General features: G+C 66.8%; 47 protein-coding genes, 1 tRNA gene, 2 pseudogenes and 1 riboswitch (2 of these 51 only partly in view). Of the genes and pseudogenes, 18 read left to right on the top strand and 32 right to left on the bottom strand.

The window, feature by feature from the left end; genetic code table 11:
- The 3 genes and pseudogenes from lon to ACK8CO_RS13135 form a co-directional block, all read left to right on the top strand.
- Positions 1-763, top strand: the 3' portion of a protein-coding gene (gene lon / locus ACK8CO_RS13125; RefSeq protein ID WP_414896901.1) for an endopeptidase La. Its footprint begins 1,649 nt before the window's first position; 763 of the gene's 2,412 nt are visible here — the last part of the coding sequence; its start codon lies beyond the left edge, outside the window; it ends in the stop codon at positions 761-763.
- A gap of 182 nt (positions 764-945) precedes the next feature.
- Positions 946-1,020: transfer RNA gene (locus ACK8CO_RS13130), tRNA-Val, on the top strand.
- A 346-nt stretch (positions 1,021-1,366) separates the two neighbouring features.
- A pseudogene (locus tag ACK8CO_RS13135) lies at positions 1,367-1,992 on the top strand (IS5 family transposase); the annotation flags it as partial.
- On the opposite strand, the pseudogene ACK8CO_RS13140 reads toward ACK8CO_RS13135, so the two are convergent.
- The 19 genes and pseudogenes from ACK8CO_RS13140 to ACK8CO_RS13230 form a co-directional block, all read right to left on the bottom strand.
- Positions 1,978-2,843 (bottom strand): annotated as a pseudogene (locus tag ACK8CO_RS13140) (transposase); the annotation flags it as partial. The pseudogenes ACK8CO_RS13135 and ACK8CO_RS13140 sit on opposite strands and share 15 nt — an antisense overlap.
- Positions 2,844-2,958: 115 nt before the next feature.
- The gene (locus tag ACK8CO_RS13145) at positions 2,959-3,561 is read right to left on the bottom strand and encodes a cysteine hydrolase family protein (RefSeq protein ID WP_414896902.1); all 603 of its coding nucleotides are present in this window, start codon (positions 3,559-3,561) and stop codon (positions 2,959-2,961) included.
- A gap of 75 nt (positions 3,562-3,636) precedes the next feature.
- Complete coding sequence (locus ACK8CO_RS13150) at positions 3,637-4,203, bottom strand: hypothetical protein (RefSeq protein ID WP_414896903.1); 567 nt, start codon at positions 4,201-4,203, stop codon at positions 3,637-3,639.
- Entirely contained in the window at positions 4,200-4,820 is a 621-nt protein-coding gene (locus ACK8CO_RS13155; RefSeq protein ID WP_414896904.1) for a hypothetical protein, read from the bottom strand. Before ACK8CO_RS13155 ends, ACK8CO_RS13150 begins: the two co-directional genes overlap by 4 nt.
- 24 nt (positions 4,821-4,844) lie before the next feature.
- The gene (locus tag ACK8CO_RS13160) at positions 4,845-5,651 is read right to left on the bottom strand and encodes a hypothetical protein (protein WP_414896905.1); all 807 of its coding nucleotides are present in this window, start codon (positions 5,649-5,651) and stop codon (positions 4,845-4,847) included.
- 13 nt (positions 5,652-5,664) lie between these two features.
- On the bottom strand, positions 5,665-6,105 hold the full coding sequence (locus ACK8CO_RS13165; RefSeq protein ID WP_080617435.1) for a hypothetical protein: 441 nt from the start codon (positions 6,103-6,105) through the stop codon (positions 5,665-5,667).
- Positions 6,106-6,115: 10 nt separating this feature from the next.
- Complete coding sequence (locus tag ACK8CO_RS13170; RefSeq protein ID WP_414896906.1) at positions 6,116-7,657, bottom strand: hypothetical protein; 1,542 nt, start codon at positions 7,655-7,657, stop codon at positions 6,116-6,118.
- On the bottom strand, positions 7,654-9,264 hold the full coding sequence (locus ACK8CO_RS13175; protein ID WP_414896907.1) for a pyridoxal phosphate-dependent decarboxylase family protein: 1,611 nt from the start codon (positions 9,262-9,264) through the stop codon (positions 7,654-7,656). Before ACK8CO_RS13175 ends, ACK8CO_RS13170 begins: the two co-directional genes overlap by 4 nt.
- 721 nt (positions 9,265-9,985) lie before the next feature.
- Positions 9,986-11,164 (bottom strand): class II aldolase/adducin family protein, encoded by a 1,179-nt coding sequence (locus ACK8CO_RS13180; RefSeq protein ID WP_414896908.1) that lies wholly within the window; start codon positions 11,162-11,164, stop codon positions 9,986-9,988.
- A complete protein-coding gene (gene lsrF / locus ACK8CO_RS13185; RefSeq protein ID WP_414896909.1) occupies positions 11,161-12,048 on the bottom strand; it encodes a 3-hydroxy-5-phosphonooxypentane-2,4-dione thiolase in 888 nt (295 codons plus the stop codon). The genes ACK8CO_RS13180 and lsrF overlap by 4 nt, the downstream gene beginning before the upstream one ends.
- Entirely contained in the window at positions 12,041-13,579 is a 1,539-nt protein-coding gene (locus ACK8CO_RS13190; RefSeq protein WP_414896910.1) for an FGGY-family carbohydrate kinase, read from the bottom strand. Before ACK8CO_RS13190 ends, lsrF begins: the two co-directional genes overlap by 8 nt.
- Positions 13,576-15,294 (bottom strand): glycerol-3-phosphate dehydrogenase/oxidase, encoded by a 1,719-nt coding sequence (locus ACK8CO_RS13195; protein WP_414896911.1) that lies wholly within the window; start codon positions 15,292-15,294, stop codon positions 13,576-13,578. Before ACK8CO_RS13195 ends, ACK8CO_RS13190 begins: the two co-directional genes overlap by 4 nt.
- A complete protein-coding gene (locus ACK8CO_RS13200) occupies positions 15,291-16,262 on the bottom strand; it encodes a sugar-binding transcriptional regulator (RefSeq protein WP_414896912.1) in 972 nt (323 codons plus the stop codon). The genes ACK8CO_RS13195 and ACK8CO_RS13200 overlap by 4 nt, the downstream gene beginning before the upstream one ends.
- Positions 16,263-16,264: 2 nt before the next feature.
- The gene (locus tag ACK8CO_RS13205; protein WP_080617428.1) at positions 16,265-17,269 is read right to left on the bottom strand and encodes an ABC transporter permease; all 1,005 of its coding nucleotides are present in this window, start codon (positions 17,267-17,269) and stop codon (positions 16,265-16,267) included.
- Entirely contained in the window at positions 17,266-18,762 is a 1,497-nt protein-coding gene (locus ACK8CO_RS13210) for a sugar ABC transporter ATP-binding protein (RefSeq protein WP_414896913.1), read from the bottom strand. The genes ACK8CO_RS13205 and ACK8CO_RS13210 overlap by 4 nt, the downstream gene beginning before the upstream one ends.
- A 124-nt stretch (positions 18,763-18,886) precedes the next feature.
- Positions 18,887-19,930 (bottom strand): substrate-binding domain-containing protein, encoded by a 1,044-nt coding sequence (locus ACK8CO_RS13215; protein ID WP_414896914.1) that lies wholly within the window; start codon positions 19,928-19,930, stop codon positions 18,887-18,889.
- A gap of 548 nt (positions 19,931-20,478) precedes the next feature.
- Positions 20,479-20,706 carry a DUF2268 domain-containing putative Zn-dependent protease gene (locus ACK8CO_RS13220; RefSeq protein ID WP_080617425.1) on the bottom strand — a complete coding sequence of 76 codons (228 nt, stop codon included), beginning with the start codon at positions 20,704-20,706 and terminating at the stop codon, positions 20,479-20,481.
- A gap of 372 nt (positions 20,707-21,078) precedes the next feature.
- Positions 21,079-22,446, bottom strand: coding sequence for an NCS1 family transporter (locus tag ACK8CO_RS13225; RefSeq protein WP_080617424.1), 1,368 nt, complete (start codon positions 22,444-22,446; stop codon positions 21,079-21,081).
- Between the two features lie 28 nt (positions 22,447-22,474).
- Positions 22,475-23,173, bottom strand: coding sequence for an aspartate/glutamate racemase family protein (locus ACK8CO_RS13230; protein WP_414896915.1), 699 nt, complete (start codon positions 23,171-23,173; stop codon positions 22,475-22,477).
- A gap of 132 nt (positions 23,174-23,305) precedes the next feature.
- Here ACK8CO_RS13230 and ACK8CO_RS13235 point away from each other — a divergent pair, with 132 nt between their 5' ends.
- Positions 23,306-23,992, top strand: coding sequence for a GntR family transcriptional regulator (locus ACK8CO_RS13235; RefSeq protein WP_414896916.1), 687 nt, complete (start codon positions 23,306-23,308; stop codon positions 23,990-23,992).
- Between the two features lie 53 nt (positions 23,993-24,045).
- A riboswitch (TPP riboswitch) is annotated at positions 24,046-24,166 on the top strand.
- Between the two features lie 118 nt (positions 24,167-24,284).
- Positions 24,285-26,039, top strand: coding sequence for a phosphomethylpyrimidine synthase ThiC (gene thiC / locus ACK8CO_RS13240; protein WP_414896917.1), 1,755 nt, complete (start codon positions 24,285-24,287; stop codon positions 26,037-26,039).
- A gap of 65 nt (positions 26,040-26,104) precedes the next feature.
- Here thiC and ACK8CO_RS13245 read toward each other — a convergent pair whose 3' ends face one another.
- Positions 26,105-27,127 (bottom strand): aldo/keto reductase, encoded by a 1,023-nt coding sequence (locus tag ACK8CO_RS13245; protein ID WP_414896918.1) that lies wholly within the window; start codon positions 27,125-27,127, stop codon positions 26,105-26,107.
- A 182-nt stretch (positions 27,128-27,309) separates the two neighbouring features.
- Between ACK8CO_RS13245 and ACK8CO_RS13250 the strand changes: the two genes are divergently transcribed.
- Positions 27,310-28,203 (top strand): AraC family transcriptional regulator N-terminal domain-containing protein, encoded by an 894-nt coding sequence (locus tag ACK8CO_RS13250; protein ID WP_414896919.1) that lies wholly within the window; start codon positions 27,310-27,312, stop codon positions 28,201-28,203.
- A 20-nt stretch (positions 28,204-28,223) separates the two neighbouring features.
- Here the strand turns inward: ACK8CO_RS13250 and ACK8CO_RS13255 are convergent, their stop codons facing one another.
- Positions 28,224-28,700, bottom strand: a complete 477-nt coding sequence (locus ACK8CO_RS13255; protein WP_080617418.1) for an Lrp/AsnC family transcriptional regulator — start codon at positions 28,698-28,700, stop codon at positions 28,224-28,226.
- 160 nt (positions 28,701-28,860) lie between these two features.
- On the opposite strand from ACK8CO_RS13255, the gene ACK8CO_RS13260 reads away from it, so the two are divergent.
- Positions 28,861-32,457 carry a hydantoinase B/oxoprolinase family protein gene (locus tag ACK8CO_RS13260; protein WP_414896920.1) on the top strand — a complete coding sequence of 1,199 codons (3,597 nt, stop codon included), beginning with the start codon at positions 28,861-28,863 and terminating at the stop codon, positions 32,455-32,457.
- 56 nt (positions 32,458-32,513) lie between these two features.
- Here the strand turns inward: ACK8CO_RS13260 and bhcR are convergent, their stop codons facing one another.
- Positions 32,514-33,341 (bottom strand): HTH-type transcriptional regulator BhcR, encoded by an 828-nt coding sequence (gene bhcR / locus ACK8CO_RS13265; RefSeq protein WP_414896921.1) that lies wholly within the window; start codon positions 33,339-33,341, stop codon positions 32,514-32,516.
- Between the two features lie 178 nt (positions 33,342-33,519).
- On the opposite strand from bhcR, the gene bhcA reads away from it, so the two are divergent.
- From bhcA to bhcD, 4 genes are all read left to right on the top strand, one after another.
- A complete protein-coding gene (bhcA, locus tag ACK8CO_RS13270; protein ID WP_414896922.1) occupies positions 33,520-34,698 on the top strand; it encodes an L-aspartate--glyoxylate aminotransferase BhcA in 1,179 nt (392 codons plus the stop codon).
- A gap of 7 nt (positions 34,699-34,705) precedes the next feature.
- Positions 34,706-35,674 carry a beta-hydroxyaspartate dehydratase BhcB gene (gene bhcB, locus ACK8CO_RS13275; protein ID WP_414896923.1) on the top strand — a complete coding sequence of 323 codons (969 nt, stop codon included), beginning with the start codon at positions 34,706-34,708 and terminating at the stop codon, positions 35,672-35,674.
- Positions 35,675-35,769: 95 nt separating this feature from the next.
- A complete protein-coding gene (gene bhcC / locus ACK8CO_RS13280) occupies positions 35,770-36,933 on the top strand; it encodes a 3-hydroxy-D-aspartate aldolase BhcC (protein WP_414896924.1) in 1,164 nt (387 codons plus the stop codon).
- Between the two features lie 59 nt (positions 36,934-36,992).
- A complete protein-coding gene (gene bhcD, locus ACK8CO_RS13285) occupies positions 36,993-37,958 on the top strand; it encodes an iminosuccinate reductase BhcD (protein WP_414896925.1) in 966 nt (321 codons plus the stop codon).
- Positions 37,959-37,982: 24 nt separating this feature from the next.
- On the opposite strand, the gene ACK8CO_RS13290 is transcribed toward bhcD, so the two are convergent.
- A complete protein-coding gene (locus ACK8CO_RS13290) occupies positions 37,983-38,966 on the bottom strand; it encodes a zinc ABC transporter substrate-binding protein (RefSeq protein ID WP_414896926.1) in 984 nt (327 codons plus the stop codon).
- An 81-nt stretch (positions 38,967-39,047) separates the two neighbouring features.
- Here ACK8CO_RS13290 and ACK8CO_RS13295 point away from each other — a divergent pair, with 81 nt between their 5' ends.
- From ACK8CO_RS13295 to ACK8CO_RS13305, 3 genes are read left to right on the top strand one after another with little or no spacing between them, the layout of a single operon-like run.
- Positions 39,048-39,536 carry a Fur family transcriptional regulator gene (locus tag ACK8CO_RS13295; protein WP_080617411.1) on the top strand — a complete coding sequence of 163 codons (489 nt, stop codon included), beginning with the start codon at positions 39,048-39,050 and terminating at the stop codon, positions 39,534-39,536.
- A complete protein-coding gene (locus ACK8CO_RS13300; RefSeq protein WP_080617410.1) occupies positions 39,533-40,324 on the top strand; it encodes a metal ABC transporter ATP-binding protein in 792 nt (263 codons plus the stop codon). The genes ACK8CO_RS13295 and ACK8CO_RS13300 overlap by 4 nt, the downstream gene beginning before the upstream one ends.
- Positions 40,317-41,102, top strand: a complete 786-nt coding sequence (locus tag ACK8CO_RS13305) for a metal ABC transporter permease (protein ID WP_414896927.1) — start codon at positions 40,317-40,319, stop codon at positions 41,100-41,102. Before ACK8CO_RS13300 ends, ACK8CO_RS13305 begins: the two co-directional genes overlap by 8 nt.
- A 28-nt stretch (positions 41,103-41,130) precedes the next feature.
- On the opposite strand, the gene ACK8CO_RS13310 is transcribed toward ACK8CO_RS13305, so the two are convergent.
- From ACK8CO_RS13310 to cydD, 6 genes are all read right to left on the bottom strand, one after another.
- Entirely contained in the window at positions 41,131-42,114 is a 984-nt protein-coding gene (locus ACK8CO_RS13310; protein WP_414896928.1) for an SLAC1 anion channel family protein, read from the bottom strand.
- A 220-nt stretch (positions 42,115-42,334) separates the two neighbouring features.
- Positions 42,335-42,460 (bottom strand): cytochrome bd-I oxidase subunit CydX, encoded by a 126-nt coding sequence (gene cydX / locus ACK8CO_RS13315; protein ID WP_080617407.1) that lies wholly within the window; start codon positions 42,458-42,460, stop codon positions 42,335-42,337.
- Between the two features lie 15 nt (positions 42,461-42,475).
- Positions 42,476-43,627, bottom strand: a complete 1,152-nt coding sequence (cydB, locus tag ACK8CO_RS13320) for a cytochrome d ubiquinol oxidase subunit II (protein WP_414896929.1) — start codon at positions 43,625-43,627, stop codon at positions 42,476-42,478.
- 6 nt (positions 43,628-43,633) lie between these two features.
- Positions 43,634-45,232, bottom strand: a complete 1,599-nt coding sequence (locus ACK8CO_RS13325) for a cytochrome ubiquinol oxidase subunit I (protein WP_080617405.1) — start codon at positions 45,230-45,232, stop codon at positions 43,634-43,636.
- A 294-nt stretch (positions 45,233-45,526) separates the two neighbouring features.
- Positions 45,527-47,194 (bottom strand): amino acid ABC transporter ATP-binding/permease protein, encoded by a 1,668-nt coding sequence (locus ACK8CO_RS13330; RefSeq protein ID WP_414896930.1) that lies wholly within the window; start codon positions 47,192-47,194, stop codon positions 45,527-45,529.
- A complete protein-coding gene (gene cydD, locus ACK8CO_RS13335; RefSeq protein WP_414896931.1) occupies positions 47,191-48,894 on the bottom strand; it encodes a thiol reductant ABC exporter subunit CydD in 1,704 nt (567 codons plus the stop codon). Before cydD ends, ACK8CO_RS13330 begins: the two co-directional genes overlap by 4 nt.
- Positions 48,895-49,037: 143 nt before the next feature.
- Between cydD and ACK8CO_RS13340 the strand changes: the two genes are divergently transcribed.
- The 3 genes from ACK8CO_RS13340 (at position 49,038) to ACK8CO_RS13350 (ending at position 52,752) form a co-directional block, all read left to right on the top strand.
- A complete protein-coding gene (locus ACK8CO_RS13340) occupies positions 49,038-49,475 on the top strand; it encodes an RrF2 family transcriptional regulator (RefSeq protein ID WP_080617402.1) in 438 nt (145 codons plus the stop codon).
- A gap of 76 nt (positions 49,476-49,551) precedes the next feature.
- On the top strand, positions 49,552-50,862 hold the full coding sequence (locus ACK8CO_RS13345) for a glycerate kinase type-2 family protein (RefSeq protein ID WP_414896932.1): 1,311 nt from the start codon (positions 49,552-49,554) through the stop codon (positions 50,860-50,862).
- A 123-nt stretch (positions 50,863-50,985) separates the two neighbouring features.
- Positions 50,986-52,752, top strand: coding sequence for a sugar phosphorylase (locus ACK8CO_RS13350; RefSeq protein ID WP_414896933.1), 1,767 nt, complete (start codon positions 50,986-50,988; stop codon positions 52,750-52,752).
- A gap of 76 nt (positions 52,753-52,828) precedes the next feature.
- On the opposite strand, the gene ACK8CO_RS13355 is transcribed toward ACK8CO_RS13350, so the two are convergent.
- Positions 52,829-54,061 carry a glycosyl transferase gene (locus tag ACK8CO_RS13355; protein WP_080617399.1) on the bottom strand — a complete coding sequence of 411 codons (1,233 nt, stop codon included), beginning with the start codon at positions 54,059-54,061 and terminating at the stop codon, positions 52,829-52,831.
- A gap of 86 nt (positions 54,062-54,147) precedes the next feature.
- Positions 54,148-54,927, bottom strand: a complete 780-nt coding sequence (locus ACK8CO_RS13360) for an HAD-IIB family hydrolase (RefSeq protein WP_414896934.1) — start codon at positions 54,925-54,927, stop codon at positions 54,148-54,150.
- 216 nt (positions 54,928-55,143) lie between these two features.
- On the opposite strand from ACK8CO_RS13360, the gene ACK8CO_RS13365 reads away from it, so the two are divergent.
- Entirely contained in the window at positions 55,144-55,917 is a 774-nt protein-coding gene (locus tag ACK8CO_RS13365) for a phosphoadenylyl-sulfate reductase (protein ID WP_414896935.1), read from the top strand.
- 1,262 nt (positions 55,918-57,179) lie between these two features.
- Here the strand turns inward: ACK8CO_RS13365 and ACK8CO_RS13370 are convergent.
- On the bottom strand, positions 57,180-57,185 hold the 3' portion of the coding sequence (locus ACK8CO_RS13370) for a transposase (protein WP_414899025.1). It continues 423 nt past the right edge of the window; the window shows 6 of its 429 coding nt (coding positions 424-429); its start codon lies off the right edge, out of view; it ends in the stop codon at positions 57,180-57,182.

Below are 57,185 nucleotides of genomic sequence, written 5' to 3' on the forward strand. Positions count from 1 at the left end.
CCGGAAGGCCGTGACCAAGCTGATCAAGAAGGAGACCGAGACGGTCACCATCACGCCGGACGTCCTCGAAGACTATCTGGGCGTCAAGAAGTTCCGCTACGGTCTGGCCGAGAAGGAAGACCAGATCGGCGTCGTGACCGGGCTGGCCTGGACCTCGGTCGGGGGCGATCTTCTGTCCATCGAGGCGCTCAAGCTGCCCGGCAAGGGCCGGATGAAGACCACCGGCAAGCTGGGCGACGTGATGAAGGAATCGATCGACGCCGCCTCGAGCTATGTCCGCTCTATCGCGCCCGAGATCGGCTTCAAGCCGCCGCGCTTCGACAAGATCGACATCCACGTCCACGTCCCCGAGGGCGCGACGCCCAAGGACGGTCCCTCGGCCGGGGTGGCGATGGTGACCTCCATCGTCTCGGTGCTGACCCAGATCCCGGTCCGCAAGGATATCGCGATGACCGGCGAGGTGACGCTGCGTGGCAATGTGCTGGCCATCGGCGGGCTCAAGGAGAAACTGCTGGCCGCACTCCGGGGCGGGATCAAGACGGTGCTCATTCCCGAAGAGAACGAGAAGGACCTGCGCGAGATCCCCGACAATGTGAAGGAGGGGCTGACGATCATCCCCGTCGCCCATGTCCGCGAAGTGCTGAAGCACGCTCTGGTGCGCGCGCCCGAGCCCATCGAATGGGACGAGGCCGCCGAGGAGGCTGCCGCTGCGGCGGCCGCCAAGGCTTCGGGGGGCGAAACCGCGGGGCAGGTCGCGCATTGACGCGGTCCCGCCCGGCATCGGCCATGTGACCCGGGACGCGCCCTTGCGGGCGCGTCTTTTTCGTTTCGGGCGGAGCGCCCGTCGATGGGAGGCAGCGCCCTGCAAGGCGCCCGGAAAAAGCTGCGGGCAATTCCCCCGACCCTCTTGCAAAGCCCGGCGTGTCCGGATAACAAGCGCGCCACGGGTGATTAGCTCAGTGGTAGAGCGCTTCGTTCACATCGAAGATGTCAGGAGTTCGAATCTCTTATCACCCACCATCTTTCCAGTGGTTTGCGTTGATTTTGCGAAGTGTGCCTAGGTTCCGTGAACCTTGCGGAGCTTCGTGAAGTCCAGAACATCGGCTGCGCGGCGCAGGTGGTTCGGCGAGTAGCGCGTGTAAACCATCGCTCCGCCAGCATGTCGGGGGGTGTAGGGGCGCTGTGGTTCAGCCATCGACCAAGCCCTCCCGCTTGACGGCAGCAACCAGCGTGCGGGCCTCGATGATCCAGTCCTCGGCCTCGCTCTCCCGCGCCTCCTGGAAATCGCGAGTGATGCCACCTCCCGGGTCCGCCCCGGCCGGGGTCCCCTCTTCGCACGGTTCGTTCCAGATAGGCGCCACCGCGATGGCAGGCCCGCAAGCATGGCGTTCAGGGCCGCCGCCAATGGCGCAAGGTGCATCTGGCCATGGATGCCGCCACGTCGGACATCCGCGCCGTCGAGGTCACACCCGGCCGGGAAGGCGACAGTCCCGTCCTGCCGGACTTGCCCGACCGGATCCCTCAGGACGAGGACATCGGCACCGTGACCGCGGACGGCTCGACGCTGTCACAGCGCCATTGTCGTGCGCGGCGCCACGGCGATCATCCCGGTCCGAAGAAACGGCCGGCCATGGAAAGAGGACTGCCCTGCCGCGCTCGCCTCTGCCTTCGGACCAATGGCGATCATCGGCTCGCCCCGCAACGAAACCCTGCGCGCCACGCGTCACTATGGCAGGGCGCTCTGGAAGCGGTGGACAGGATACCACGCTCGAAGTCGCGCCGAGGCAAAGATGCCCTCGCCGGTTCGCTCGAACCGGTGGCGCTGAACCGGCTCGGCCTCAAGTCCTTCGGAGAGCGCATCGCCGCGAGAGACCCAGACCGCCAAACCGCCGAAATCCACATCCGCGTCATTCGCCATTGTCGCTCGGACCAATGGCGCGACATGGCTCATTCATCAACCGCTTCAACGCTCTCGCCACCGCCGAGAGCGTCTGCGATCAGCCGTTCCGGTGCGATGTCGAAGGTATCGTTCACCCGGTCGATCATGGTCCGCACCGACCCAACCTCGGCCTGGCGGATCGACCGGGTGGCCTCCACATCGAGGATCACGCCGTTGTCGGTGTCGATCAGGTAGTTGGTGGAATAGGCAAAGTAGGCCGGACCTCCCCGAGCCCCGGTCCATTGCGAAGCCGGATCGGAATGCGAGGTGAACTTCGGCTCGACCGGGCTCGCTGCACCGAAGGCGGCGTCATCGAGCGTTTCCAGGTATTCCCTGACAGCCCGGGGCGCCTCTTCAGGGTCGATGCTGCCCGGCTGCCAGTCTGACTTCGGCGTCGAGTTCTGCCGGTTCGCGTCGGCCGCGATGATACTGGCATCCGCGGCGAGGCGCTGACCGCCGGCCAGGCCCTCCGCGACGCAACGGTACGCGCCACCACGGTCTCGCACAGATGGCGCAACAGGTCGCTGTCACGGAAGCGGCCATGACGGTCCTTGAAGAAGGTCGAGTGATCCGGCACCGGGACGGTCAGGTCGAGGCGACAGAACCAGCGGTAGGCGAGGTTGAGATGTACCTCCTCGCAGAGGCGGCGCTCGGACCGGAGGCCGTCCGGCATGGGCCTCGGACCGATGGCGGCACCATGCCGAACTGTAGCCGACCAGCAGCATACGGATCATCAGTTCCGGATCGACCGATGGCCGTCCGGTGGAACTGTAGAATGGCGCCAGGTGCGGGCCAGATCGACAAACTGGTCAACCGGTCGGAGCATGTGGTCGGGCGGAACGTGCGCTTCGATCGAGAACTCGTAGAACAGAGCGCCTTGCGCTTCCTGCCGGACCCCCATCATCGCCGCTCACCTCAAGCTGCCGCAACCAGATTGAATCAGCGGTCAGCCCTTCAGGCAAGGCGGGTTTTTCAACGGAATAGGCCCAGGTCTGGCCGAATGAGAACTGGGCGTCGGGTCAACCTCCCCATGGGACATGATCGGCGGCATATTGGCGCTCTTGCTCGATCTGCGCGATCACCTCTGTCGTCGGTCGCACATCTGAGACATTGCTCAGGGCTGCGAGGACGACATCATGTGCCGTCGCGGCCTCGATGATCTGCCCGTCCTTGAGGGTGACGGGCGCCGCAGCGCAGGCGTCACTGGCGACCGTGACCTTGAAGCCGAAGTCATCGGCGGCGCGTACCGTTGCGTCGATGCAGTTTTGCACCATCGCCCCGGCCACCACCACTTCGGTCACCCCGGAGCCCTGAAGCGCCGCGGCCAGCCAGGTCATGCGAAAGCCGTTGGTGTAATATTTCGGAATGATGATTTCTGGCGGCTGTATCCCCAGCCGGGGCTTCACCCGGTCATGCAGTTCGGCACCTGGCGAGCCGAGACTGAATGGCCCGCCTTCGGTTAACCCGAAATGCTGAATATGGAATATCGGCAGCCGGCTCGAACGGAAACACGTCAGGAGCGCCTCGATATGCGTCAGCGCTTCGTTCATGTCCGGAAGCGGTAATTTGCCATCGGCGAAGTATTCGTTCTGCACGTCGACCAGGATTAGTGCCTTGCTCATCATCATATCCCTCCATCTAGGTGCCTCCGGCCGAAGCGGGTGCCGGAGCGGCATCGGAAAACGAATAAGGATCGGCTAGCCCAGAATGTATTGCGCCTTTCCACGCTCACCCGACGCCTTCTCTGGTGCCGGAATGGTCGAAATTGTCACTGCGGGGGTCGAGATCCCCATGCGCTGAGCACCGATTTGAAACTCGATGCGATAGCCGTAGGTATTCGGCTCGACCTCGGGCCGGACCATGCCGGCCCAATAGTCATAGCTCGGGGTCACGCCCGGAATGACATCGGGAGAATGCGCCGTCACAATCGCCCCGTAGCTTTGCAGCTTGAGGCAGATCGGCTCATCGAAGGTGATATCGGCGATCGAAACTGGCGCCGGCACGCCATAGGGACCGACGGGATAGACGATCCAGTTGATCACTATCCCCTCAAGACATTGCGTCTTCAGGGCGGTGGTTCCGCGACCGGGGCTGGGTTTTCCTTCCGGGGTCACGCTGTTATCGACGAAGATCACGGCATCGTCGAGCGTCTCGCTGTAAATTGCGCGCGCCACATCAACGATGGCGATCACATTCACCTGGAGCGAGTTGCGTACGATTTGCCGCGGTCGCGAATTCGTTCTGAGCGAGTTGCCCCTGTTCATTTCCTGGCTCCTTTCGAGCTGTCGCCGTCGTCGGCCTCCGATGTCGCAGACGGTTTCTTCGGCGCGGAAGCTTTGGGAGCTGGCGCGGGCTTTGCGTCGGGGGCCGCGTCGGCGATTTCCGTCCCGGGCTCGGGCGCCAGCTCGGCCCGCTCGGCCGGCGGACTGACGAGGAAGGAGCTGGCTTCGGCGATCAGCGGCTCGGGGTGGCTTCCCACCCGGAATGCCAGCCGGTAGGGAACCCCCTCGGGGGGCAACGGCTTGAGGATGCGCGCGGCCCAATACACCACACTGGTGGGGGCATAGACGCCGCTTTCCAGGTCGATATAGGGGGCGTATTGTTCATCGATCAGAACGTCGTCGATCCGTGCGAAGGCTTCGCATTCCAATGGCATGACCTCCCACACCACCAGATCCTCCGCATCGGCGCATGTCTTCAGACATGACGTCCCATGTCCGCTCGAGCCCGCGGCCCCGTTGTTGTCGAACAGGTAGAGGTCGCTGTCCAGGGCGTCCTCCGAGAGAGCGCCGACCACGTCGAGCAGCCCCATAACGGTAATGACCCGCTTCGTATCGGCATCCGGTCCGGATCGCGCGGTCGCGCTGTCCACTTCGCTCATGGCATTCTCCTTCGCGCCGCCGGCTCATGCCGGGATGATATCGAGAGTGGAATTCGAAAATCCGCTGCGGATGGCACCGGTGGACACGCTGATCCAGGCATCGTGGGGCAGGGTGACCGAATGATCGGTGACCTCACCATCCTTGTCGCGACGCGCATAATAGAGGGTTATCCACATGGTGTAGCAATACACCCCCAGCATTGTCGGGTTGACCGAGGCGCTCCAGTAAAGTCCGTCGGAGAACAGCTGCGGCGAGCCATATTGCGCCGGGAATATCACCTTCTTCTCGACCGCCTCGCCGTCGATCCGCGCGATGACGGGAGCGGGATAGTGGATCAGATCCTGATCGTCGGTTCTGGTGACACGGCTCTTGCGGGTCTTCCGGAAGCGCGCCCGGCCGGGTTCGAGGAAACCCTGACCGGCATGGGGCAGCGCGCGGGTCGACTCTGTCGACGCTGCCATCTCGCGAGGCGACTTCCTGATATTGATTTCTTCGCCCAGAATGTTGCGGAGCCGCAGCGGGAACCGGCCGCCATGCTTTGCCAATAGCGGCGTTTGCGCCAATGCTTTCCGATCCTCATCATGCAGGAAGAAAGTCTGTGAGACCGTCACCGGAATCGAGCCGACACCCACCTGAAGCCAGTTGAGGATGGGAGCGCCCGCCAGCGCCGCGTCGGTGACATCCAGAGCCGTGGCAAGATTGCCGGTTCCTTCCCCGGTCGAACCGGCCCAGCGCCCGTTATCCACCAGCCATAGATGCCCACGCAGATCGTTGGCCTCGATTGCCGCGGCAATGTCGACTATTACGAGGATCCCAAGTTGTTGCCCCATGGTTTTCTCCCTGTCAGGCCGTCAGCTGAAGCGCCGGGCTGGTGGTGAACATGACCGACTTCGGTCCGGCGCCGATCTGAAAGGCGAGGTGGTAGTGATACAGACCGGGCTGAAGGTTGCAGGGAATGATGCCGCTCCAGGTCTGCCAGAACGGGCGTATATAACGCGACGTGTCCGGATCGATTGCCGTATCGGCGGGCGTACCGATGCTGTTCTCCAGCGTTGCCGCCTCATCAAGAAACCGGATGTCGGCGATGACCGCCGGGCTCTGGACGTCCACCGCGAGCACCCGCCAATTCACTGTCTGGCCGCGTCGGCAGGCGGTTTTCAGGGCTTCCGTCCCTTTGCCCTGGCTGCACCAGGCGTCGTCCGTCAGGTAGAGGTTGCCCGTCAGGGTGCCGAGCGACAGGGCGGTGATCGAGTCCACCGTCATCAGGATATTGACCGGCTGCATGCGTCCTTCCTCACTGTTGCTTGTCGCAAAGCAGCGGCGTCTTGCCGACTGCGGTACGGGTGATGTCCGGAGCCCCCGGCGGCACGAAGCGCAATTCGAGGCGGTAGCCCGTCTTGGCGAGATAGTGGAAGTTCGCCTCGCCTTGATTGAACAGGGACAGCGAGCGGATCAACGCATCGCCGAACATCTGATAGGTGCCATGGGGACCGATCAGACCGAGCTGCCGGTTGACGGCCTCGGGCTCATCGACGGCCACAAGCAGCGTAAGCCGCCGGTTTGGACGATCGTTGACGAACTGCACGTCCTGCGCGGCACGGTTCAGGTCGATCCCGATGGCGGCCAGGCCGTGACCCAGCCCGTCCAGCACGCGCTTGGCGGAAAACTGTGTGTCGCCCAGATGGATGACGTCGCCGCTGCGGCCGACATATTCGAACTGCATCGTGTTCAGTCCGGCTCCCGTCAAGCCCGGTCGCCGGATCACCCGATCGCCGATCAGCAGGCGCGGCAGCGGCGTTTCATGGGCATGAAGACGGGTCACGACCAGCTCGCCCTCTTCGCCTTCCTTCACCCAGCGCCCGTCAGGATCGACGATTTCCACCAGATGCAGCCCCGGCACCGTCGCCAGCCAGGGCGACGCCGGATCAAGCTGCAGGGCGATGGTTTCGGCCTGAGTGGCCGCAAAATAGCTCAATATGCTGACATTCGGATAGGCCGCCTTCAACTCGTCGCGGTGGCGGGCGTTCAGAACGCCGCTGCCATAGAGCGCAACCCGCAGCGAGCGGCGCGCGTCCTCGGACAGCTCCGCGCCCAGTTCGGGCAATGCCGCGACGCTGGCGGTGATGCTCATGAAGGCTTTCGGGCCGACGTAACGCATCAGATGTCCGAAGACATCCTTGGTGACCGGGCCGATCCCCAGGTAGTTGGTGCCGGGGATCCTCTGGAGCACCCCGCCCACCATGGTGCCGCTGCTCCACAGATTGTAGTCGGCCAGAGTCGTCATGACCCATTTGGGCGCGTCCTCGTCGAAAAACGGCGCAAGCTGGTAGCGGCCCATGAACTCGCCGGCGAATTCGTAGGTATCCTGCAATTCGCGCAGCGAATAGACGGTCTCGACCGGTTGGCCGCTGCTGGTGCCGCCGCTGGCGACGATCTCGAAACCGCCGAATGACAGTGGCACGGCCAGCCCCCGGCGCTCTCCCATGTATAAGTCCCGCATCACCGTCTTGTCGGCGAGAGGAACCGACTGCCAATGGTCGAAATCCCGCACCGTGCCGGTGATCCCGGCCGCTGCCAGTCTCGTCGCCCAGCTCGGATTGCCCTGCAGGGTCCCGATCATCTGCTGCAACCGGCGCAGGATCAAAGCATCCTGCAATTCGGGAGAGAACTCGGCAAAGCGCCGTCCGGCCAGCTGCTCGGCCCGGCGGATTTTCGACAGGAACGTTTCGAGGCCGCTAATGGCTGCCGGGTTGCCGGGGCGCAACTCATCAGCGGCGATAAGCCCGGCGATGGTATTTGCATCGGCGACCGGGCGGAGTGCGGTGTCGGTGCTCAAGGTCGTATCTCCTCGGGTTGCGGAAATTCTTCCCTGATGGTCAGGGCAACCGTGCGGACCTCGTCCAGCATTTGCCGGATGTGATCGGCGGTAATACGGTGGTTCATAAGAACCAGCCTCAAGGCGGGCATGCCGTCGATATCGACCTTGGAAATGAAGAAGCGGCCGCGCTCCCGGACGCGTGCCCGAATTTCGGTCTGCAACGCGCCCAGGGCCTTTGGGTCGAGCTGCTCCTCCGGCACATAACGAAAGCACAGAATGTTGGTATCAGGAAAATGCAGGGGGACAAAATCCGGGGCGTCCGCCAAGATCCCATGCGCCCTGCGGGTCATGTCGCAAAGCACTTCGAGTTTTTCGGCAATGGGCGCGCGGCCATACATCGCCCAGAGGACCCACAGCGACATGATCATTGGCCGCTTGGTGCATTCGAAATTCCGTTCGGCAGAGTCGTATTCGGAATAAACGTCTGCAGTCTTTTCGAAAACGTAGCTCGCCTCCTGCCGAAAGGCTGCCGTCGCCTGGTCCCGGTCGCGGTAGAACAAAAGCGTGCAGGCCGCCGGCACGAACATCGTCTTGTGAGCGTCCAGTGTCAGGGAATCCGCGCGACTCAGCCCGGCCAAACGCGGCCGCAGCCGGTCCGACACGATCAAGCTGCCACCGTGAGACCCGTCGACATGCAGCCAGATCCCGCGTTCCGCGGCGATGTCTGCCAGCTCATCCAGGGGATCGATCGCGCCGAACGAGGTGGAGCCGGCATTGGCGACAATGCAAAAGACATCGAGCCCGCGTGCTGCAGCTGCGTCCAGCGCCTCTCTCGCACCGGTAGGGGCGATCCGCCGCGCAGGGTCGAGCGGAAGCCGCACCAGTTGATTTTCGCCGATCCCCAGTATTCCGGCGGCGCGGGTAATGCTGTAATGAACATCGCCACTTACGGCTATCGCCGGACGACGGTCGGTTCCGCCCAGTCCTTCGCCCCAAGCCTGGGGATAGCGGCGACCACGCGCGGCGAGAAGTGCGGTGAGGTTTGCAAGCGACCCCCCCGACGTGGTGAACATCGTGAAGCGATCGCTCGGAAAGCCCAGGAAACTGTTGAGTTCCTCGCCCATGACACGCTCGACGACGCAGGGCAAAGCCCCTGCTTCGTAAAACGAGGCAGGCTGCGTGGCAATTGCACTGACCATGTCGACCACCGCGGTCACCGGGAACGGTCCGGAGAATTGCCGCCCCATGTAGCCGGGCGAGTAGACCTGGATGCCGGTCCGCAGATAAAGCTCGACGATTTCCGCCAATTTACGGTCATGTTCCGTGATGTCGGTCGTCTGCCCGCCACGGGTCAGGCGGGTTGCCGCGGCGCGGATACCTGCCGGGTCGGTCAAGGCCAAGCCGCGAGTTGACCGGTCCCGCAAATGCATTGTCAACTGATCAACAGCCTGTGATGCGTGTCGGGAAAAATGCCTGGAATCGAACAATTCATCAAGATTTTCAATTCCGGCACTCTCTACAGGCAGAAAGATATTTGGAATATTGGGCGCGTCGCGGTCGGGGAGCAATCTGCTTAGCATATTTCCCTCCAGGCGATTAATAATTTTATTTGAATTCGTGGGCATAGCGTCCTCAGAGACATGCTGAGGGAAGGCTATAGATTCCAATTTTTATTTACGCTACATCAACCAAAATTTTCAATCAAGGCGAATCATGATTGTATTCATTTTACGGACAAGGAGGCGGTTGCTGCGGTGGTGCATCTGTTTCAATTATTGGAAAAAATGCCGGACCGATGTCCGTAATTGACCGCCGTTTCAAAGTTTCACGATGGAGTAGGGTCTGACCCAATTGATTTGGTTGCAGAGACCTACCCCCCAGGAAACCGGGCGATTACGAACCTGAATTTTCCGCCTTCGACTGGACGACGAAGGAGGAAGGCACATGAAACGGAAGCGGCTCATCAGCGAGTTGGAATGGGACCGTGGCCCCAGTGGGGCTGTGTAAGTCCTTGGATACGAGATCATCAGCGTACTGAAGGAAGGCGCGGCCGGGGCGAGAGCGATGATTGAGGGGAAGACCTTGGGACAGCGGTCGGACCGGGTCGCTGCGCGGCGCCAATCCTTAAGTCTGCCGCACATGAACTCGAGCCGGTTTCACCGCTTGTAACTGCGCGTGTCGTACTTGACGGATGCCCGGCGCCCCGAGCCGCGAGAGCGTCTTATCATGGCCCGAGCCGGTCTTCTTGCGATGGCGGGGGAGAGCGGGCCTCGGCAGGCCTCCGGGCCGGGCCTCAGGTGTTCCGAAGCGACTCCCGCTCTCCCCTTTGGGTAATGACGCCCCCCGCTACTTGCGCAGCTTGGCCTGCTCGAGTTCCCAGTATTCGATCAGGAACTGTTCGGGACGCGGCAGCGGCTGGTAGCCGCCCAGTGCCTCGGCCGACGCCGCGACGCGCAGGTTTTGCTCGGCGAGATCGGCGTTGATGCGGGCCTCGGAGGCAGAGCGTCCCAGACCGATCACGCCGGCGCCCGGCACGAAGACCACCCGTGGCAATGTGTCGAGCATGATCTGCGTGCCGTCCGAATGCTCTTGGAAATAGCGCTCGTAGGCCGCGCCGAAACCGGCGACCGCCGTGCGGATACCGGCGGCATCCACCCCTTGCGCAAGGATCAGCGGCCAGGGCTTGATGCGGATGACGTGATCGGGCGTGATCGTTCCCCGGCTGACGACCTCGGCCATGCCCTCCCGCCCGGAAAGCGCGGCCAGCGGGGCCGCACCGCGCGGGGCGGTGAAGGCAAGGTCGGGCAGCGCGGCCTGAAGTTGGGGAACGAGCGCCTTGAGTACCCCATTGCCCCTGCGCGGGGTCGGCGGCATCAGGGCTGAGCCGCGCGCGGCAAGATGGGCCTCGCAGACGGCCACCGCATCGCGAAAGCGGGTCAGGCTTTCCTCTGCCGTATCGCCCCAGGTGAAGAGCCCGTGCTGGGCCAGCCACATCCCCCAGGCCTGCGGCCGGGCTTCTGCGGCACGGGCGCCCTCGATGGACAGATCGAAGCCGGGGAAGACGTAGGGCAGGAAGACCAGCCCGTCGCCGAAGAGCGCGCGCAAAGTCTCGCGCTGCTCGGCCTCGGGGCGGCTGGCCAGCGCCAGCACCGCCGAGGCATGGCCGTGATCGACGAAGCGCGCGGGCAGGTAGGCATGGAGCAATGTCTCGACCGAGGGATTGGGCGCGGACGTGTCCAGCAGATGCGAGCGCAGGAAACGCACCATCTCGGTATCGCTGAGCCGCGCGCCGTCCTTCACCGCGAACAGCGGGTCGAGCCAGAGCCCCGGCATCCCCTGCGGCTCCATCGTCGCCAGATCCCAGCCCGATCCCTTGACATGCAGCACCCGTCTGCCCTCGCGCATCACCTTGACCGAGGTGTTGCCGCCGCCATGCATCGCCAGCTCGGGGTTTCCCCCGAGCTGTCTGGAGCTTTCGACCCGCTGCGCCAGCAGCGTATCGGCCTCGTCAGTCATCGACGTCATGCCGCCTTGCGGGTGGCGAGATCGTTGTACATCTCGAAGGCCTGCGCCGCCGGAAGCAGCTCATGCACCACCGCGCTCACCGCCTGGATCATCGCCACCGGGTCGTCGGCGCGGAAGATGTTGCGGCCCATGTCGACGCCTGCCGCGCCCTGGTCGATCGCCTTGTAGGCCACCTCGAGCGCCTCGGCCTCGGGGATCTTCTTGCCGCCGGCGATGACGATGGGCACCGGGCAGCCCGCGCAGACCCTCTCGAAGCCCTCGTCGACATAGTAGCTTTTCACGTATTGCGCGCCGATCTCGGCGGCGATGCGGGTGGCAAGGCCGAAATAGCGCGCGTCGCGGGCCATGTCCTTGCCGACGCCGGTCACCGCGAGGGTCGGCATGCCGACGCGGTTGCCCCGGTCGATCAGGTTGATGATGTTGGTGATCGATTTATGCTCGAATTCCGCGCCGATATAGACCTGCGCCGCCATTGCCGCGACGTTCATCCGCAGCGCGTCCTCCATGTCGACGGCGATGGTCTCGTTCGACAGCTCGGACATGATCGAGTTGCCGCCCGACGCGCGCATCACGATGGGCTTGCGGGTCGAGGCGGGCACGGTGGTGCGCAGCATGCCCCGCGTGCACATCAGCACATCGGCATGCTCGAACAGCGGCGCGATGTTCAGGTCGACCCGTTCGAGCCCGGTGGTCGGCCCCTGGAAATAGCCGTGGTCGAAGGCCAGCATGACCGTGCGCCCGGTATCGGGGCGGAAGATCCGCGCCAGCCGGTTCTGCATGCCCCAGTCATAGGCGCCCGCGCCCTTGAGGAAGAAGGGCTCGTTCTTCGGAGGCGTGGTCAGCCCGAAATCCTTGCCGTCGATGATGTCGTCGAGATCAGCCATGTGATGTCCTTTCCTGTGTCTGTCTGGCGTCGAAGCCAAGCACCTTGGGCGGCGCCCAGGCCGCCCCGAGTGCATCGCGGTAGGCGCACCAGCGCCGGTATCTTGCGTCCAGCTGCGCCTGGGCGGCCGGGCAGGGGGTGATTTCCTCGACATGCCGGGCCATCGCCCGCGTCGCGTCATTGAAATCCGCGAAGAGCCCGGCGCCGATGGCCGCGGCGATGGCAGCCCCCCGCGCGCCGGTCTCGGCGCAGTCGGACAGGCGCAGCGTCATGCCCAGCGCATCGGCGAAGATCTGCGCCCAGAGCTCGGATTTGGCCGCGCCGCCGGACAGCGTGGCGCAGCGGAAGCGGCGGTCGGGGTCGAGGATTTCGAAATGCGCGCGGTGGCCGAAGGCGACGCCTTCATAAAGCGCGCGCACCATGTCGCCGCGGCTGTGCCAGGCGCCCATGGCGCTGAAGCCGCCGCGCGCCCCGGGCACGGGCCCGGCATAGAGGAAGGGATGAAAGACCGGCAGGTCCTTTTCGGGATCGGACCCCACCGCAAGCCGGTTGCAGAGCGCGAAGGGATCCTCTCCGGTGGCCTTCGCCTCATCCGCGAGGAAGGTCTGCACGAACCATTCGAGATTGGCTGCCGAGGTCGGCGAGCATTCGCAGCTGACCCAGGTGTCACGCCCCAGCACGCTGGCAAGCAGGGCCCGCGGCTCTGCCGGCAGCTGTTCGGCGAAGACCTGGTTGATCGACCAGCTGCCCGCGACGATCGAGGCCTCGCCGGCATGCGAGGTGCCCGCGCCCAGCGTCGAGGCCAGCACGTCGAAGAGCCCGCCCACCACCGGGGTGCCTTCGGCAAGGCCCGAGGCCCGGGCGGCAGCGGCGGTGACATGGCCGACCACCGCATCGCTTTGCGCGGGTTCGGGCAGGATGTGCTTCAGCCCCTCGATGCCATAGAGCCGCAGCAGCGCGCCGTCATAATCCAGCGCCGGCAGCGCCAGCAGCCCGGCCCCGGCAAGATCCGACACCTCCGAGCCCATGCGCCCGGTCAGCCCGTGCACGATCACGTCCTTGCACAGCAGCGCCTTGTGGGCCCGGGCCATGATCTCGGGGCGGTTCTCGGCGATCCAGCGCAAGAGCACCGGGGTCATCGCGGGCCAGGGCCGCGACTGGGCGCGCGACAGGATCTCGTCGCCATGTTCGGCCGCGATCTGCGAGGCCAGCGTTTCGGCGCGGTTGTCCATCGACTGGATGCCGATCAGCCCGCGCCCTTCGGCATCGAGCAGGTAAAGCCCGTTGCCATGCCCGGCCGCGCCCACCGCCAGCACCTCGGCGCCGCCGATCCCGGCCTTCGCAAGGCAGTCGCGGATCGCGCCGCTGGCGGCCTGCCACAGCCCCTCGGGATCGCGTTCGACGAAGCCCGGCGCCGGTTGCAGCGTCTCGGAGCCGCGCGAGGCGACGGCAAGCGTATTGCCCCCGGCGTCGAACAGCGCCGCCTTCACCATCGTGTTCCCGGCATCCACGCCGATGAGATATCCCGTCATTGCGCCGCAACCTCCCCTTTGCGATGCAGGCCGATCCGCTCGGGGTCGGCCCCGTGATCCGTTGCCAGCCTGACCCGGAAACGGTGCAACTCCTCCTCGCGGCGGGTCGGGGTCCAGCCCCTGGCCGCTGCCAGCCGGTCCGCCAGCGCCTCGAGCGCCGCCGCATCCAGCCCGCCCGCCAGCGCGACCACCATGCGGCGGAGCGCAAGATCGGCCAGCGTCTCGACCTGTTCATGGGCGATCAGGTAATCGATCTCGGCATCCGAATAGCCCGGCAGGCCGGTCAGCTCCCGTTCCCCGGCGAAGCTCTGTGCCAGCTGACCCGCCAGCGTGCCGTAGCGCGTCAGCAGCGTCGCGACGCGCACCTGCGAAAGCCCCGAGGCCGCCGCCGCCTCTTTGCACCAGGCCTCCGGATCGGCCGGGAAGCCGGCACCACCGCCGATCGGCAGATCCCCGGTGCCGGTGCGGCGCGTCAGACCCAGACGGGCCATCACCTCATCCGCCGCCAGCTCGCCGAAGGCGCGGAAGGTGGTCCATTTGCCGCCGATCATGCTGAGCATCGGGAGCCCGGCCTGGGTCCAGCGGTTGAAATGGCCGCGCGGGATCTGCCCGGTGGTGCCCGCGCCGCTGACAGGGAGCGGCCGCACCCCGGCGAAGACATGCCGCACCTGGTCGGGCCGCACGGTCATGCCCGGAAAGACCCAGGACAGACCCTCGAGGATATAGGCCTGCTCATCGGCCTCGCAGCGGACCTTGTCGGGGTCGGGCACCTTGATGTCGGTCGAGCCGATCAGAACCATCCCGTGCAGGCAGAACATGATGCAGATGCGCCCGTCGACATTCTCGTAATAGACCATGTCCTCGCCCAGCATGTCGCGAAGCCCGGGATGATCGAGCACGAGATGCGCGCCCTTGGTGCCCTGCACCATGTCCTCCGTCGCCCCGGCGCGGGCATTGGTGCGGTCGATCCAGGCGCCGGTGGCATTGACCACGATCTCGGGGCGAAGGGTTATCTCGCGCCCGCCGATACGGTCGGCCAGCGTGACCTCGGGGCCGATCTTCGTGACCTCGAGATGATTGAGCGCCACGGCGTCGCAACCGGCGCGCGCGACATCCTCGAAGATCTCGGTGACCACGCGCTCGGGATGGCTGACCTGCCCGTCGTAATAGGTGGCCGCACAGCGCAGCCCGGGGCGGAAGGGAAAGCGCGCCGTCGCCGTCTTCGCGGACCAGAATTCATGGGGCGGCAGCCCGCCCTTGCCGCGGGTGTAGATGTCATAGAAGGACAGCCCCAGCTTGACCGGCAGCGCGCCGCGCCGCGACGGCGCCTTGCTTAGGCCGAGAAACCGCAAGGGGGCATTGAGCGTGCCCGAGACCCAGCTGTCGATCGGCACGATGGTGCGCAGCGGGCCGACCAGATGCGGCGCGTTCTTCAACAGGCGGTTGCGCTCGTCGAGCGCCTCGCGCACCAGGTCGAACTCGCCGTTCTCGAGATAGCGCAGCCCGCCATGGACCATGCGGCTCAGCGCCGAGGAGGCCCCCGCGCAGAAATCCGATTTCTCGGCCAGCATCACCGGCACGCCGTTCAGGGCCAGTTCGCGGTAGACCGAGGCGCCGTTGATGCCGCCGCCGATCACCAGCACCTTCGGCGCGGCGCCGTCCATGGCATCGAGCCGCGCAGGCCGCGACAGGGGGGGGACGATGGAAAGGGTCATGCAGCCTCCTTCATGCGCGCCAGCACGCAGCGGGCGGTGGCCTCGTCGGTGACGAGCGTGTTGATGTAACCGCCGCGCACCACGGCGCAGATGGCCTCGGCCTTCTCCTGGCCCGCCGCGACGCCGATGCTGACCGGCACCCTGGCCAGATCCGACGGCGAGATCGCCACGACCAGCCGGTTGCGCACGTAATCGGTGACGCGGCCCTGCGCATCGAGCACATGCGCCAGAAGCTCGGCCACCGCGCCCGAGGCATAAAGCGCCTCTTCCTCGGCGGGCACGTCGCGGTGCAGGTCGAAATAGGATGTCGCCTTCTCGCGCAGCCCGCCGATGCCCACGACGGCCACGTCGGCGGCCCGGGCGGCCTCCATCACGCGCGAGACCGTCTTCATGTCGCAGATCATCCGGTGCTGCTCTTCGGTCTCGGCGAACATCGGCGAGAGCATCTGCACCGCCTCGCCGCCGAAGGCGCGCGCCAGCGTGGCGGCGGCGTGGTTCACATCGGTATAGTGCTTGCCCTGCACGAGGCCCGTCGCGGGCACCGCCGTCATGCCGCGCAGCGGCACCACCTGGCGCAGCCCGGCGACGCAGGCGCTGACGCCCTTGCCGCCCGTGAGGCAGACGGTCATCCCGGGCTTGAGCTTCGAGACCAGCAGCTCGGCGGCGGTGATGCCGACCCGGGCCAGCACGGCCTCGGGATTGCCTGCGGCGGTGGTCTCGATCACCACCTCGCGCAGGCCCGACAGCTCGGCCAGTTCGCGTTCGAGCGCGAGATGGTCCTGGAAGGGCGAGCGGATCGAGATCTCCACCATGCCCATGTCATGGCCGGCCTTGATCATCCGGTTGACGGTGGAATGGCTCTGTCCCATCCGTTCCGCCACCTGGGCCTGGGTCAGCCCGTCGAGGTAGTGCAGGGTCAGCGCGGTATAGATCCGGCGTATCTGCGCTATGTCCTGGAGCTGGTCCATGATCAGCCCCGCTTGCCGCGCTTGTTCATCAGGTGGTCGAAGCTGACCGCCGCGAGCAGGATGCAGCCCTTGATCATGTCCTGCATGTAGACGCTGACATCGAGCAGGATCAGCGAGGAGGTCACCAGCGACAGGAGCGCCACCCCCAGCACCGCGCCGAAGATCGAGCCTTGCCCGCCCTTCAGCGAGGCGCCTCCGATCACCGCGGCCGCGATGACGTTCAGCTCCATGCCGACGCCGAATTGCGGCGTGGCCGAGCCGAAGCGCGCCATGAAGATCACGCCCGCAAGGCCGGTGAGGGTCGAGCACAGCACCGTCACCCAGAAGATCACGCGCTTGGTGCGGATGCCCGAATATTCGGCGGCCTGCTCGTTGGAGCCGGTATAGATGATGGTCCGGAACCGTGCCGAGCGGCGCAGCAGGAAGTCGAAGACGACCGCCAGCAGAACGAAGATCACCACCACGACCGGCAGCCCGCCCAGGCTGCCCTGCCCGACGAACTTGAAATCGGGCGGCAGCGAGAACAGCGACAGCGGCGTGCCCTTGGTGATCAGCAGGCACAGGCCCCGCACGATCACCATGGCCGCGAGCGACGCTATGAAATGCGACAGCCCGACCCGCACCACGAACAGCCCCATCGCCGCGCCGACAGCCGCCGCCGCCGCGACGCCCGCGGCCGAGGCAAGCCAGGGGTCGAGCCCCATCAGGAACAGCTTGCCCGCGACGACCATCGCAAGGCAGACCACCGAGCCGACCGACAGGTCGAGCCCGCCGACGATCAGCAGCAAGGTCATGCCGATGACCACGATCCCCTCGATCGAGAAGCTCAGGAAGATGGTCCGGAAGTTCGACCAGGTCAGGAAATACGGGCTGGCAAAGCTCATCACCACGCAGAGCGCGAGGATGATGCACAGCAATCCCATCTCGCGCATGCCCGCCAGCCTGCGCAGGGCCCCCGGGCTGCGGCGGGTCTCGGTCATGCCGACGGAAAGGCTGGTCTCGCTCATGCTGCGTCTCCCTGAATATGCAGGCCCGAGGCAAGATGGATGATCGCCTCTTCGGTCATCTCGTCAGAGCCCAGCTCGCCGGTCATCTCGCCCTCGTGCAGGACGACGATGCGGTCGCTGAGCCCGATCAGCTCGGGCAATTCGGACGAGATCACCACGACGCCGACCCCCTGGTCGCACAGCTCGCGCAGGATGGCGTGGATCTCGGATTTTGCGCCGACATCGACGCCGCGCGTCGGCTCGTCGAGGAAGACCACCTTCGGGTTCACCGACAGCATCCGCGCCAGCGCCACCTTCTGCTGGTTGCCGCCCGACAGCGTGCTAGGCGGGTCCTCGGGCCTGCCGGCCTTGAGTCGGAGCCTGCGGCCCAGTCTCGTCGCCTGCTCGAGCTCCGCCGCGCGGTCGACAAGGCCGGCCCGCGTCACCTGCGACAGGCGCAGCGAGGACACGTTCTGCGAGATCGGCAGATCGAGGAACAAACCCTCGCCCTTGCGGTCCTCGGACACGTAGACCATGCCGCGCTCCAGCGCGGCGGAGAAATCGGGGATCTCGACCGGCTCGCCCTTCAGCCGCACGGTCTTGGTGCAGCGGCGCAACCCGCAGATCGCCTTGGCCAGCTCGGACCGGCCCGAGCCGATCAGCCCGCCGATGCCGAGGATCTCGCCCTCGCGCAGGGTCAGCGACACATCATGAAGCACGTCGCAGCTGACGCCCTCGACCTCGAGCAGCGCCCGTCCCGGCGGTGCGCTGGCCTTGTCGGGGTAAAGATGGGAAATCTCGCGCCCGACCATGTTGTTGACCACCTCCTGGGGCGTGGTCTGCGGAATGTCGAGGCAGGTGACATAGGCCCCGTCCCGGAACACGGTGACGCGGTCGCAATGCTCGAATATCTCGGCCATGCGGTGCGAGATATGGATGATGCCAAGCCCCCGCTCGCGCAGCCGGTGCACGATGCGGAACAGCTTTTCCGTCTCGGTCTCGGTCAGGGCCGAGGTCGGCTCGTCGAGAATGAGGATGCGCGCGTCCAGCGTCAGCGCCTTGGCGATCTCGACCAGCTGCTGGTCCGAGATGCTCAGATCGCCCACCTTGGCGGCCGGATCCACGTCGCAAAGCTCTGCCAGCACCGTCCGTGCCTTGCGCTCCAGCGCGGCGAAATCCATCAGGCCCCGCCGCGTGGCGGTCGCGCTCATGAAGATGTTCTCGGCCACGCTCACATCCGGGCAAAGCGCAATCTCCTGATGCACGAAGCCGATGCCCAAGGCCTGTGCCTCCAGCGGCGAGCGGATGCGCTGCCGCACCCCGTCGATACGGATCTCGCCCGCATCCGGTCGCAGGATGCCGTCGACGATCTTCATCGTGGTGGACTTGCCGGCACCGTTCTCGCCGGCCAGCGCGTGGATCTCGCCGGCGCGCAGCTCGAAGAAGACATTGCGCAGCGCCTTCACCGGACCGAAGCTCTTGGCGATGTTGGAGAGTTGCAGAAGGGGCGGCATGGTGGCCTCCGGATCATGCGGGGGAGGTGCGGCGGATCGGACGAAACCGATCCGCCGACGAGGAACCGCGCCGCCAAAAGGGGGGAGTTGCGGGCGCGGTCCTGACGCGGTTCTTGTCCGGGCCTCAGCCCTCGATGCCGCGGGTACCGCGCTTCTTGAGGTACTTGTCCCAGTAGAAGCTGTCGGCATTTTTCTGCGTCACGACCGAATAGCCATTGTCGAGCATCGGGATGCCCATCGGGTTGAACCCGGCCTCGGCATGGTCGTTCATCGGGTCGATCAGTTCGGGATGCTTGGCCAGCCACAGCAGCAGGAAGCCGTAATAGCCCTGGGCACCCTGGTTGGGGTTGATCGCCCCGAACATGTCGCCCGCCTTGATCATGTCGAGCACACTTGCATTCACATCCACCGACATCACGCGAATGGTGCCGCCCGCCTCCTTGGCCGCCTGCGCCGCGCCCATGGCCGAGGACGCCTCGGGCATGAACACCGCGCCCAGTTCCGGATGGGCCTGCGCAAGGCTCAGCACCGCCTGATAGGCCTTGTTAGGGTCCTGCCCGGTCGAGGCGCGGCCGACCAGTTCCATGTCGGGATAGTTGTCCTCCATCTCCTTGATGAAGGCGGCGACGCGGCGGTCGTGGTTGTCCTGCCCGGGATTTTCCAGCACGGCGTACTGGCCCTTGCCGCCCATGGCCTCGGCGATCTGCTGCGCGGCGACGCGGCCCTCGCGGAAATTATCCGAGGTCACATAGGAGACGCGCTTGGAATTGGGGCTGTCGGCGGCAAAGGTCACGACGGCGGTGCCCTGCGCGATGGCGCGGTCGATCGGCTCGACGAAGGGATCGGGGCTCATCGGATGCAGCAGGATGCCCGCGGGTTGCTTGGCCAGCGCCTGCTCGAAGGTGGCGATCTGCTTGTTGACGTCATATTCTGGCGTGCCGGTGTAATCGGTCTCGCAGCCGAACTGATGCGCCGCCTGCTTGAACATCTCATAGACCGGGAACCAGTATTCGACACCCGAGACCATGACGTTCATCACATAGGTCTCGCCCGGTTCGCAGTGGAACGGGCTCTGCTCCCACGGCGCATCTGCGCCCTGGGCCAGGCCACCGCATGCGCTGGCCACGACGATAGAGGCGGCTGCCGCCGCAACAAAACTGGTCTTCATCGGATGTCCTCCCTGGACCGGACCCGCATTCTCCTCAGGCGGGGCCAGCTTCATGGCGGCAGGATGCGGGGCGGCTCGTAGGCTGTCAATAAATCCTAGGTTATGAAATATATTGCATCGCGCTGCTGCGCGGCACCGGAAGCCCGATGCAACCTGGATGTGAACCGCAGGCTTGATGTTCTTGCTGAGGCGTTCGGGTTCCACGGCCGGGGGATCGTTTCCTCCCCGCACCGTCCGGGCGGGATACGGCGTCGGGAACTTCGAAAAAACTCACGAAATCGGCATGATACATCGACGGCAGGCGTTCTGCCCTCGAAGGGAAGAGATTTCGTCCGAGAACAGTGCATCGCCATCGCATCGCGACGCAGGGATTGCCTTCCTTGCCGGATATGTCCACCGCCGATCGGCCGCGCCTCGGCCGGCAATGCCCGCAGCGGCCCTTGAAGGCCCGCCGCGGCGCAGCCCGGCCAAGAGTCCCGCATGCTGGAATCAGTGTAAGGAGGCTTTGGTGGATCGCATTGCGCGCACCCCATTCTGCTCGATCGCTGTTAATCGGTCATCGCCTCGAGAGCGTAGCGAAACCTTTCGGTCCCTGCGTGAACCAGCGTGGCCGGCGTCTCTGCCGGATGCTCGGCAAGGTATCGTCCGACCAACGCATATCCGAACGCATAGCCGCGCCATGCCGGATCCGTCCCGAAGAACCATGCGGCATGGTCGTAATTTCGGTCATCCCAGGTCGCTGCCGCATCCCGCGCGGCGTGAAGAAGCTCGTCCATGCGCGAAGCTGGATGCTGGTTCCTGCCGCCTTCCAGCCCCGAGCTGAACCCTATCGAGATCGCATTCTCCAAATTCAAGCACAGCTGCGCAGGATGGGCGCACGAAACGTCACTGAGATGTTTCAAGAACTTACAGAAATCTGTGACCTCTTCTCACCGCAAGAGTGCTGGAACGACTTCAAGGCTGCCGGATATGTCTCAGGTTAAAGGGCGGGGGCTTTGGGTGCTGCTGACCCGCCTTGCTCGGGGCATCCGGTTGCCTCGGTTGACATGGCCGGTGGTCAGCAAAACGGACGGCCGGGAACGGGCACGACCGGGATGGCGTGAACGGGCCCGCGAAAGGGGCCCGTTCCCAGAAATGTTCCGCAGCGATCAGGTGTCGAGGAAGCGGCGGGCAGAGGGCAGCCAGCGCATCAGCAGGTAGTAGGACAGGCCGGCCGGAACGAGGCTCGCATACCAGGACACATTGGAAAAGGCGAAGGCGACGACCACGCCGATGGCCGTGGCGATCAGCGCCGCCGGGTTGATGCCGCGATAGGGGCCTTCCGCGTCATAGAGCTTTTCGAGATTCAGCTGCTGGCGGCGCAGGATGTAGTAATCGACGACCAGGATCGCGAAGATCGGGCCGAGGAAGGCGCTGTAGGTCTGGATGAAGATATTGAGCCCGGCGGCCGACTCGTCCTGCACCAGCTTCCAGGGGAAGGTCGCGAAGGCGAGCAGCCCGACCAGCACCGCCGATGTCCTGAACTTCAGCTTGAACACATCCATCAGCGCATAGGCAGGCGGCACCACGTTGTTGAGAATGTTGGTGGTGACCTGGGCGAAGGCGATGAAAAGCAGGGTGGTGACCAGCAGAAGCTTGTTGTCGACCGCGCTCGAGAACACCTTGATCGGATCGACCTGTCCGGTCGCCCCCGAGACCATCAGCCCGATCATCCCCATGAAAAGCGTCGCGGGCAGGATCGAATTGGCATAGATCGTGACCTGGCGCATCGGTCCGACGCCATGGCGCAGCTCGCGCGAATAGTCCGAGACGTTCAGCATCATCGTCGAGTAGATCCCGAGAAACAGCATCGTCGCGCCCCAGAACGGCGCGCCCCAGGTGCCCTCGACATTGACCAGATTGGCCATGATCGCGTCGCCGTATTTGCCGATCACGCTGAAGAACATGTAGATCAGCGAGCCGATGATGAAGACCGAGCCTATATTCTCGAGCCATTTGATGCCGTGGAAGCCAAGCACCGACAGCAGGATCTGCAGAAACTGGAAGCCGATGAAGAAGACCCAAAGGTTGGAATAGCCGAACAGGGTCTCCGAGACGAGGTTGAGCGCGCCCGCCCCGATCCAGCTCTGGAAGCCGAACCAGACGATCGCGGGCACCGAGCGCACCAGTGCGGGCAGGCGGGTGCCGGAAAACCCGAAGGCCGACCGCGCCTGTACCATGAAGGGGATGCCGTATTTGTGGCCGGCGCGGCCGTTGATCATCAGGGCGATGCCGATCACCGTGCAGCCGATGGCAATGGCCAGGAAGGTCTGGAGCAGGTTGAGCGTGCCCACCAGCCCCGAGCCGATGGTGAAGGTGCCGATCGACACGCAGCCCCCAAGCCAGGCGAAGAGATAGGACCAGGGGTCCATGATCCGCGTCTCCTGGGGCGCGAGCGATTCCTCGCCCAGCCCCTTTTCCTCGATCACATGCGGGACATGGCCTGGTGCCGCGGCTGCGGTCTCGGGCATTGTCATCGGTGTCTCTCCCCGTGTGTTTTCGTTTCTAATGCGTTTCCGGCTGCGCATAGGCGCCGGATTTGCTGGTCTTCAGCCCGGCCCCGACAAGCGCCTCGGCGAATTTCGTGGCGACGGCAACCCCGTCGATGACCGGGATGCCGGTTTCCGCGCTCAGCCACGCCACCAGATCCGCCATGCCGGCACATCCCAGCACGACCGCCTCGCAGCCATCCTCCTCGATGGCGCGGAGGATCTCGTCGCGGACCCTGAGCCGGGCATCCGATCCCGGTTCCTCGAGGGCCAGCACCGGGATCGCGGCCGAGCGTACCCGGCGGCAGCGATGTTCGAGCCCGTAGCCCCGGACCAGATCCTCGATCACCGGGACCGAGCGCGGAAGGGTCGTGACCACCGAGAAGGAAGTGGCGATCATGCTGGCGGCCTTCACCCCGGCCTCGCAGATCCCGATCACCGGCCCGGTCGCGATCTCGCGGCAGGCGCCGAGCGCGGGATCGTCGAAACAAGCCAGAACGATGGCATCGGCCCCGGCCTCTTCTGCCTCGCGGACCTCGCGCAGCAGATGCGGCGCGCACATCGCCTCGTCATGATGGCCCTGAATGCTGGCCGGGGCGCCGGTTGCGGTCCGCCCTTCGATCTCGACATCGGGCGCGGCGACGGCACGCGCGGCCTCGACGATCTTTTCCGTCATCGAGACGGTGGAGTTCGGGTTGATGACAACGAGTTTCATGATGGCAATCCCTGGCTGTTCGACATGATGCTATCAAAAATTGTTCACAATCCATAGTATCAATATTGCGTAACAAGTCCTGTGGAGAAATTTTGTTGCCGGGTCATGGTGCCGCAGCATAGAGAGGAAACGATGGAGACCCCGAAGGAAACCCGGATCGTCGAGCAGATCCTCGACGCCATTGCCGATCAGCGCCTGCCGGCCGGTACACGCCTGGGCGAACAGGCGTTGAGCGACCATTTTTCCTGCAATCGCACACAGGTACGCCGGGCCCTGGCGGCCCTGACCGCCTATCAGGTGGTCGAGCATCTGCCCAATCGCGGCGCCTCGGTCGCGACGCCGACGGCCGAGGATGCCCGCGACGTCTTTCAGGCCCGGCGCGCGGTCGAGACCGCGATCTGCCGCAATGCCCTGCGCCGGGCGACAACGGAGGATCTGGCCGCCCTGCGCGCCCATCTGGCCGAGGAGGAGAGGGCGAAGGATGACGGCGACCGGTCCGAGGCGATTCGCCTGTCGCGGGGCTTTCACAACCTGCTGGCGCGGATCGGCGGCAATGCCGTGCTCGCGCGCTATGTGCAGGAACTCACCATGCGGTCCTCGCTCATCATCGGGCTTTATGGCACCCAGGCGCGGACGCTCTGTGCCAAGGACGAGCATCTGCGCCTCGTCGAGGCCATCGCCGCGCGTGACGAGGCCGGCGCGCTCTGCCTGATGGATGCGCATCTGCGCCATATCGAGGCGGGGATTTCCTTCAGCGAAAGCCGGGCGCCCGCGGGCACGCTGTCCTCGATGCTGGGCGGAGGGCCCGGGCGGCCCTGACCGGCCCGGCGCTGCGGCGGGTTTGACAGTCCGCGCCGGCTTTGCGATACCTCGTCGCACGTCAGGGGAGTCCCGCCAAGGGGACTGAGAGGCTGACAGGGGGAAACCCCGGTGACGCGACCCTTCGAACCTGACCCAGTTGAGACTGGCGTAGGAAGACCGAGGGGCATGCCACAAGATCCCGCCCCCCGGGCCGCAAGGCCCCCAGACCGTCAAGGTCGTTCGGGCCAACGGCCCCGCTTTCTGCCTCATCATCCGTCTGGGTCTCGTCAGGTCAACTGAGGAGACGAAGATGAACAGACCCGACACCGTTCCGCAGATCACGCTGGGGCCGCTGCCCGCCTCGGAAAAGCTCTACCTGTCCGGCGAGATCCACCCGATCCGGGTGCCGCTGCGCCGGATCGCGACCGGCGAGGGGGCGGTGACGGTCTATGACAGCTCGGGCCCCTATACCGACCCCGGGGCGCGGATCGACATCGCCGCAGGACTTGCGCCGGTGCGGATCCCCTTCGCGCGCGACCGCGGTGAGGCCGAGACCTATCCAGCCCGCGACGTGACCGCCGCCGACAATGGCTTTGCCGAAGGCGCGCGCCTTGTGCCGGCCTTTCCGCGGCGGCCCGCGCCGCTTCGGGCGACGGCTGGGCGGGCGATCACCCAGCTGGCCTATGCAAGGGCCGGGATCGTCACCCCCGAGATGGAATTCGCCGCGATCCGCGAGAACGAGGGCCGCACCGCTGCCCATTCCCGCGACGGCGAGCCCTTCGGCGCCGAGATCCCCGATCTGGTGACGCCCGAATTCGTCCGCGCCGAGATCGCTGCGGGCCGGGCGATCATCCCGGCCAATATCAACCATCCCGAACTTGAACCCATGGTGATCGGCCGCGCCTTCAAGGTGAAGGTCAATGCCAATATCGGCAATTCGGCCATCACCTCCTCGATGGAGGAAGAGGTCGAGAAGATGGTCTGGGCGATCCGCTGGGGCGCCGATACGGTGATGGACCTCTCGACCGGACGCAACATCCACAATATCCGCGACTGGATCCTCCGGAACGCGCCCGTGCCCATCGGCACCGTGCCGCTTTACCAGGCGCTGGAGAAGGTCGGCGGCGTGGCCGAGGATCTCAGCTGGGAGGTCTACCGCGACACGCTGATCGAGCAGGCCGAGCAGGGGGTCGATTACTTCACCATCCATGCCGGGCTGAGACGCGGGATGATCGGGCTGACGGCCCGGCGCGTGACCGGCATCGTCAGCCGGGGCGGCTCGATCATGGCCAAGTGGTGCCTGCATCACGGCCGCGAGTCCTTCCTCTATGAACGTTTCGAGGAGATCTGCGACATCTGCCGCGCCTATGACGTCTCGTTCAGCCTGGGCGACGGGCTCAGGCCCGGCTCCATCGCCGATGCCAATGACGAGGCGCAATTCGCCGAGCTGCGGACCTTGGGCGAGCTGGCGCAGGTCGCCTGGGCCAGGGACTGTCAGGTGATGATCGAGGGGCCGGGCCATGTGCCGATGCACAAGATCAAGGCCAATATGGACGAGCAGCTGAAGCATTGCCACGAGGCGCCGTTCTACACGCTCGGGCCGCTCACGACCGATATCGCGCCGGGCTATGACCATATCACCTCGGCCATAGGGGCGGCGATGATCGGTTGGTTCGGCACCGCGATGCTGTGTTACGTCACGCCCAAGGAGCATCTGGGTCTGCCCGACCGCGACGACGTCAAGACCGGGGTCGTGACCTACAAGCTCGCCGCCCATGCCGCCGATCTGGCCAAGGGGCATCCGGGCGCGCAGGCGCGGGACGATGCGCTCAGCCGGGCGCGCTTTGCCTTCCGCTGGGAGGATCAGTTCAATCTGGGGCTCGACCCGGATACGGCACGCGCCTTCCATGACGAGACCATGCCCAAGGCCGCCCATAAGGAGGCGCAGTTCTGCTCGATGTGCGGGCCGAAATTCTGCTCGATGAAGATCAGCCAGGATATCCGCGACGCGGCCGCGGCCGAGGCCGGGGCCTGTCCGAACGGGCTGACCCCCGCCGCCGAATAGCGCGGGCGGACGGATCGAAAGCGGGGGCCGGGTCATGCCGGCCCCCGCCTGCTGACCCTTGGGGGTTAGCTCTGGCTGCGGTATTCGCCCTGCCGTTCCAGCATCCAGCCGGGATATTCAGCGGGCAGGCGGGTCGCCGCATCGAGGCGGGCCAGCTCGGCGGCGCTCAGCTCGATCCCGGTCGCGCCGATATTGTCGGTCAGCTGGTCCGCGCGCTTGGCGCCGATGATGACCGAGGTCACCACCTCCTGATGCAGAAGCCAGGCCAGCGCGATCTGCGCGACACTGGCGCCCCGCGCCTCGGCCATGCCGCGCATCAGGTCGATGACGTCATGGGCGCGGTCCTTGTCGATGGGCGGGAAGTCGAAGCTGGCGCGCCGCCCGTCGGCGGCCTTGCCGTCGCGGTCGTACTTGCCCGACAGGAACCCGCCTGCAAGCGGGCTCCAGACCATCAGCCCGATGCCGGTCTCCTTCAGCATCGGCACGATCTCGCGTTCCAGATCGCGCCCGGCCAGGGTGTAATAGGCCTGCAGCGACAGGATCGGGGCGAGCCGCCGTGCCTCGGCGATGCCGACCGCGCGCATGATCTGCCAGGCGGCCCAGTTCGACAGGCCCAGATAGCGCACATGGCCCTGCCGGACGAGCGTATCGAGCGCCTCCAGCGTCTCGACGATGGGCGTCGCCGGATCGAAGCCATGGATCTGGTAGAGGTCGATATGATCGAGCCCGAGCCGGGTGAGGCTGGCCTTGCACTGCTCCATGATGTGATGGCGCGAGGCGCCGCGCGCGTTCACGCCCGCGCCCATCGGACCCAGGACCTTGGTCGCGATCACCACATCCTCGCGCGGCACGGCGAGGTTCTTCAGCGATTGACCCAGGAGCCGCTCGCTTTCGCCCTTCGCATAGACATTGGCGGTGTCGATGAAGTTGATCCCGGCCTCGAGCGCGCTGCCCAGGAGCCCGTCCACCTCGGCCTGACCCAGCTGCCCGATCTGGCCCCACATGCCCTCGGAGCCGCCGAAGGTCATGGTCCCGAGGCAGAGTTCCGACACGAACAGGCCGCTCTGGCCAAGACGACGATAGCGCATGATGCTTTCCTTTCCTGACTGGGGGCCGGAGCGCCGCGGGGGGCGTCCGCTCTGGCCTCTGTCCGGAAATGGGCCGGGGCCCGCCCCGTCGCCACGCCGATCCTCTCGCAGTCTTGCACGATTCTCTCATCCCGCGGCCGATTGGCTTTGGGCGCCGCCGCCGGACGGGCTAGGATCGGGGCATGACCGACCGATTGTCCGGCCTCAGGGCCAAGCTCGTTTCATTGTGGCAGGCGCATGGGCGCGAAACCCCGGTTCCGGGGTTGAGGCTGTCCCATGCCGACAGGCCCTCGGGCCTTTTCCACGGGGTGTACAGACCCTCGCTTTGCGCCGTCTTGCAGGGCGCCAAGATCAGCCGTCTGGGCGAGAGGGCGTTCCGCTACGATGCCGGGAAATGCCTGATCGCCGCGCTCGACGTGCCGATCCGGGCCGAGATCGTCGGCGCGGCGCCCGAGACCCCCTATCTGGCGCTGGCGCTCGAGATCGACCCGGTCGTGGTGGCCGAGCTGATGCTGGGCCAGCGGCCGGCGGATGACCCGCCGATAGGGGCTGCCATCGAGGTGCATGATCTGGGCGAGGCCCTGATCGACCCGCTCGACCGGCTTCTGTCGGTTGCGGCCCGGCCGCAGGACATTCCGGTTCTCGCGCCGATGATCCGGCGCGAGATCGTCTGGCAGTTGCTGAACGGGCCGCAGGGCGCGCGGCTGCGCCAGATCGGGATGGCCGACAGCCGTCTGGCCCGGATCGGCCGCGCCATCGGCTGGATCCGCGAACATTATGCCGAGACGCTGCGGGTCGGGCATCTGGCGGCGCTGGCCGGGATGAGCCCGGCCACCTTCCACCGCCATTTTAAGGAGGCGACGGCGATGACGCCGGTGCAGTTCCAGAAGAGCCTGCGGCTGCAGGAAGCGCGGCGGCTGTTGCTGACCCGGTCCGGCGATGTGGCGGGTATCGGCTTCCGGCTCGGCTATGACAGCCCGTCCCAGTTCAGCCGCGAATACCGCCGCCTGTTCGGTGCGCCGCCGGGGCGCGACGGGGCCGAGCTGCGCCGGGGCCTGGCCGAAGCCGGTCCCTGACAGCCGCCCGTAGCGCCGCTTCAGACCGGCAGCACCGTCGTCGCCTTGATTTCCTCCATCGACAGCAGGGCCGTGACATTGAAGATGCGCACATCCGAGATCAGTGCCTGATAGAAGACGTCATAGGCCGCGGCATCCGCCACCCTGACCTTGAGGATATAGTCGATCTCGCCGGCCAGCCGGTGCGCCTCCAGCACTTCGGGGCGCTTCATCAGCGCGTCGAGAAACCGCCGCTGCCAGTCCGCCTCGTGTTCCGAGGTCCGGATCAGCACGAAGAAGCAGGTGCCCCGGTCAAGCGCCTTCGGGTCGACGATCACCGTCTGCTGGCGGATCACCCCGGCCTCGCGCATCTTGCGGATGCGGTTCCATACCGGGGTCTTCGACGAGCCGACCTTGCGCGCAATCTCGTCGAGGGACTGGCCGGAATCGGCCTGAAGCTCGCCCAGGATACGCCGGTCGAGCGCGTCGAGCTTGAGTTGGGAGTGGTCATTTGGCATCGGGGTCTCCGGGGTTCCAATTGCCTAGGATCGGAACAACGTTCCGGAAACGCAAGGTGAAAACCGCTTTTCGTAGGAAAGCCGTTTCGCTTTCGCGGTGGGCTTGACCTCGGGCAGGGGCCGCGGACAAGGTGCCGCGACCGAGATCGCGGGGGATGGCATGGCGGCGGGCAAGTGGGATTTCTGGATCGACCGGGGCGGCACCTTCACCGATCTGGTGGCGCGCAGGCCCGACGGGCGGCTCTTGACCCACAAGCTGTTGTCAGAAAACCCCGAACGTTATGACGACGCGGCGGTGCAGGGGATCCGCGAGATGCTGGACCTCGGCTCGGACGAGCCGCTGCCGCGTGGCGTCATCGGATCGGTCCGGATGGGCACCACGGTGGCCACCAATGCGCTTCTGGAACGCAAGGGCGAACGGGTGCTTCTGCTGATCACCGAGGGCTTCGGCGATCTCCTGCGGATCGGCTATCAGACGCGGCCGCGGCTTTTCGATCTCGAGATCCGCCGCCCCGAACTGCTTTACGAGGAGGTGGCCGAGATCCGCGAGCGGCTCGATGCCGAGGGCGAGGTTCTTGTCCCGCTCGACGAGGATGCCGCCCGGGCAGCACTGGCGGCGGCCCATGCCAAGGGCATCCGCGCCGTCGCCATCGCGCTGATGCATGGCTATCTGAACCCGGTCCACGAGGACCGGCTGGCCGAGCTTGCCCGCGAGACGGGCTTTGCCCAGGTTTCCGTCAGCCATCGCGCCTCGCGGCTGATCAAGCTGGTCGGGCGGGGCGACACGACGGTGGTCGATGCCTATCTCTCGCCGATCCTGCGCCGTTATGTCGACCGGGTGGCGGATGCGCTCGATCTGGGGCAGGGCGGCTGCGAGCGGCTTCTGTTCATGCAGTCGAATGGCGGGCTGACCGATGCCGCGCTGTTCCAGGGCAAGGATGCGATCCTGTCGGGGCCTGCGGGCGGCATCGTCGGCATGGTCAGGACCGCCGAGGCCGCGGGGGTCGACCGGCTGATCGGCTTCGACATGGGCGGCACCTCGACCGATGTCAGCCATTACGCGGGCGCCTTCGAGCGCAGCTTCGAGACCGAGGTGGCGGGGGTGCGGATGCGCGCGCCGATGATGGACATTCACACCGTCGCGGCGGGGGGCGGCTCGATCTGCAAGTTCGAGGATGGCCGGTTCCAGGTCGGCCCCGAAAGCGCGGGCGCCGATCCCGGCCCGGCCTGTTACCGCCGGGGCGGGCCGCTGACCGTGACCGATTGCAACGTGATGCTGGGCAAGCTGACGCCCGCGCATTTCCCGGCCGTTTTCGGCCCCGGGGGCGATCAGCCGCTCGATCCCGAGGCGGTGCGCGAGAAATTCGCGGCACTGGCCCGCGAGGTCGCGGCCGAGACCGGCACACCCGAGCGCAGCCCCGAGGACATGGCCGAGGGCTTCCTGCGCATTGCCGTCGACAACATGGCCAATGCCATCCGCAAGATCAGCGTCCAGCGCGGCCATGACGTGACCGGCTACACGCTCCAGTGCTTTGGCGGCGCGGGCGGGCAGCATGCCTGTCTGGTGGCCGATGCGCTGGGCATGCGCCGGGTCTTCCTGCATCCCTTCGCCGGGGTGCTGTCGGCCTATGGCATGGGGCTGGCAGAGATCCGCGCGATGGAGGAAGGCCAGCTCGACCTGCCGCTGTCCGATACGGCCGGGGCCGAGGCGGCGCTGGCCGGTCTGACCGCCCGGGCCGAGGAGGCCGTCGCGCGTCAGGGCGTGGCCCGGCAGGCAATCCGCACGCTCGCCCGCGCGCATCTGCGCTATGAGGGCTCGCACCAGACGCTGGAGGTGCCTTTCGGGCCCGCCGCCGCGATGCAGGCCGATTTCGAAGAGCTCCACCGGGCGCGGTTCGGCTTTGCCTCGCCCGAACGCGCGCTGATCGTCGACATGCTCGATGTCGAGGCGGTTGCCGAGACCGGGGCCGCGCCCGTCGCCATGGCGCCCGAGGCCCGTGCCGAAATCGCCGACCGGGTGGCGGTGCATCTGGGCGGCGAAACCGTCGAGGTGCCGCTTTATGACCGCGCCACGCTGGGGGCGGGCACGCGCATCGAGGGCCCCGCCATCATCTCGGAACCCACCGGCACCGACATGGTCGAGCCGGGCTGGGCGGCCGAGGTCGACGCGATGGGCAACCTGATCCTGACCCGCAATGCCGTGGCCCGGCGCGCGCCCGCCATGGGGACCGAGGCCGATCCGGTGCTGCTCGAGGTGATGTCGAACCTCTTCATGTCGGTGGCCGAGCAGATGGGAGCCACGCTCGCCAACACCTCCTGGTCGGTCAACATCAAGGAGCGTCTCGATTTTTCCTGCGCGATCTTCGATGCGCGGGGCGATCTGGTCGCCAATGCGCCGCATGTGCCGGTGCATCTGGGCTCGATGTCGGACTCGATCCGCACGGTGATGCGGGGCCATGCGGGGGCGATCCGGCCGGGCGATGCGTTCATGCTGAACTCGCCCTATAATGGCGGCACCCACCTGCCCGACGTGACCGTGGTGACGCCGGTCTTTCTCGGGGGCGAGATCCTGTTCTGGCTGGGGTCGCGCGGGCATCATGCCGATATCGGCGGGCGTACCCCGGGCTCTTCGCCGCCCGACTCGCGACGGATCGAGGAGGAAGGCGTGCTGATCGACAATGTGCGCCTGGTCGATCGCGGGCGGCTTCTGGAGGCCGAGGCCGAGGCGGTGCTGCGCTCGGGGCCCTGGCCCTGCCGGAACGTCGCTCAGAACATGGCCGATCTGAAGGCGCAGGTGGCCGCGAACGAGACCGGTCGGCGGGCGCTGCTGGAGGTGATCGAGCGCTTCGGCCGGGACGTGGTGGTCGCCTATATGGGCCATGTCCAGGACAATGCCGAGGAAAGCGTGCGCCGGGTGATCGGCACGCTGAAGGACGGGCGTTTCCACTATCCGATGGACCATGGCGCCGTGATCGAGGTTGCGCTGCGGGTCGACCGCGCGGCGCGCGAGGCGGTGATCGATTTCACCGGGACGAGCCCGCAGCACGAGGGCAATTACAACGCGCCCTTCGCGGTCTGTCGCGCGGTTGTGCTTTACGTCTTCCGGACGATGGTGGGGGCCGACATCCCGCTGAACGAAGGCTGCCTCAAGCCCCTGCGCATCGTCGCACCCGAAGGTTGCCTGCTGAACCCGACCTATCCGGCGGCGGTGATCGCGGGCAATACCGAGGTCAGCCAGGCCGCCTGCAATGCGCTTTACGGCGCGCTGGGTGTCGTTGCGGGCAGCCAGGCGACGATGAACAATTTCGTCTGGGGCAACGAACGGTTCCAGAACTACGAGACCATCGCGGGCGGGACCGGGGCGGGGCCGGGTTTTGCCGGTTGCGACGCGGTCCAGAGTCACATGACGAATACCCGGATGACCGACCCCGAAGTGCTGGAACGGCGGTTCCCGGTACGGCTCGAAGCCTTCACGATCCGCAACGGCTCGGGCGGCGCCGGCCGCTGGGCGGGCGGCGAAGGCGCGATCCGGCGGTTGAGATTTCTCGAGCCGGTGACGGTGACGACGCTCTGTTCCCACCGGCGCATTCCGCCATTTGGCGCGGCCGGGGGCGGCGATGGCGCGATCGGCGAGAACTGGGTCGAATGGACCGATGGAAGGCTCGAGCGGCGGGCGGGCAATGACGAGGTTGCGCTCGAGGCCGGGGCGCTCTTCGAGATCCGCACACCCGGCGGCGGAGGCTGGGGCAGATCCTGACCTTCGGGGCGCGATTTTTCGGCGAAAAATCGTTTGCTCAGTTTCGGAAAAATCCGCTATGCCGATTTTTCAGTCGGCGCGATGCCGCCTGTGGCGGCAGTGACCCGATCCGCCGCAGCCCGGACCTCGGCGCCGATCCCGTCGGCCGCGTCCAGCGGAATCCGGAAAGCGGGCCCCGAGACCGACAGGCCGGCGACAGGTTCGCCATGGGCGTTGAAGATCGGCGCCGCAATGCAGCGCATGCCTTCGGCCCGTTCCTGATCGTCGATCGCATAGCCGCGGGACCGGGTACGCTCGAGATCGGCATGCAGGACCGTTTCAGAGGTGATCGAATGCGGCGTGAAGCCCGGCAGGCCTTGTGTCTTCAAGATGGCCGCGACCCGCGCCGCGGGCAGAAAGGACAGCAGCGCCTTGCCGATCCCCGAACAGTGCATCGGCCCCCGGGTGCCCGGCGAAAAGAAGGCCCGGATCGTCTCATGGGTTTCGACCTGGGTCAGGAACAGGACCTCATCGCGATCTTCGACCCCCAGATTGGCGGTCTCGCCGGTGGCCCGCATCAGTGCCTGCATCGCCCCCCGCGACCGTTCCGCGACATTGGTGCGCCGCAGAAAGCCCGATCCGATCCGGAACGCGCCCGGTCCCACATGCCAGCGCTGCGCCTCTTCCTCCAGTTCGACGATGTCATGGCCCTGCAACGTGATCAGGACCCGGTAGACAGTGGCGGGACTCTGATTGCCCAGGGCGGCCAGTTCCGAGAGCGTCAGCCCTCTGGTCTCGCTCAGGGCGGTCAGGAGTCCCATCGCCCGGTCGAGGGCGCGCACCGTGTTCTGCCCGGTCTTGTCGTGAAAGGCGCGCGGGCGGCCGCGCGGGCGGGACTGTGTCATCCGAGTCGGTCCTTCATGCCTGAAGTGAAATGTTTTTTCACATTTTTCGAGATGCGGAGGCCCATGATAATAAATGACTTTATCAATTTTTTCGCTTGATGGAAAATGCTTTCAGAAAAAATTGCGCCGCGGCGCAACCGGGCGGTATCCATAGGTAAGCCAGATGAAGGACCGCCCGATGCACGCCTCGAACCCGATCTTCCTGCCCGGCCCGACCAACCTGCCCGAGCCCTTGCGCCGCGCCTGCGACATTCCCACCATGGACCACCGCTCGGCCGCTTTCGGCCCGATCCTCGCCGCTGCCAAGGAGGGGGTCGCGGGTGTACTCGGCCTGTCCGGGGGCGAGGTGGCCATTTTCCCGGCGACCGGAACCGGCGGCTGGGAGGCGGCAGTGACCAACACGCTCCGGCCCAGCGACAGGGTTCTGGCCGCGCGTCACGGCATGTTCTCGCGCAAGTGGATCGATCTCTGCCAGCGCCACGGGCTCGGGGTCGATATCATTGAGCGGCCCTGGGGCGAGGGTGTCCCGGTCGAGGCCTTCGCCGCAGCGCTGGCCGCCGACAGGGGCCACGAGATCCGGGCCGTGCTGGTCACCCATAACGAGACCGCGACCGGCGTGACCTCGGATGTCGCTGCCGTGCGTGCGGCGATGGATGCGGTCGGGCATCCGGCGCTTCTGATGGTCGACGGGGTCAGCTCGATCGGCTCCATCGAGTTCCGGATGGATGACTGGGGCGTCGATCTGGCGGTTGCCGGTTCGCAGAAGGGCTTCATGCTGCCTGCGGGCCTGGCCATCATCGGCATCAGCGCGAAGGCGCGGAAGGCGATGGAGACCGCCGGGCTGCCGCGTTGTTTCTTCGATATCCGCGACATGGCGGATGGCAACTACCCCTATACGCCGCCGGTCGGGCTCATCAACGGGCTCGCGGTCTCGACCGGTCTCCTGCTCGAGGAAGGCATGGAGAATGTCCGCGCGCGCCATCACCGGATCGCCGAGGGCGTGCGGCGCGCGGTCGCCGCCTGGGGCATGACGATCTGCGCGGCCCGCCCCGATCTTTCGTCGGATACGGTGACGGCCATAGTCACGCCCGAAGGTTTCGATGCTGGCCGGATCGTGCGCCATGCGGCCGAAGCCTATGGCGTGGCCTTCGGCGGGGGCTTGGGCGAGGTCGCGGGCAAGGTGTTCCGGATCGGCCATCTGGGGCTGATGAGCGACGTGATGGCGCTGTCAGGCATTGCCACCGCCGAGATGGCCATGGCCGATCTCGGCCTGCCCGTCGGGCTTGGCAGTGGCGTTGCCGCCGCGCAGGAACATTATCGCAACAGCAGGACCGCGCCCGTGCGGGCGGCGGCGTGAGGACGTCATGAAGGATCACGCACCCCTCTACATTCCGACCTATGACGACGTCATCCGCGCCCATGAGCGGATCGCCCCCCATATCCACCGCACGCCGGTCCTGACCTCGTCCTTCATCGACGGCATGGCGGGGGCCTCGCTCTTCTTCAAATGCGAGAATTTCCAGAAGGCGGGCGCCTTCAAGGTGCGCGGCGCCTGCAATGCGGTCTTCGGGCTCGATGACGAGAAGGCCGCGACGGGCGTGGCCACCCATTCCTCTGGCAACCATGCGCTGTCGCTGTCCTATGCGGCGGGCCGCCGGGGCATTCCCTGCCATGTGGTGATGCCGCGCACGGCGCCGCAAGCCAAGAAGGATGCGGTCCGCGGCTATGGCGGCGAGATCACCGAATGCGAGCCCTCGACCAGTTCGCGCGAGGCGGTCTTTGCCGAGGTCGAGGCCCGGACCGGGGCCGAATTCGTCCATCCCTACAATGACTGGCGGGTGATCGCCGGGCAGGGCACCTGCGCGCGCGAGCTGAACGACCAGATCCGCGATCTCGACGCGGTGATCGCGCCCATCGGCGGCGGCGGGATGGTCTCGGGCACCTGCCTGACCCTGTCGAGCCTCGCGCCGCATGTCGAGATCTACGCCGCCGAACCCGAGCAGGCCGATGATGCGTATCGCAGCTTCAGGGCGGGCCATATCATTGCCGACGATGCACCCGAGACGGTGGCCGACGGGCTGAAGGTGCCGCTGAAGGATCTGACCTGGCATTTCGTCTCGTCGAACGTGACCGACATCCTGACCGTGTCGGAGGCCGAGATCGTCGAGGCGATGAAGCTGATCTGGAAGCGGATGAAGATCGTGATGGAGCCGAGCTCGGCCGTGCCTTTGGCGGCGGTCCTGAAGAATCGCGAGGTCTTCGCGGGCAAGCGCGTGGGCGTGATCGTGACCGGCGGCAATGTCGATCTCGATCGTCTGCCCTGGACGGTCTGAGCCGCGCCGCAGGGCGGGATGCTACGACGCGCTTTCGGGCGCGGAACGGGAAACATGGCGCGCGTGGTGCGCACAAGGATGCTGGGAGACAGGCAATGAAGGACGTGAGCGAGTTCGACGGGCTTGAAGTGGGCTATGACATCCCGGCCCTGCCGGGGATGGATGAGGCCGGGATCCAGACCCCTTGCCTGGTGCTGGATCTCGACGCGCTCGAGCGCAACATCAGGAAGATGGGGGACTGGGCCAGGGCCCATGGGATGCGTCACCGGGTGCATGGCAAGATGCACAAATCGGTCGATGTGGCCAGGCTGCAGGAGCGGCTGGGCGGGGCCTGCGGGGTCTGCTGCCAGAAGGTGTCGGAGGCCGAGGTCTTCGCGCGGGGCGGCATCAAGGACGTTCTGGTCTCGAACCAGGTGCGCGATCTGGCCAAGATCGACCGGCTGGCGCGGCTGCCGAAGCTGGGGGCGCGGACGCTGGTCTGCGTCGACGACCCGGCGAACGTGGCCGAGCTGTCCGATGCGGCTGTGCGGCACGGCACCGGGATCGAATGCCTGGTCGAGATCGACTGCGGCGCCGGGCGCTGCGGGGTGACGGAAACTGCGGATGTCGTCGCCATCGCCAAGGCCATCGATGCCGCGCCGGGCCTGCGCTTTGCCGGGCTGCAGGCCTATCAGGGCGCGATGCAGCATCTCGATTCCTATGAGGACCGGAAGGCCAAGATCGAGATTGCCGTGGCCATGGTGCGCGAGGCGGTCGAGGCCCTGAAGGCCGAGGGGCTTGCCTGCGATATCGTCGGTGGCGGCGGTACCGGCTCCTATTATTTCGAGGGCAGCTCGGGCGTCTACAACGAGCTGCAATGCGGCTCCTACGCCTTCATGGATGCCGATTACGGGCGCATTCTGGATGCCGAGGGCAAGCGGATCGACCGCGGGGAATGGGAGAACGCGCTGTTCCTGCTGACATCGGTGATGAGCCATGCAAAGGCCGACAAGGCGATCTGCGATGCCGGGCTCAAGGCGCAATCGGTCGATAGCGGATTGCCCTTCGTCTTCGGGCGCGAGGATGTGAGCTATGTGAAATGCTCGGACGAACACGGGGTGATTGCCGATCCCGAGGGCGTACTGAAGGTCGGCGACAAGCTGAAGCTGGTGCCGGGCCATTGCGATCCGACCTGTAATGTCCATGACTGGTATGTCGGCGTGCGCAACGGCAAGGTGGAATGCCTCTGGCCGGTCTCGGCGCGTGGCAAGGCCTACTGATCCGGTTGTCGGGGCCTCCGGGTCCCGATTTTTCGACGAAAAATCGTGCGGGAGGGCCGATGTACATCGTTCCTGAAAGCGAAATCGCCGGGCTGGTCTCGGCCGGGCAGTGTTTCGAGGCGGTCGAGGCCGTCTTTGCCGCGATGGCGCGCGGCGATGCGTATAACTTTCCGGTGATACGCGAGGCGATCGGCCATGCCGATGCGCTTTACGGTTTCAAGTCGGGCTTCGACCGGGCCGGCGCCGTTCTCGGGCTCAAGTCGGGCGGGTACTGGCCGGGCAATGCCGCGAAGGGGCTGACAAATCACCAGTCGACCGTGGTGCTGTTCGATCCCGACAGCGGCCGGCCCGCGGCTCTGGTCGGGGGCAATCTGCTGACGGCGCTGCGCACGGCTGCGGCTTCGGCCGTCTCGATCCGCTATCTGTCCCGCGCCGATGCGCGCGTTCTGGGCGTTCTTGGGGCAGGCCACCAATCGGCCTTCCAGATCCGCGCCGCGGTCGCCCAGCGCCGCTTCGAGAAGATCGTGGGCTGGAACTACCACCCCGAGATGCTGCCCCGTCTGGCCGGGACCGCGGCCGAGCTCGGCCTGCCTTTCGAGGCGGTCTCGCTGGAAGAGCTCGGTGCGCAGGCCGATGTCATCGTCACGATCTCGTCCTCTTTCTCGGCCCAGCTCATGGACGCCCATATCCGGCCCGGTACGCATCTGGCCTGCATGGGAACCGATACCAAGGGCAAGCAGGAGATCGACCGGGAGATCTTCGCCCGGGCCCGCGTCTTCGCCGACGAGATCGCGCAATCGGTCGAGATCGGCGAGGCCCAGCACGCCGTGGCCGCAGGGATCATCGCAGCCGAAGACATCGTCGAGATCGGTGCGGTCATCAACGGCACGGCGCCGGGGCGTCAGTCCGATGACGAGATCACGCTGTTCGACGGCACCGGTGTCGGCTTGCAGGATCTGGCGGTGGCGGCCCGGGCGGTTGCGGCGGCCCGGGCCAAAGGCGTGGGGGGCGAGGTCGAGCTCTGAGCCGCGTCCCCGCCCGATCTCGGCTCAGCCCTCCGGGCCGGTGACGCAGTCGGCGATGGTCCGGGCCAGCCCGGTCAGCAGCGCCGGGTAGAGATCGGGACCGTAGGCGAGCGTGCTGCCCGACGGATCGAGCGGCGCGCCGAGGCGCACATCGGTGCCCTCGGCAATTGCCTTGGCATAGGCCGGGTCATGCTGGGCCTCTGGGAAGAGGCAGGCGACGCCTTCGTGATGCAACTCGTCCCGCAGCCCGGCCAGCCGGGCCGCACCGGGCTCGGCGGCATCGCCCATGGCGATGGACCCGGCCACGCTCAGGCCGAAATGCTCGGCGAAATAGCCATAGGCGTCGTGGAAGACCATGACCGGCCGGTCGCCTACGGGTGCCAGCAGTTGCCGGGCCTCGCTCTCGGCCGCCGCGATCCGGTCGAGCGCCGCATGCGCATTGGCCTCGTAGATGGCGCTGTTTTCCGGATCGGCCTCGGCCAGGGCGCCGCTGATCCGCAAAACCCAGACCCGGGCATTCTCGGGATCGAGCCAGGCATGGGGATCGGTGCCCTCGTGATGGTGATGCGCCTCCTCGCCCGCGTGGGCGTCATGGTCATGATCATCATCCGGCGCGACGGCGCCGTGGTCATGGTCGTGATCATGCTGATCGTCATGATCGTGGTCCTCGCCGTCATAGCTGCGGCGGTAGGTGCCCGGCGCCTCGATCAGCGCGACGGCCTGCGCATCGGGGCCGAGCTTCCTGAGCGCCTGGTCGAGCCAGGGCGTGAGCTGCGGCCCGACCCAGAACACCAGGCCGGCCTCGCTGATCGCGCGGGCCTGCGAGGGTTTCAGCTGGAAGTGATGCGGGTCACCGCCCTGATCCAGCAGGATCCCGGGGCTGCCGAGATCGCCCATTACCTCGGCCACCAGCGACTGCACCGGCGGAATGTCGGTCACCACACGCGGCGGCTCGGCGGCTGCGGGCGCGGCGAGAGCAAGAAAAACGGGAAGAAACAGGGGGCGCATGGGCCGACTCCTTGGAAATGACGCTTGCGGAAGCTGCGCTGGAATGAATATGTTATAAAATAACAAGTCAAGAGGGTCCCGATGAGAATCGATGCCGAGCGGGTGTTTTCAGCCCATGACCATGCCGCCTGCCGCCGGGCGACGCTGGCGCGGGCCGAGGAGATCGTTGCGGCCGGGGGGCTGCGGCTGACGCCTGTGCGGCGTCGCACGCTCGAGATTCTGCTGGACTCGCATCAGGCGCTGGGAGCCTATGAGGTGCTCGACCGGCTGGTCGCGTCGGGCTTTGCCCGCCAGCCGCCGGTCGCCTACAGGGCGCTGGATTTCCTTGTCGATCACGGGCTTGCGCATCGGATCCGGCGGCTCAATGCCTTTGCCGCCTGCATGCGACCGGGCGAGCCGCATCGCCCGGCCTTCCTGATCTGCGATACCTGCCAGGCCGTGGCCGAGGCGCCGGGCACGGCGGTTGCCGACGCGATGCTGGCTGCGGCCGGGGCGGTCGGGTTCAAGATCGAGCGGATGAGCCTCGAGGCGGTCGGCCGTTGTCCTGCCTGCCGCGAGGCGCAGGCATGACACTGGTTGCCACGCGCGGGCTTACGGTGCGCTATGGCGGGGTCGCCGCGCTGACCGGGGTCGATTTCGGGATCGAGGGGGGCGAGATCGTCACCCTGGTCGGACCGAACGGGTCGGGCAAGTCGACGCTGGTGCGGGCGGTGCTGGGCGCGGTCCGGCCGAGTGCTGGCACCGTCACGAGGCGCCCGGGGCTCCGGATCGGCTATGTGCCGCAGAAGCTTGCCGTCGACGACCGGATGCCGCTGACGGTGCGCCGCTTTCTGTCCCTGCCCGAGCGGCGCGGCGCGGCCGAGGTGGCGGCGATGCTCGAGAGGGTCGGCGCGTCCGGGCTCGAGACCCGGCAGATGACCGCGCTGTCGGGCGGGCAGTTCCAGCGCGTGCTGCTGGCCCGTGCGCTTCTGGGCGGGCCCGAGCTGCTGATCCTCGACGAGGCGACGCAGGGGCTGGATCAGCCCGGCACCGCCGGCTTCTATCAGCTGATCGCCGATCTTCGGCGCGAGACCGGCACGGCGGTGCTGATGGTCAGCCACGATCTGCATGTGGTGATGAGCGCCACCGACCGGGTGCTTTGCCTCAACGGCCATGTCTGCTGTCAGGGCCAGCCGCATGTGGTGACCGCCGCGCCCGAATACCGGGCGCTGTTCGGTCACGGCACCCATGGCACGATGGCGCTGTATCAGCACGAGCATGACCATGCCCATGACGGGTGTCACGGGCATGGCGAAGGGCCGGCGCCGGACGAGGGCGGAACTGCGCACAGGACGGAACCGGAGGCGGCCGATGCTTGACGATTTTCTGGTGCGGGCGGCCTTGGCCGGGGTGGCGGTCGCGCTGGCGGCCGGGCCGCTTGGCGCCTTCGTGGTCTGGCGGCGGATGGCCTATTTCGGCGAGGCCACGGCCCATGCCGCGATCCTGGGCGTGGCGATTGCGCTGGGGTTCTCGATCTCGATCTTCGCGGGCACGCTCGGAGCTGCGCTTGCCATGGCACTGGCGGTCACCTCGCTGTCGGGGCGGGGGCTCGCGATGGATACCGCGCTGGGCGTTGCGGCCCATGCGGCGCTGGCGGTCGGTCTGGTCTCGGTCTCGTTTCTCAGCGGCGTCCGGGTCGATCTGTCGGCCTATCTCTTCGGCGACATCCTCGCGGTCGGCCGCACCGATCTGGCGGTGATCTGGGCCGGCGCGCTGGCGGTGCTGGCGCTGATCGTGTGGCGCTGGACGGCGCTTTTGACGGTGACGGTCAGCGAGGAGCTAGCGACCGCCTCGGGGCTCGATCCGGGGCGTGAGCGGCTGGTGCTGACGGTGGCGCTGGCGCTGGTCGTCGCGGTGGCGATCCAGGTGGTGGGGGCGCTTCTGATCGTGGCGATGCTGATCGTTCCGGCCGCCGCCGCCCGGCCCTGGGCGCGCACGCCCGAGGCAATGGCGTTGATCGCCTCGGGCATCGGCGCGCTCTCGGCGCTGGCGGGGCTTTGGGGGTCGTACCATTTCGACACCCCCGCCGGACCCAGCATCGTGGTCGCGGCCAGCTGCGCCTTCGCGCTGAGCCTCGCGGTGCCGCGGCGGGCCTGACGGCCCGGCGCGTGCTCCGAGTCCGCTGTCATTCGGGCTGGCAGACCTCGTTCCGGGCGATGGCCAGCAGCGTGCGCCCGACGAGCCCCGCGATTACCATGCACAGAAAGGCCAGCAACGCTCCGCCCAGCCACAGATGGACGGTCGAGCCGGTGGTGGTGGCGTAAAGGAAGGTCGCGATGGTCAGCGCGGCCAGCGGAAACGACAGTGCCCAGAAGGACAGCGCGAAGGGCAGGCGCAGGATGCGCGGCAGCTGGGTCGCCACGATCAGCGCAAAGACATAGGCGGCGTTGAGAAAGAACATCGCCAGCGGGTCGAGCCCGCCCTGCAGCCGCATCCACGAGAGGAAGCCGACGGCGGGCGGTGCGATAAGGATCACCAGCGTCGGCTGCAACCGGCCGGGCAGCGGGTCGTGGAAGGTCAGCCGGTTCATCACCAGCGTCAGCAGCACCACCCAGAACAGCGCACCGCCCGAGAAGAACAGCCAGGAAATGTCGGGATGGCCCAGCGGCACGCCCGCCACCGGCACCAGGATGTTGCCGACCGGCGGGATGAACCAGGCGGCATTCAGGTGGATCGGCTGGAAGGGCCGCTGCCCGATCCAGTCGGCGATCACCAGAAGCGACAGAAGCCCCTGCAATGCGGTCCCCGCGATCCAGACCGGCCGGGCGAGCGCGGGATAGTCGCTAAGGAGCGCGACCGACAGCAGGATCAGCGAGATCGAGGCGGTGGGAAAGAAGGCCAGCCGCACCGGGTGCTGCCATTCGGCCGCGGCCATCGGGAAATGCGTCGCCAGTTTCAGCGCATAGAAGGTCGCGACCGCGACCAGCAGCGCGCAGGAGGCAAACAGCAGGAAATGCGAGACGGGAAGGGGCAGCCCCAGCGCCTGTTCTCCGGCGCGCCAGGCGAGTGTCAGCCCCATCATACCCATGACCGTGGCGAAGAAGGTGACGGGAAAATGCGCAAGCCGGCTGTCTCGGGGGCCGGTTTCGGTCTCTGCGGTGGTGCTCATGTCGGTCGCTGCTCCTGTGCGGGTCGGGCTGAAACATGCGAAAAAGCGCATGTGACCCGAGCCCTATAGGGCAGGTTCAAATCAGATGTCAAAGAGTCATCTTTTTGCGGGAACGGTCCCGCCGGCCCGGCCGGGGTCGTGAAAAGGCCCGCGCCGGTGGCGCGGGCCTTGAGGTGCCGGGGCCTCGGCGGACGGACCCCGTTTCAGGACGGCGACCGGCTCAGCGGTCGTCGCGCGGCTTGCCGTCCATCATCGTGCGGTCGGCGTTCAGCTCCAGCCACATCGCGTTGACGACCGCGAAAAGCGCGGCCAGCGGCAGGCCGAGAATCCAGGCGAAATACCACATCTTCGGGCTCCTTTCTCAGTAGACCGAGTCGCTTTTGTCGACCACGTCCGAGGCCGTGACCTTGCCCCAGAGCACCTTGTAGACCCAGGCGGTGTAGGCCAGGATCAGCGGCACGAAGATCGCCGACGAGACCAGCATCACGAACAGCGTCAGATGCGAGGACGAGCTGTCCCAGACCGTCAGCGAAGAGCTGGGGTCGAGGCTCGAGGGCAGGATGAACGGGAACATGGTCAGCCCGACCGAGGCGATGATGCCGAAGATCGAGAGCTTAGAGGCCAGCATGGTCCAGCCTTCCTTGCCGGTCTTGAAGCCGAGGAAGGCCAGCGCTGCGCCGAGGATCCCCAGCGCCGGGGCGATGGCGATCCAGGGCCGCGTCTCGTAGGCCGCCATCCAGGACCCGCCCCGGGTAACCTCGTTCAGCAGCGGGTTCGAGGGCCCGTCCGTCGCGACCGTCCCCGTGAAGCTGTAGGCCTCGATCCCGCCGGCGAGCCAGAGCCCGGCCAGCGCATAGGTGAGAATGGTGGCCAGCGCCGCCCAGGCGCCGAAGCTGCGCGCGCGCTCGGCCACCATGCCCTCGGTCTTGAGCTGCAGCCAGGCCGCGCCATGCATCACCAGCATCGAGACCGATACCAGCCCCGCCAGGATCGCATAGGGGTTCAGAAGCCCGAAGAACGAGCCCTCATAGATCGACAGAAGATCGTCGGTCAGCCGGAACGGCACCCCTTGCAGGACGTTGCCCACGGCGACGCCAAAGACCAGCGCGGGCACGAAGCCGCCCACGAACAGCGCCCAGTCCCAGGCCGCGCGCCAGCGTTCATCCTCGCGCTTCGAGCGGTACTTGAAGCCCACGGGGCGCAGGATCAGCGCCGCGAGGATCAGGAACATCGCCAGGTAGAAGCCCGAGAAGCTGACCGCGTAAAGCGGCGGCCAGGCGGCGAAGATGGCGCCGCCACCGAGGATGAACCAGACCTGGTTGCCTTCCCAGACCGGGCCGACGGTGTTGATCGCCACCCGCCGCTCGATATCGGTCCTGGCGACGAAGGGAAGCAGCGTGCCGACGCCCAGATCGAAGCCGTCGGTCAGGGCAAAGCCGATCAGAAGGACGCCCAGAAGCCCCCACCAGATCACCCGAAGGGTATCGAAATCCACGTATTCATGCAGGATCATGGGTCTTTACTCCGCCGGTTCGTAGCCGCGGCCGCCGGTCAGGCGGTCGGTGTGGCGCCGGGTCCAGTCGTCGGTTTCGGCGACGTCCATGTAGGGACCCTTGAGGATGTATTTCCGCATCAGCCCGATCTCGATCACGAAGAGGACCGAATAGAAGGTGACGAAGCCCGCCAGCGTCAGCGCGACCTGGGTCACGCTCAGATGGCTGACCGAGAGCGCGGTCGGCAGCACCCCGTCGACGGTCCAGGGCTGACGGCCGAACTCGGCCACGAACCAGCCCATCTCGGCCGCGATCCAGGGCGTCGGAATGGCCACCACTGCGGCGCGCAGGGCCCAGCGCGGGAAGCGCATGCCGTAGAAATTGGCCCGGATGAAGAAGTAGAGCATCATCGCGATGAAACCGAAGCCGAGGATGACCATCACCCGGAACGCCCAGAACAGCGGCAGCACCCCGGGCACCGTGTCCTGCGCGGCCTGGGCGATCTGCGCGTCGGTCGCCTGGCGCGGATCTTCGAGATAACGCTTGAGCAGCAAGGCAAAGCCCAGATCGCCGCTGTGCTCTTCGAACTGCGCGGCCAGCTCGGGCGTGGCATTGCCCCGCTCGGCCCGGATCTGCATCAGTGCGTCATAGGCGATCAGCCCGTTGCGGATGCGGGCATCGGCTTCCTCGACCAGCTGGTTGATGCCGGGCAGCTCCTGGGTCAGCGAGCGCGCGCCGATCAGCCCCATCACCGCCGGGATCTCGATTGCGTATTTGGTCTCGCGATCGGCCTGGTCGGGAATGCCGAAAAGGTTGAAGGGGGCAGGGGCCGAATAGGTCTCCCACATGCCTTCGATCGCGGCGAGCTTCATCTTCTGGGTATGGGTGGCGTTATAGCCCGACTCGTCGCCCAGCACGACCGCCGAAAGGGCGCCTGCAAGCCCGAAACTGGCCGCGACCGCGATCGAGCGGCGCGCCAGCTCGACATGGCGGCCCTTAAGCAGGTACCAGGCCGACACGCCCAGGACGAAGATCGCCGCCGTGACATAGCCCGCCGAGACGGTGTGCACGAATTTGGCCTGCGCCACCTCGTTGAACATCACCTCGAAGAACGAGGTCATTTCCATCCGCATGGTCATCGGGTTGAACTCGGCCCCGATGGGATTCTGCATCCAGCCATTGGCGATCAGGATCCAGAGCGCCGAGAAGTTGGACCCGATCGCCACCAGCCAGGTCACCACGCAATGGCCCACCTTGGACAGCTTGTCCCAGCCGAAGAACATGAGACCGACGAAGGTCGCCTCGAGGAAGAAGGCCATCAGCCCTTCCATTGCCAGCGGAGCGCCGAAGATATCGCCGACGTAATGGCTGTAATAGCTCCAGTTCATCCCGAACTGGAACTCCATGGTGATGCCCGTCGCGACCCCCAGCACGAAGTTGATGCCGAACAGTGTGGCCCAGAATTTCGTCATCTGGCGCCAGACGGGGCGGTTGGTCATCACATAGACCGTCTCCATGATCGCCACGATGACCGACAGGCCAAGCGTGAGCGGCACGAAGAGGAAGTGATACATGGCTGTCATGGCAAACTGCAGCCTAGACAGCTCGACGATGTCGAGTTCCATTACTGGCCTCCTTTGGCCCTTCCCTCTCAATTACGCAATATGTCCGGATTCCATGGCTTTGCGGCCAAGACACGAGTCCGGAATATTAGACGTGTTCCAGATATACCTTTGTATGCAACGCTGTGCCATGCCAATGCGGCATAACGGCAATGCGTGCCCGAAGGGGGGCAACGGTGCGAGTCGGACCGGACCCGCGCGCATGTCGGAAAAGCGTCCGGAGCAGGCTCCGGAGGTGCCGCTGCGAAAGGGGGCCTGCGCGGGGCCGGCCGCGCCGGGCGGCCCGCCGCGACAGGGTCAGGTCATCACGATCAGCCGGTCGGCCCAGTCGCGTTCGGCCTTGCGATGCGAGGCGGTCAGGATTGCCGCCCCGGGCAGGATCTCGCGGATCGCGCCCAGCACCCGGGTCGCGGTCGGCCGGTCGAGCCCCTCGGTCGGTTCGTCCAGCAAAAGCAGGCGCGGGCGACGCAGCAGCGCCCGTGCCAGGGCCAGACGACGCTGCTCGCCGCCCGAAAGCCCGGCCCCGTTCTCCTTGAGGGGGGCATGCAGCCCGCCCCGCGCCGCGACCGTCGAGGACAGCCCCACCGCCTCGATCAACTCGAGCGCCTCGCCTTCGCCGAGATCGGGATCAGCCAGCGCCAGCATGTCGAAGAAGCTTTGGCCCAGAAGCATGCTGCGCTGGGGCAGATAGGCCATGCCGGCCCGCAGCCGGGTTTCGGACAGTGTCTCGATGGGGCAGCCCGTCAGCCGGACGCTGCCCGCCTCGGGCTGGATGAGGCCGGCGGCCAGCGCCAGGACGGTGCTCTTGCCGCTGCCCGAGGCGCCGGTCAGCGCGATGCAGGCGCCGGGGTCGAGCCGGAGCGAGAAGTCCTTCAGCACAGGCGCCTCGGCGCCCGGATGGCGATAGGCGATGCCGGTCATCTCGAGGGCGGGGGCGCTGTCTGCGGCGGGGACCTGCGGGGCCGGTTCGGCCACTTGGGCGGCCACTGGGGCTGCCTCTGGCAGAAGTCGGGTCACGCGCCGGGCGGCGTCAAGCATGCGGCCAAGCTCGGCCAGCGCGCGGCGCAGCGGCTGGACGGTCTCCGACAGCGCCAGCGCCACGAAGAAGCCCAGCGCCGCCTGCGCGGGCGTGATCGCGCCCCGGGCCGCCAGAACCCCGCCCAGCGCCAGCGCGGTGCCCGTGGCCAGTGTCGTGGTCAAAGACAGCGCGAGTCCCGCCCGCCGTTCCAGCCGGTCGATGGCGCCCAGATTGTCGCGCATCCGGGCTTCGGCCAGTTGCACCGCCTCGGTCTGTTCGGGTAGGCGGCCATAGACCACCAGATCGTCGCGGGCGCGCAACAGGTCGATCAGCCGGATGCGGAAGGCCTGCAGCGCCTTCTCGGCCCGGCGCGAGGGGGCCAGCGCATGGCGCCCCGCCCCGATCAGCACCAGCCCGCAGCCCAGCGTGAAACTCGCGAAAATCCAGGCCGCCAGCGTGAAATCGGTCATCCACCACAATAGCGGGAAGGCGACGACATAAAGGATCACCCCGGTCACCGCCGGAATGAACAGCCGCAGCACCACCCCGTCGAGCGCGTCGACATCGGCCACCAGCCGGTTCATGGTCTCGGCGCCGCGAAGCCGCGACAGGGTCTGGAAGGGCAGGGCCAGGACGCCGCGCAGAAGCGCCACGCGGATGTCGGTCAGGGCCTTGAGGGTCGCGTCATGGGTCAGCAGCCGCTCGCCATAGCGCGCGGCGGTCCGGCCAAGCGCCAGAAAGCGCACGGCGGCCGAAGGCTGGAACACGTTGAAGGCGATGCCGATCCCCGCAAGTCCGGCCGCGGCGGCGGCGGTGATGAACCAGCCCGCCAGCCCCAGCAGCGACACCCCCATCGCCACCACGATCACGGCCAGCGCCGTGCCCCGGATCAGGGGGCCGCGCTGGGCCTGCCAGGTCAGGCGCAGGATCTGCAGGATGTCCTTCATGCCACATGCTCCGGTCTGATGGCGATCTGGCGGTCCATCCGGGCCGCGAGCGCCGGGTCATGGGTGGCCACGATCAGCGCGACGCCGCCCGAGGCAAGCCCCAGGAGCCCCTCGGTGACAAGCGTCGCGGTCTCTTCGTCGAGATCGGCGGTCGGCTCGTCGGCCAGCAGCAGGTCGGGATGGGCATGGGCCGCGCGGGCCACGATCAGCCGCCTTGCCTCGCCGCCCGAGACGCCGACCCCGGTCTCGCCCAGACGGGTGTTCAGCCCGCGCGGCAGCTGCGCCACCACGCCATCGGCGGCGGCAAGCTCCAGCGCGCGGTCGAGCGGAAGCTCGCGCCCCGGTCGCAGCGCCAGGGTCAGGTTCTTCCGAAGCGAGCCCGAAACGAAGCGCGGCTGCTGCGGCAGCCAGCCCAGCCGGGCGCGCCAGGCATCGGCGGTCTCGGGCGAGAGCACGGTCTCGCCGATCCGGATCTCGCCCTCGGCCGGAACCGCCATGCCCGCGATCAGCCGCAAAAGCGAGGATTTCCCGCTGCCCGACGGCCCGGTGATCGCCAGAGTCTCGCCGGGGTGAAGGTCGAAATCGGGAAAGCGGATCAGCCGCCCGCCCGGCGGGCGGTAGGCAAGCCCCCGGACCGACAGCGCGTCGGCGGCCGCAAGCGGTGCGGCGGCAGCGCCCAGCCCGAGGAACCCGGTCTCTTCCTGCGCCTCCAGCTCGGCCAGCTCGCGCGCCACGGCATTGGCATCGGCCTTGTCATGCCAGGCGGCGGCCAGATCGCGCAGCGGCTGGAAATAGTCGGGCGCGAGCAGCAGCAGGAAGATCCCCTCGGTGGCGGTCAGAGGTGTGCCCCAGGTACCGAAATTCAGCTCGCCCAGCAGCGAGAAACCGACATAGACCGCGACCATGGCGATGCCGATGGCCGAGAACAGCTCAAGCACCGTCGAGGACAGGAAGGCCACGCGCAGCACCTCCATTGTGCGCCCGCGCAGCCGGTCCGCCGCCGAGCGGAAGCTTTCCACCGTGCGCTCGGTCGCATCGAGCAGGCGGATATCGACCAGCGCCGTCAGCCGCTCGAGCAGCAGGACGTTCATGTTCGACAGCTCTTCCATCTGGCGCTCGCTGGCCTTCTTGGCGGCGATGCCCACCAGCGCCATGAAGACCGGGATCAGCGGCCCCGCGAACAGAAGCACGAGCCCGACCGCCCAGGAGACGTAGAAGGCGACGCCCAGGATCACCAGCGGCACGAAGGTCGAGCGGCGCTTGGCCGGGGCATAGCGGGTGAGGAAAGGCGTCAGCGCGGCAAGCTTCTCGGCGGCCAGCGTCGCGGTGACCGCCGCCGCCGGGCGGGCCGGGTCGTCGGTCGCGCGCCGCGATTCCCGCGTCACCAGACGCGCGCGTTCCAGCGCCAGAACGATATCCGCTGCCCGGAAGGACAGCGCGCCGGCCCGGTGATCGAGCAGCGCGCGGCCCACGCCCACGGCAACGAAGACCAGCGCGAAGGCCCAGGTGGGCCCCCAGGCGGTATCGGGCTGAAGCATCTGGCCAAGCGCCAGCGCCACCGCCGCGGCCTGGATCAGCCATAGCAGCGAGGCTGCCGTCGCCATCGCCCCGGCCCGCTCCAGCAGGCTCATGACCGGCGCCGTCATCTGGGAAAGCCGCCTGGCGGCCGGATCGTCCTTCTTCGCGCGTTTACGGCTCAAGTCCTGCCCCGTCACCCGTTTCTGAACCCGCCCCGCGTCCGGGATCGGCGAAGGGCTTGCGTGATCTTTAACAGGCTCTATTCTGGTTAGAACCCGTATGTGAGATAGATCATTATCCGTCACGACTGGAAAAGAGAACCCCGATGCGGCTGACCACCCGGACGAACATCGCGATGCGGGCGCTTATGTACTGTGCTGTCAATGGTGGCCGGACGGTCCGCAAGGCGGATATCGCGGGCGCCTGCAACACCTCGGAAAACCACATGGCCCAGGTCATCAACACATTGGCGCATCACGGGCTGGTGAAGACGACCCGGGGCCGGAATGGCGGTCTGACCCTCAAGCGCATGCCCGAGGACATCACCGTGGGCGAGGTTTTCCGGCATCTCGAATCGGGTGTGCCCTTCGCCGAATGTTTCGATCCGGCCACCAATACCTGTCCGATCTCGTGCTGTTGCCTTCTCAAGGGCGCGTTGCAGCGGGCGCTGGCCGAATTCTATGCCACGCTCGACGGCATCACCCTGGCCGATCTGGTCGTGGGCAACCGCGATCTCGAGGAGGCGCTGGCGCTCGCCTCCTGAGAGGGCGCCACATGCCGTTGGGTCACAGCGCAACCAACCTCTTGCCAAGGGCGGTGGTTGCCCCATCCTTTTCGGCATGACCCTGCAAGCGCCCGCCCCGCCGCCCGCCGCCCTTGCCGCCTCTCCGGCGGCCCCCCCGGCTTTCCTCCGCGCTCTGTTCGAGACCGCGGTCGCGGCCGCCGATCCGATGCGGACGGTGGCGCCGGCATTGCCGCCACGGCCCTCCGGACGGGTGGTCGTGATCGGTGCCGGCAAGGCCTCGGCGCGGATGGCCGAGGCACTCGAGGCGGCCTGGGGGCCATGCGAGGGGCTGGTGATCACCCGTTACGGCCATGCCCGGCCCTGCGCCGGCATCGAGATCGTCGAGGCCGCGCATCCGGTGCCCGATGCCGCGGGCGAGGTCGCGACGCGCCGCGTGATGCGGTTGCTCGAGGGGCTCGGCGAGGAGGATCTGGTGCTGGCGCTGATCTCGGGCGGTGGCTCGTCGCTGCTGGTGCAGCCCGCCGGGCAGATCACGCTGGAGGACAAGCGGCTGGTGACCTCCGGGCTGCTGGCCTCGGGCGCGCCCATCGGCGAGATGAACGGCATCCGCAAGGAGCTGTCGGCGGTCAAGGGCGGGCGGCTTGCCGCCGCGGCCTTTCCGGCGCGGGTGCTGGCGCTGCTGATCTCGGATGTGCCGGGCGACGACCCCGCCGATATCGCGAGCGGCCCGACCGTCGGGCATCGGGGCGACGCGGCCCGGGCGCTGGCGGCACTGGCGCGCTGGGGGGTGGTGCCGCCGCCTTCGGTCCAGAGCTTTCTCGAGGCGGGCGGCGATCCGGTCCGCCCCGACGATCCGCGCCTTGCCCGGGTCGAGAATGTGGTGATCGCGGCGCCCGCCCTCTCGCTCGAGGCTGCGGCCGAGGCCGCGCGGGGCGCAGGCTGTGCGGTCGAGATCCTGGGCGACGCGCTGGAAGGCGAGGCGCGCGAGCTGGCCGCCGCCCATGCCGATCTGGCGCGGGCGCGGCAGGCGGCGATGGCGCCGGGCGATCCGCCGCTGCTTCTGCTCTCGGGCGGCGAATGCACGGTGACCCGGCGGGGCGACGGGATCGGCGGGCCCAATGCCGAATATGCGCTGTCCCTGGCGGTCGCGCTGGACGGCGCCGGGGGGATCGACGCCATCGCCTGCGACACGGACGGGGTCGATGGCGCGGCCGAGGTCGCGGGCGCGGTGATCGGGCCGGACACGCTGGCCGAGGCCGAGCGGCTGGGCTGCGATCCGGGCAGGGCGCTGGCCGCCAATGACAGCCATGGCTTCTTCGCGGCGCTGGGCGCGCAGGTGGTGCCAGGCCCGACCCTGACCAATGTGAACGACTTTCGCGCCATCCTGATCCGGCCGCTGCCGTGATCTGCGCCCAAATTCCGGGCACAGACAGGGCGCGGGGCTGGCGCGCCTCGGGATTTCAGGCTTTGCGTCTTGCCAGCCCGGCCCCGGCGGGCAAGAAATGAGGTCGGGAAACGCCTGGGCACAATGACAGACACGACGCAGACCCTGCGCATCAAACTGGCCGGACTGGTCGGGCGGATCTATCCCGATCACGACCGCGAGCACCTGATCGACCGGATCGTCGAGGCGTTCTGGCCTGACGGAACGCATCCCCGCCGTCGCGCCCGGATGCCGTCGAACCGGCTCTGGTCCTGCGAGGACTCGATGGTCATCACCTATGGCAACAGCTTCACCGACGGCCAGCACAAGCCGCTCGACCTGCTGAACGATTTCCTGCACCGCCATCTCGAAGGCACGGTCGGGGGCGTGCATATCCTGCCCTTCTTTCCCTTCACCTCGGATGACGGTTTCGCGGTCACCGATTACCGCATGGTCAATTCCAACCTGGGCGACTGGGAGGATATCCGGCGCATCGCGGGTAGCTTCCGGGTGATGTCGGACCTCGTCCTGAACCATGTCTCGAGCCAGTCGCACTGGTTCAACGAATACCGGCAGGGTCATCCGCCCTATGACCGCTTCTTCTTCGAGGCCTCGCCCGAGGACGATCTGGCCCCTGTGGTGCGCCCGCGCACCAGCCCGCTTCTGCGCGAGGTCGAGACCGCGAACGGCACCCGCCATGTCTGGTGCACCTTCAGCCACGATCAGGTCGATCTCGATTTCCGCAACCCCGAGGTGCTGCTGGAATTCCTGCGGATCATGCGGCTGCATGTCGAGAACGGGGTGCGTATCGTCCGGCTCGATGCGGTGGCCTTCCTCTGGAAGGAGCCCGGCACCCCCTCGATCCACATGCCCGAGACCCATGCCATCGTCCAGCTGATGCGGGTCTTGTGCGATTTCGCGGTCGAGCCGATCGTGCTGCTGACCGAGACCAACGTGCCGAACCACGAGAATCTCAGCTATTTCGGCAACCGGAACGAGGCCCATGCGGTCTACAATTTCTCGCTGCCGCCGCTGGTCCTGCATGCGCTTCTGTCGGGCACCGCCGAATACCTGCATCGCTGGCAGGCGACGATGCCGCCCGCCCAGCTGGGCTGTGCCTATCTCAACTTCACCGCCTCGCATGACGGCATCGGCATGCGCCCGGTCGAGGGGCTGCTGCCCGAAGAGCAGATCGGCGACATCATCGGCGCGATCCGGTCCTTCGGCGGCGAGGTCTCGATGCGCTCGACCGTCGGCGGCGGCGAAACGGCCTATGAGCTGAACATCACCTGGTTCGACGCGATGAAGGGAACCTTTTCGGGCGAGGATGGCTGGCAGGTCGAGCGCTTTCTCTGTTCGCAAAGCATCGTCATGGCGCTGGAGGGCTTCCCGGCCTTCTATGTGCATTCGTTGCTGGCGACGCCCAACGATCATGCCGGGGTCGAGAAGACCGGCATCAAGCGGGCGATCAACCGCCACCGCTGGGACTATCCCGCGCTGCTGGCGCTTCTGGAAAACCCCGAAAGCCCGCAGTCGCTGGTGCTGCGGCAGATGAAGCGGCGGATCGGCATCCGCCGTCGTCAGCCCGCCTTCCATCCGAACGCCACCCAGTTCACGCTGCATCTCGACTGCCGCCTGTTCGGGCTCTGGCGCCAGAGCCTCGACCGCGACCAGTCGGTCTTCGCGCTGCACAATGTCAGCGCCGAGGAGCTGTCGGTCTCGCCGATGGCCATCAACCTGATCGGCGGCGAGGACTGGGTCGACCTGCTCTCGGGCGAGCGGATCTCGCCCCATGGCACCGACATTCCCTTCGCGCCCTATCAATGCCGCTGGATCTCGAACCGCGACGGGGCCAGTCGGGACAGGGGCTAGCCGGGGCGGTTGCCTCTGCCAGGCCGGCCGCCCGTGCCTGGCTTGTTCCACCTGGCTTGTGCCGATGCCCGCGCGCCTATCCGGCCGAAGACCGGTAATCGGTCCCGTCCGCCGTCACCGCCGCCATCATGTCGTCCATCAGCGTCGGGTCGGCCGAATGCACCCGGTTCCAGGTCGGGATGAAGGGGGTCTCGGCCGGGTGGTCCAGAAAGACCTGCCCGGCCTCGGTGATGTTCCGGGCGAAAAGCTCGATGATGTTCTCCTCGGCATGCCGGTCGAGGCTCAGCCCGTTCATCCTTGCGTCATTGTAATAGCAGTCCAGAAGGTCCAGCGCCTCGCGGTAATAGGTGGCCTTCAGCGTGCGGAAGATCTCTTCGGAGAACACCGTGCCATCGGCCGCCAGCTTGCGGAAGATCGACTTGCAGATATCCACCGACATCCGCGACAGGCCGCGTGTGGCATCCTCGGGCGAGACCGGCTGGTGCTTGTGGTCATAGGCATCCGAGATCTCGACCTGACAGACCGAGCGCGGCGCGAGATTGCGCCAGGCTTCGGACAGCACCCCGATTTCCAGCCCCCAGTCCGAGGGGATGCGCAGATTGGGCAGGGTCGCGGTCCGGAGCGCGAATTCGCCCGACAGCGGATAGCGGAAGGATCTGAGGTAATCGAGGTAGTCCCGGTCGCCGATGGTCTTCTTCAGCGCCAGCAGGATCGGGCTGACCAGCAGCCGGCTGACCCGGCCATTGAGCTTGTCCCCGCCGATCCGCGGATAGAAGCCCTTGGCCAGCTGATAGGGGAAATTGGGATTCGCCACGGGGTAGACCAGCCGCGCCAGCATCTCGCGCGAATAGGTGACGATGTCGCAATCATGCAGCGCCATCACCGCGCTGTCCTTGCAGGCCATGAGATAGCCCATGCAGAACCAGACATTGCGGCCCTTGCCGGGGTCGCCCGGTTGCAGGTTATGCGCCTCCAGCCGGGCATGGATCGCCTGCATCCGCGGACTGTCCTGCCAGATCACCACATGGGTCTGCGGCAGCCGGTCGAAGAACTGCAGCGCATGGGCGAACTGCGCCTCGTCGGCCTGGTCGAGCCCGATCACGATCCGGTGCAGGAACGGCACCTCGGCCAGCTCGTCGAGGATCTTCGGCAGCGCGTCGCCTTCCAGCTCGGAAAACAGCGAGGGCAGGATCAGGCTGATCTTGCGGCTCTGGGCGAAGGTCGTCAGTTCATGAACCAGAAGCTCGGTCGGGGCCGACCTCAGGTTGTGCAGGGTGGCGACATTGCCGTTCTGATGAAAATCGGCCATTTGCGCGTCTCCTTGCCGGAGCGTGTCGCCCCGAAAATGGACAGGTGGTCCGGAAAAGGCCCGGGCCCGGAAAAAATGCGGGACCGTCAGATCCCGAAATCAGAGATAACCTGCCTCAGGGCCAGGTTCCAACCTTTCGGACCGGCCGCGGCGATCCGCTGGATCCGTCCGGTCTCCTCGCCCGCGAGCGGCGGCATCGGCGCGCGGTGCGGATTGGCGATGATGAAGCCCTGATCGGCCTGTTCCAGCATCTCGCGGTCGTTCGGCGCATCGCCCAGCGCCACGACGAAAGGCGTGGTATAGCGCGCCGCGATCTCGGCCATCTGCCCGGCCTTGCTGGCTCCGAAAGAAAGCGTCAGGAACCGTCCGCCCTCGCGGCCGCTGACCCCCTGCGCCTGCAACGCGGCCAGGAACGCCGACTTCTCGGTCTCGCTGCCCGACCAGATCCCGGGTTCGGAATAAAGCCTCCGGGCGGCCAGCGCGGCGGCCTCGGGTGCAAGCCCCGTCACCTCGGCAATCCAGGCCGTGCCACCGTCGCCGAACCCCTTGAAGCACCTCCGCAGCGGGGCGGGCACCTGGCTCAGCGCGCTGCGAAGCGCGCGGTAGCGACCGCCGGTCCGGGGCGCTTCGGCGTCCGGTTCGAGACGGCCCGAGCCGTTCTCGACAATCGCCGGATAGGCCGAGAGCCCCAGCTCTGTCCGGAGCGGGGAGATTTCGGCGGCGGTCTTCGACGAGGCGAGGATCACCGGCACCCCGGCTGCGCGCAGGGCTCTGAGGGCCGGGGCGGCCTCTGCGTGGGAATAGGTCTCGTGATCCAGAAGCGTGCCGTCGAGGTCGGTGAAGATCAGCAGGGCAGGGCGGGGCATCGGCATTCTCTGTCGGCGGGTCGGGTTCGGGATACGCTGCGGGGCGGGACTTGGCCAGTACGGGGACCCTGTCCCCGTTAATGTGACAGGCGCATGTCAGAGCGTTGCGGAAAGTCCCGCCATGGCGGCAACGGACCGCCGGTCGTCCGCGTCCGGGTTTTCCCGGCGGGTCTGCAATGTTACGTCGGAAGGGATGCCGCAGGAGGAAATGTTCCGATGTCCGATTCCGTTTCCGACACGTCTTCCGGGTCCGGCAGCTCCTGGCCTCCGGGCGGCAGGGACCGCCTCCTCGAGGCGCTGCAGGCCGACCACATGCCCGATCTCGGCCATGTCGACATGGCGGGGCTTCTGCAGGATCCGCGGCTCGGAACGCGCGCGCTGGTCTCGTCCTTCGGCACCGAAAGCGCGGTCTTGCTGCATTATGTCACCCGGATCCTGCCGCAGATCCCGGTGCTCTTCATCGAGACCGGACGGCATTTCGACGAGACGCTGGCCTATCGCGACCGGCTGGTCCGGCTGTTCGATCTCAATCTCGTCGAGGTCCGTCCCGATCCCGCCATCATCGCCGCCGAGGATCCCGATCGCCGGCTGGCGGAGGAGGACCCGAACATGTGCTGCCTGCTGCGCAAGACCTTTCCGCTGGCGGATGCGCTCGCGGGGGTCGAGACCTGGATCTCGGGGCGCAAGCGCTACCAGGGCGCGACCCGCGCGGCCCTGCCCGCGATCGAGCGCGACGGGACGCATCTCAAGGTCAATCCGCTGGCCTTCTGGCACCGCGCGGATCTCGACGCCTATTTCGTCGCCCATGATCTGCCGCGCCATCCGCTGGAGGCCAGGGGGTTCCGCTCGGTCGGCTGCGCGCCCTGCACCCGGGCGGTCCGGGCGGGCGAGGATGCGCGGGCCGGGCGCTGGGCCGACAATCCCGACAAGACCGAATGCGGCATCCATCTCGGCCCCGACGGGCGCTTCGTGCGGCGCCGTCCGGCCTGAGCCGGGGCTGAGCCGCGCGAAGTGGCGGGGCTTTGGCGGCCTGACCGGTCTCGGCTGTCTTTGCCTGCATCCGGGTCGGGATCTCGACGGGAATGTCTCGCTGGCGGCCCCGCGTCCAGACGTGCATGTCGAATCTCCGGATTTCCCGTCCGGTCCGTTGGCCGCGATCCGTCCCGAGACGGGCATGCTGACCCGGTCGGCGCGCCGGAGGACGGCCTCCATGTCATGCCTGACCATGAGGATCTGAGCCCCGCGTTTCAGATGCCCGAGCCACCCGGTCCTCTCGCGGATGCCCTCGGGGTCGTCGCGGCCGTGGGTCCGACCGGGGCGAAGGCGCGGGGCGCGCAGACCGGCGTCATCGCCGGATCGCGCCGCCGCCAGAGGGTCGGTCGGCCACCCGGTCTCGTCACGCAAGCCCGGCCCGGGCAATCGGGGCCGGGCCCGGAGGCGCGGACGGCCGAGGGCGGCAGGCAATGGCCCGCGCTTCCGCGACGGCCTGCGTCATGTTCTTCGGTGCCCTGCCATTCGCAGATCGGGCGATGTGCCGACCGCGGCTGGCCAGCCCGGGCAGGGGCGCCACTGTCCGTTGGACGGGTTCAGCCGGATCTGATCCCTGTCGCGGCAAGGCCTGCCCGCGATCAGGCCCATGAGGGGCGACCTGCGGGGTGGGTCTGTGCACGGCTCACACCGCAGCCTGATCGAGGCCAGGTTGAGGGCCGTCAGCACGCCCAAGGCAAGCTGCAGCTGTCGGAGGTCCGGTGCCGGCTCTGTCATGAGGCGCGGCCCCTCCCGCCAGCGGCCCGGTCAGGCCGTCTCCCATGAAAACGACAACGCCTCGAACGGCCTGTGAGGATGGCTCCTGCATGGCAAGCGGGAAATGAGGGTCATGCATCCGTTCGGAAGCGGTCCTGTGCCCGGCCTGTTTGCGCGGTCTTGCAACCTCTGGCCTTGATGGTTTCCGCGTCCCGGGGCCCTGTCAGCTTTGCTGGCCATAGCGCCCCCGAAGTCCGGCGGGTTCCCCCGGTTTCGCGGCTGACGGGGCTCCATCATCTCGTCGGTCATGCGCTCTTCAAGGCCGGGCGTCCCGGATCAGGCAGCCTGCGGCGAGCAGGGCCAGCCGCGTGTCAGGACAACCCGGATGACCCCGGCCGTCCTGTTGGCCGTCGAGATCGTCGCCAGCCGGAACCGCTTTCGCTCCGGCAATTTTCGCGGCCACGGATCGCCCTTGTCCGGCCGAACCTTCAGCCGGACCACAGGGGGCGTTATGC

Origin of the sequence: Rhodovulum sp. HP10, from assembly GCF_047553435.1 — a bacterium.
In the GTDB taxonomy this organism is placed as follows: domain Bacteria; phylum Pseudomonadota; class Alphaproteobacteria; order Rhodobacterales; family Rhodobacteraceae; genus Rhodovulum.

Coding starts and splice junctions, on each gene's coding strand:
- ACK8CO_RS13145 (WP_414896902.1), bottom strand. CDS start 3,561: ATGAGCAAGGCACTAATCCTGGTCGACGTGCAGAACGAATACTTCGCC.
- ACK8CO_RS13150 (WP_414896903.1), bottom strand. CDS start 4,203: ATGAACAGGGGCAACTCGCTCAGAACGAATTCGCGACCGCGGCAAATC.
- ACK8CO_RS13155 (WP_414896904.1), bottom strand. CDS start 4,820: ATGAGCGAAGTGGACAGCGCGACCGCGCGATCCGGACCGGATGCCGAT.
- ACK8CO_RS13160 (WP_414896905.1), bottom strand. CDS start 5,651: ATGGGGCAACAACTTGGGATCCTCGTAATAGTCGACATTGCCGCGGCA.
- ACK8CO_RS13165 (WP_080617435.1), bottom strand. CDS start 6,105: ATGCAGCCGGTCAATATCCTGATGACGGTGGACTCGATCACCGCCCTG.
- ACK8CO_RS13175 (WP_414896907.1), bottom strand. CDS start 9,264: ATGCCCACGAATTCAAATAAAATTATTAATCGCCTGGAGGGAAATATG.
- ACK8CO_RS13180 (WP_414896908.1), bottom strand. CDS start 11,164: ATGACGTCGATGACTGACGAGGCCGATACGCTGCTGGCGCAGCGGGTC.
- lsrF (WP_414896909.1), bottom strand. CDS start 12,048: ATGGCTGATCTCGACGACATCATCGACGGCAAGGATTTCGGGCTGACC.
- ACK8CO_RS13190 (WP_414896910.1), bottom strand. CDS start 13,579: ATGACGGGATATCTCATCGGCGTGGATGCCGGGAACACGATGGTGAAG.
- ACK8CO_RS13195 (WP_414896911.1), bottom strand. CDS start 15,294: ATGACCCTTTCCATCGTCCCCCCCCTGTCGCGGCCTGCGCGGCTCGAT.
- ACK8CO_RS13200 (WP_414896912.1), bottom strand. CDS start 16,262: ATGGACCAGCTCCAGGACATAGCGCAGATACGCCGGATCTATACCGCG.
- ACK8CO_RS13205 (WP_080617428.1), bottom strand. CDS start 17,269: ATGAGCGAGACCAGCCTTTCCGTCGGCATGACCGAGACCCGCCGCAGC.
- ACK8CO_RS13210 (WP_414896913.1), bottom strand. CDS start 18,762: ATGCCGCCCCTTCTGCAACTCTCCAACATCGCCAAGAGCTTCGGTCCG.
- ACK8CO_RS13215 (WP_414896914.1), bottom strand. CDS start 19,930: ATGAAGACCAGTTTTGTTGCGGCGGCAGCCGCCTCTATCGTCGTGGCC.
- ACK8CO_RS13220 (WP_080617425.1), bottom strand. CDS start 20,706: ATGGACGAGCTTCTTCACGCCGCGCGGGATGCGGCAGCGACCTGGGAT.
- ACK8CO_RS13225 (WP_080617424.1), bottom strand. CDS start 22,446: ATGACAATGCCCGAGACCGCAGCCGCGGCACCAGGCCATGTCCCGCAT.
- ACK8CO_RS13230 (WP_414896915.1), bottom strand. CDS start 23,173: ATGAAACTCGTTGTCATCAACCCGAACTCCACCGTCTCGATGACGGAA.
- ACK8CO_RS13235 (WP_414896916.1), top strand. CDS start 23,306: ATGGAGACCCCGAAGGAAACCCGGATCGTCGAGCAGATCCTCGACGCC.
- thiC (WP_414896917.1), top strand. CDS start 24,285: ATGAACAGACCCGACACCGTTCCGCAGATCACGCTGGGGCCGCTGCCC.
- ACK8CO_RS13245 (WP_414896918.1), bottom strand. CDS start 27,127: ATGCGCTATCGTCGTCTTGGCCAGAGCGGCCTGTTCGTGTCGGAACTC.
- ACK8CO_RS13250 (WP_414896919.1), top strand. CDS start 27,310: ATGACCGACCGATTGTCCGGCCTCAGGGCCAAGCTCGTTTCATTGTGG.
- ACK8CO_RS13255 (WP_080617418.1), bottom strand. CDS start 28,700: ATGCCAAATGACCACTCCCAACTCAAGCTCGACGCGCTCGACCGGCGT.
- ACK8CO_RS13260 (WP_414896920.1), top strand. CDS start 28,861: ATGGCGGCGGGCAAGTGGGATTTCTGGATCGACCGGGGCGGCACCTTC.
- bhcR (WP_414896921.1), bottom strand. CDS start 33,341: ATGACACAGTCCCGCCCGCGCGGCCGCCCGCGCGCCTTTCACGACAAG.
- bhcA (WP_414896922.1), top strand. CDS start 33,520: ATGCACGCCTCGAACCCGATCTTCCTGCCCGGCCCGACCAACCTGCCC.
- bhcB (WP_414896923.1), top strand. CDS start 34,706: ATGAAGGATCACGCACCCCTCTACATTCCGACCTATGACGACGTCATC.
- bhcC (WP_414896924.1), top strand. CDS start 35,770: ATGAAGGACGTGAGCGAGTTCGACGGGCTTGAAGTGGGCTATGACATC.
- bhcD (WP_414896925.1), top strand. CDS start 36,993: ATGTACATCGTTCCTGAAAGCGAAATCGCCGGGCTGGTCTCGGCCGGG.
- ACK8CO_RS13290 (WP_414896926.1), bottom strand. CDS start 38,966: ATGCGCCCCCTGTTTCTTCCCGTTTTTCTTGCTCTCGCCGCGCCCGCA.
- ACK8CO_RS13295 (WP_080617411.1), top strand. CDS start 39,048: ATGAGAATCGATGCCGAGCGGGTGTTTTCAGCCCATGACCATGCCGCC.
- ACK8CO_RS13300 (WP_080617410.1), top strand. CDS start 39,533: ATGACACTGGTTGCCACGCGCGGGCTTACGGTGCGCTATGGCGGGGTC.
- ACK8CO_RS13305 (WP_414896927.1), top strand. CDS start 40,317: ATGCTTGACGATTTTCTGGTGCGGGCGGCCTTGGCCGGGGTGGCGGTC.
- ACK8CO_RS13310 (WP_414896928.1), bottom strand. CDS start 42,114: ATGAGCACCACCGCAGAGACCGAAACCGGCCCCCGAGACAGCCGGCTT.
- cydX (WP_080617407.1), bottom strand. CDS start 42,460: ATGTGGTATTTCGCCTGGATTCTCGGCCTGCCGCTGGCCGCGCTTTTC.
- cydB (WP_414896929.1), bottom strand. CDS start 43,627: ATGATCCTGCATGAATACGTGGATTTCGATACCCTTCGGGTGATCTGG.
- ACK8CO_RS13325 (WP_080617405.1), bottom strand. CDS start 45,232: ATGGAACTCGACATCGTCGAGCTGTCTAGGCTGCAGTTTGCCATGACA.
- ACK8CO_RS13330 (WP_414896930.1), bottom strand. CDS start 47,194: ATGAAGGACATCCTGCAGATCCTGCGCCTGACCTGGCAGGCCCAGCGC.
- ACK8CO_RS13340 (WP_080617402.1), top strand. CDS start 49,038: ATGCGGCTGACCACCCGGACGAACATCGCGATGCGGGCGCTTATGTAC.
- ACK8CO_RS13345 (WP_414896932.1), top strand. CDS start 49,552: ATGACCCTGCAAGCGCCCGCCCCGCCGCCCGCCGCCCTTGCCGCCTCT.
- ACK8CO_RS13350 (WP_414896933.1), top strand. CDS start 50,986: ATGACAGACACGACGCAGACCCTGCGCATCAAACTGGCCGGACTGGTC.
- ACK8CO_RS13355 (WP_080617399.1), bottom strand. CDS start 54,061: ATGGCCGATTTTCATCAGAACGGCAATGTCGCCACCCTGCACAACCTG.
- ACK8CO_RS13360 (WP_414896934.1), bottom strand. CDS start 54,927: ATGCCCCGCCCTGCCCTGCTGATCTTCACCGACCTCGACGGCACGCTT.
- ACK8CO_RS13365 (WP_414896935.1), top strand. CDS start 55,144: ATGTCCGATTCCGTTTCCGACACGTCTTCCGGGTCCGGCAGCTCCTGG.